The sequence below is a fragment of the Streptomyces sp. NPDC089915 genome (genome assembly GCF_040684675.1).
In the GTDB taxonomy this organism is placed as follows: Bacteria; Actinomycetota; Actinomycetes; order Streptomycetales; family Streptomycetaceae; genus Streptomyces.
The window spans coordinates 1-44,172 of sequence record NZ_JBFBGN010000051.1 but is presented as its reverse complement, the minus strand read 5'-3'; the positions used below and the strand labels follow the sequence as shown (position 1 = coordinate 44,172).

The 44,172-nt window shown below is 74.1% G+C and carries 36 protein-coding genes and 1 pseudogene; 15 read left to right on the top strand and 22 right to left on the bottom strand.

What is annotated here, in order from left to right:
• Nucleotides 1-139: 139 nt before the first annotated feature.
• On the bottom strand, nucleotides 140-307 hold the full coding sequence (locus tag AB0O29_RS17615; RefSeq protein WP_365152584.1) for a hypothetical protein: 168 nt from the start codon (nucleotides 305-307) through the stop codon (nucleotides 140-142).
• A 141-nt stretch (nucleotides 308-448) separates the two neighbouring features.
• A complete protein-coding gene (locus AB0O29_RS17610) occupies nucleotides 449-2,131 on the bottom strand; it encodes a ricin-type beta-trefoil lectin domain protein (RefSeq protein WP_365152582.1) in 1,683 nt (560 codons plus the stop codon).
• 213 nt (nucleotides 2,132-2,344) lie between these two features.
• Between AB0O29_RS17610 and AB0O29_RS17605 the strand changes: the two genes are divergently transcribed.
• The 3 genes from AB0O29_RS17605 (at nucleotide 2,345) to AB0O29_RS17595 (ending at nucleotide 4,433) form a co-directional block, all read left to right on the top strand.
• On the top strand, nucleotides 2,345-2,995 hold the full coding sequence (locus tag AB0O29_RS17605; protein WP_365152580.1) for a TetR/AcrR family transcriptional regulator: 651 nt from the start codon (nucleotides 2,345-2,347) through the stop codon (nucleotides 2,993-2,995).
• A gap of 43 nt (nucleotides 2,996-3,038) precedes the next feature.
• The gene (locus AB0O29_RS17600) at nucleotides 3,039-3,959 is read left to right on the top strand and encodes a serine/threonine dehydratase (RefSeq protein ID WP_365152578.1); all 921 of its coding nucleotides are present in this window, start codon (nucleotides 3,039-3,041) and stop codon (nucleotides 3,957-3,959) included.
• Between the two features lie 114 nt (nucleotides 3,960-4,073).
• On the top strand, nucleotides 4,074-4,433 hold the full coding sequence (locus tag AB0O29_RS17595) for a hypothetical protein (RefSeq protein WP_365152576.1): 360 nt from the start codon (nucleotides 4,074-4,076) through the stop codon (nucleotides 4,431-4,433).
• Here the strand turns inward: AB0O29_RS17595 and AB0O29_RS17590 are convergent.
• From AB0O29_RS17590 to mdlC, 6 genes are read right to left on the bottom strand one after another with little or no spacing between them, the layout of a single operon-like run.
• Complete coding sequence (locus AB0O29_RS17590) at nucleotides 4,418-4,681, bottom strand: hypothetical protein (RefSeq protein WP_365152574.1); 264 nt, start codon at nucleotides 4,679-4,681, stop codon at nucleotides 4,418-4,420. The genes AB0O29_RS17595 and AB0O29_RS17590 overlap by 16 nt on opposite strands.
• The gene (locus AB0O29_RS17585) at nucleotides 4,678-6,603 is read right to left on the bottom strand and encodes a peroxidase family protein (RefSeq protein ID WP_365152572.1); all 1,926 of its coding nucleotides are present in this window, start codon (nucleotides 6,601-6,603) and stop codon (nucleotides 4,678-4,680) included. The genes AB0O29_RS17590 and AB0O29_RS17585 overlap by 4 nt, the downstream gene beginning before the upstream one ends.
• Nucleotides 6,604-6,612: 9 nt before the next feature.
• A complete protein-coding gene (locus AB0O29_RS17580) occupies nucleotides 6,613-8,004 on the bottom strand; it encodes a hypothetical protein (protein WP_365152570.1) in 1,392 nt (463 codons plus the stop codon).
• A gap of 39 nt (nucleotides 8,005-8,043) precedes the next feature.
• Nucleotides 8,044-9,387 carry a cytochrome P450 gene (locus AB0O29_RS17575; RefSeq protein ID WP_365152568.1) on the bottom strand — a complete coding sequence of 448 codons (1,344 nt, stop codon included), beginning with the start codon at nucleotides 9,385-9,387 and terminating at the stop codon, nucleotides 8,044-8,046.
• Nucleotides 9,384-10,796, bottom strand: coding sequence for an FAD-linked oxidase C-terminal domain-containing protein (locus tag AB0O29_RS17570; protein WP_365152566.1), 1,413 nt, complete (start codon nucleotides 10,794-10,796; stop codon nucleotides 9,384-9,386). The genes AB0O29_RS17575 and AB0O29_RS17570 overlap by 4 nt, the downstream gene beginning before the upstream one ends.
• Nucleotides 10,797-10,828: 32 nt before the next feature.
• Nucleotides 10,829-12,439, bottom strand: coding sequence for a benzoylformate decarboxylase (mdlC, locus tag AB0O29_RS17565; RefSeq protein ID WP_365152564.1), 1,611 nt, complete (start codon nucleotides 12,437-12,439; stop codon nucleotides 10,829-10,831).
• Between the two features lie 506 nt (nucleotides 12,440-12,945).
• Between mdlC and AB0O29_RS17560 the strand changes: the two genes are divergently transcribed.
• From AB0O29_RS17560 to AB0O29_RS17530, 7 genes and pseudogenes are all read left to right on the top strand, one after another.
• A complete protein-coding gene (locus AB0O29_RS17560) occupies nucleotides 12,946-14,280 on the top strand; it encodes a sugar ABC transporter substrate-binding protein (RefSeq protein ID WP_365152562.1) in 1,335 nt (444 codons plus the stop codon).
• Nucleotides 14,277-15,179, top strand: a complete 903-nt coding sequence (locus AB0O29_RS17555; RefSeq protein WP_365152560.1) for a sugar ABC transporter permease — start codon at nucleotides 14,277-14,279, stop codon at nucleotides 15,177-15,179. The genes AB0O29_RS17560 and AB0O29_RS17555 overlap by 4 nt, the downstream gene beginning before the upstream one ends.
• The gene (locus AB0O29_RS17550; RefSeq protein ID WP_365152558.1) at nucleotides 15,176-16,018 is read left to right on the top strand and encodes a carbohydrate ABC transporter permease; all 843 of its coding nucleotides are present in this window, start codon (nucleotides 15,176-15,178) and stop codon (nucleotides 16,016-16,018) included. Before AB0O29_RS17555 ends, AB0O29_RS17550 begins: the two co-directional genes overlap by 4 nt.
• 48 nt (nucleotides 16,019-16,066) lie before the next feature.
• Nucleotides 16,067-19,090, top strand: coding sequence for a glycoside hydrolase family 38 C-terminal domain-containing protein (locus tag AB0O29_RS17545; RefSeq protein ID WP_365152556.1), 3,024 nt, complete (start codon nucleotides 16,067-16,069; stop codon nucleotides 19,088-19,090).
• A gap of 162 nt (nucleotides 19,091-19,252) precedes the next feature.
• Nucleotides 19,253-21,268, top strand: a complete 2,016-nt coding sequence (locus AB0O29_RS17540; protein WP_365152554.1) for an NADPH-dependent 2,4-dienoyl-CoA reductase — start codon at nucleotides 19,253-19,255, stop codon at nucleotides 21,266-21,268.
• Nucleotides 21,269-21,323: 55 nt separating this feature from the next.
• Nucleotides 21,324-21,737, top strand: a complete 414-nt coding sequence (locus tag AB0O29_RS17535; protein ID WP_365152552.1) for a PaaI family thioesterase — start codon at nucleotides 21,324-21,326, stop codon at nucleotides 21,735-21,737.
• A 3-nt stretch (nucleotides 21,738-21,740) separates the two neighbouring features.
• A pseudogene (locus AB0O29_RS17530) lies at nucleotides 21,741-22,943 on the top strand (MFS transporter); the annotation flags it as partial.
• A 67-nt stretch (nucleotides 22,944-23,010) separates the two neighbouring features.
• Here the strand turns inward: AB0O29_RS17530 and AB0O29_RS17525 are convergent.
• The 5 genes from AB0O29_RS17525 to AB0O29_RS17505 form a co-directional block, all read right to left on the bottom strand.
• A complete protein-coding gene (locus AB0O29_RS17525; RefSeq protein ID WP_365152550.1) occupies nucleotides 23,011-24,588 on the bottom strand; it encodes an alpha/beta hydrolase in 1,578 nt (525 codons plus the stop codon).
• 175 nt (nucleotides 24,589-24,763) lie between these two features.
• Nucleotides 24,764-25,225, bottom strand: a complete 462-nt coding sequence (locus tag AB0O29_RS17520; RefSeq protein ID WP_365152548.1) for a hypothetical protein — start codon at nucleotides 25,223-25,225, stop codon at nucleotides 24,764-24,766.
• A 106-nt stretch (nucleotides 25,226-25,331) separates the two neighbouring features.
• Nucleotides 25,332-26,405, bottom strand: coding sequence for an SCO0930 family lipoprotein (locus AB0O29_RS17515; protein ID WP_365152586.1), 1,074 nt, complete (start codon nucleotides 26,403-26,405; stop codon nucleotides 25,332-25,334).
• Nucleotides 26,406-26,563: 158 nt separating this feature from the next.
• Nucleotides 26,564-28,027, bottom strand: coding sequence for an NADH-ubiquinone oxidoreductase-F iron-sulfur binding region domain-containing protein (locus tag AB0O29_RS17510; protein ID WP_365152546.1), 1,464 nt, complete (start codon nucleotides 28,025-28,027; stop codon nucleotides 26,564-26,566).
• A complete protein-coding gene (locus AB0O29_RS17505; RefSeq protein WP_365152544.1) occupies nucleotides 28,024-29,019 on the bottom strand; it encodes a hypothetical protein in 996 nt (331 codons plus the stop codon). The genes AB0O29_RS17510 and AB0O29_RS17505 overlap by 4 nt, the downstream gene beginning before the upstream one ends.
• 457 nt (nucleotides 29,020-29,476) lie before the next feature.
• Here AB0O29_RS17505 and AB0O29_RS17500 point away from each other — a divergent pair, with 457 nt between their 5' ends.
• On the top strand, nucleotides 29,477-30,805 hold the full coding sequence (locus AB0O29_RS17500) for a helix-turn-helix domain-containing protein (RefSeq protein WP_365152542.1): 1,329 nt from the start codon (nucleotides 29,477-29,479) through the stop codon (nucleotides 30,803-30,805).
• An 81-nt stretch (nucleotides 30,806-30,886) separates the two neighbouring features.
• On the opposite strand, the gene AB0O29_RS17495 is transcribed toward AB0O29_RS17500, so the two are convergent.
• The 4 genes from AB0O29_RS17495 to AB0O29_RS17480 form a co-directional block, all read right to left on the bottom strand.
• A complete protein-coding gene (locus tag AB0O29_RS17495) occupies nucleotides 30,887-32,251 on the bottom strand; it encodes a DUF1996 domain-containing protein (RefSeq protein ID WP_365152540.1) in 1,365 nt (454 codons plus the stop codon).
• A gap of 4 nt (nucleotides 32,252-32,255) precedes the next feature.
• Entirely contained in the window at nucleotides 32,256-33,017 is a 762-nt protein-coding gene (locus tag AB0O29_RS17490) for a DUF4142 domain-containing protein (protein WP_365152538.1), read from the bottom strand.
• A 242-nt stretch (nucleotides 33,018-33,259) separates the two neighbouring features.
• Complete coding sequence (locus AB0O29_RS17485; protein ID WP_365152536.1) at nucleotides 33,260-34,618, bottom strand: radical SAM protein; 1,359 nt, start codon at nucleotides 34,616-34,618, stop codon at nucleotides 33,260-33,262.
• A gap of 89 nt (nucleotides 34,619-34,707) precedes the next feature.
• Nucleotides 34,708-35,625 carry an AraC family transcriptional regulator gene (locus AB0O29_RS17480; protein ID WP_365152534.1) on the bottom strand — a complete coding sequence of 306 codons (918 nt, stop codon included), beginning with the start codon at nucleotides 35,623-35,625 and terminating at the stop codon, nucleotides 34,708-34,710.
• 104 nt (nucleotides 35,626-35,729) lie between these two features.
• Between AB0O29_RS17480 and AB0O29_RS17475 the strand changes: the two genes are divergently transcribed.
• The 3 genes from AB0O29_RS17475 (at nucleotide 35,730) to AB0O29_RS17465 (ending at nucleotide 38,827) form a co-directional block, all read left to right on the top strand.
• On the top strand, nucleotides 35,730-36,638 hold the full coding sequence (locus AB0O29_RS17475) for an MBL fold metallo-hydrolase (RefSeq protein WP_365152532.1): 909 nt from the start codon (nucleotides 35,730-35,732) through the stop codon (nucleotides 36,636-36,638).
• A gap of 156 nt (nucleotides 36,639-36,794) precedes the next feature.
• A complete protein-coding gene (locus AB0O29_RS17470) occupies nucleotides 36,795-37,703 on the top strand; it encodes a methyltransferase domain-containing protein (protein ID WP_365152530.1) in 909 nt (302 codons plus the stop codon).
• A gap of 11 nt (nucleotides 37,704-37,714) precedes the next feature.
• A complete protein-coding gene (locus AB0O29_RS17465) occupies nucleotides 37,715-38,827 on the top strand; it encodes a terpene synthase family protein (protein WP_365152528.1) in 1,113 nt (370 codons plus the stop codon).
• Between the two features lie 15 nt (nucleotides 38,828-38,842).
• Here AB0O29_RS17465 and AB0O29_RS17460 read toward each other — a convergent pair whose 3' ends face one another.
• The 5 genes from AB0O29_RS17460 to AB0O29_RS17440 are packed head-to-tail and all read right to left on the bottom strand — an operon-like array spanning nucleotide 38,843 to nucleotide 43,109.
• Nucleotides 38,843-40,189, bottom strand: coding sequence for a cytochrome P450 (locus AB0O29_RS17460; protein WP_365152526.1), 1,347 nt, complete (start codon nucleotides 40,187-40,189; stop codon nucleotides 38,843-38,845).
• Nucleotides 40,186-40,806 (bottom strand): ATP/GTP-binding protein, encoded by a 621-nt coding sequence (locus AB0O29_RS17455; protein ID WP_365152524.1) that lies wholly within the window; start codon nucleotides 40,804-40,806, stop codon nucleotides 40,186-40,188. The genes AB0O29_RS17460 and AB0O29_RS17455 overlap by 4 nt, the downstream gene beginning before the upstream one ends.
• Nucleotides 40,787-41,149, bottom strand: a complete 363-nt coding sequence (locus AB0O29_RS17450) for a DUF742 domain-containing protein (RefSeq protein WP_365152522.1) — start codon at nucleotides 41,147-41,149, stop codon at nucleotides 40,787-40,789. Before AB0O29_RS17450 ends, AB0O29_RS17455 begins: the two co-directional genes overlap by 20 nt.
• Entirely contained in the window at nucleotides 41,146-41,532 is a 387-nt protein-coding gene (locus tag AB0O29_RS17445) for a roadblock/LC7 domain-containing protein (protein WP_344158902.1), read from the bottom strand. Before AB0O29_RS17445 ends, AB0O29_RS17450 begins: the two co-directional genes overlap by 4 nt.
• 17 nt (nucleotides 41,533-41,549) lie before the next feature.
• Complete coding sequence (locus AB0O29_RS17440; RefSeq protein WP_365152521.1) at nucleotides 41,550-43,109, bottom strand: ATP-binding protein; 1,560 nt, start codon at nucleotides 43,107-43,109, stop codon at nucleotides 41,550-41,552.
• 211 nt (nucleotides 43,110-43,320) lie between these two features.
• Between AB0O29_RS17440 and AB0O29_RS17435 the strand changes: the two genes are divergently transcribed.
• A complete protein-coding gene (locus AB0O29_RS17435; RefSeq protein WP_365152519.1) occupies nucleotides 43,321-44,064 on the top strand; it encodes a PP2C family serine/threonine-protein phosphatase in 744 nt (247 codons plus the stop codon).
• Nucleotides 44,065-44,172: the final 108 nt, after the last annotated feature.

Sequence of the window (44,172 nt, the reverse complement as noted above, 5' to 3'; positions counted from 1 at the left end):
GCGCTCAAACGCCGCGCGGGCTGGAATTTCGCTGCGCGAAATCCAGCCCCGCCGGCGTTTGAGGCGCGGGGTCTGGGGCGGAGCCCCAGGGAACGGGCGAAGGGTGGGGCGGGGAGCAAGCCCGCGCAGCGGCAGCGGGTCAGGCGTCCTGGCCGGCCCCGGCCCCGGCGTCCGGGCTGCGGCGGCCATCCTCGTCCGGCTCCGCCGGGGCCGCCGGTCTGCGTTTGCGGAGTTCCACCACCCCGTCGGTGATCCCGGCGGTCGGAGGGCCGGGGGCCGGGGGCCGCTCCTGGGCGTTCTCGTACATGTCGGTGTACTCCTGTCGGCTCTCGTGGCCCCCGGGGCCTGCCCCGGCCGTTCCGCGCCAGTGAACCCAGGGCTCGTGCCGGGCGGGGCCGCCCCCGAGGCGATTCCCCCGGAAGAGTGAAGGCCCCGCCCCGGCGCGGGCTCACACCGGCAGGGACCAGGCCTGGTCGGCCCGGTGGTCACCGCACGCGGACAGCCGCAGCCGCTCCGCCGGGGCGCCGGCGGTCGCGGGGGCGGGCGGGGCCGTCAGGCAGGAGCCGCTCGTCTCCTCCACCAGGGACCCGTCCCGCCGGTGGCGCCAGCTCTGGCCGGCCCGGCGGCCCGGGGTGCAGTCGGCCAGCTCCACCAGGCCGCCCGCGCCCGCGGTGAGGCACCGGCCGGCCAGCGTCAGCCGTCCGCCGCCGCCCAGGGTCCAGCGCTGGGCCTCTCCGGCGGTGCAGGCGGCCAGGACGACCGCGCCGCCGCCGGCCCGGGTCCCGTCGGCGCACGCGGCCCCGAGGCCGTTGATCTGCCCGGTGGGCACCGCCTCGGCGCAGCCGCGCGGGGTGAGCCGCCACACGGCCGTGTCGTGCGCGGCGACCCGTCCGGTCAGCGTGGTCACGGCCGTGCCGCGCTTGCCGGTCCACAGGTCCTCGGCGTCCACCGTGCAGGGGGCGGGCAGCCCGACGTGGGCGAGCGGTACGGAGACGTCGCGGTCGGCGCCGGAGCGGTTGAGCACCGCCACGGCCCGCTCCCCGTTCGCCAGCGGCCGGGCCAGCACCTCGAAGGTCGCGTTCGAGGAGACGACCGCGCCCTGGCGGCCCATCGGGTCCTGGTCCAGCTCGATCAGCCGGGTGTTCCCGAGGGCCGCGAGCCCGCCCGGGCTGAGCGCCGGGACGTCCGAGGACAGGATGAACGGGGCCGCCATCATCGCCCAGAGCCCCACCTGGCTGCGGCTCTCGGCGTCCGTCAGGCCGGGGGCGCCCGCGATCAGGAAGTCGGGGTCGTTCCAGTTGCCGGGGGCCGCGTACCGGCCGAGCCAGCGGTTGTAGCCGTAGTTGCCGAGGACCGAACTCCAGCGGGAGGTCTGGGGGGCGGACGGCTTGTAGACCTTGATGTCCTTGCCCTCGCGCCACAACTGGCCGGTCTCGCCGACCCAGTCGAGGACCTTGTGCCAGTCGGAGCCGCCCCACTCGCCCTGCTGGAAGTAGGCGGGGGCGGAGGCGGAGAGCACCATCGCGCGCCCGCTGTCGCGCAGCGCCCTGGCCACCGCGTTGTACGCGTCCCGGTAGGCCTCCTCCTTCGTCTTCCCGGGCGGCACCCACAGGTTGCAGCCGTCCATCTTCACGTAGTCCACGTTCCAGGAGGCGAACAGCCGGGCGTCGCGGGCGTAGTGGTCCGCGCCGCCGCCCTCGGGGGCACCGCTGCCCGGGTAGCGCTCGCAGGTGAGCGAGCCGGCGTCCTCGTAGATCCCGAACTTCAGCCCCTTGGCGTGCAGATGCTCGCCCAGCCAGGCCATGCCGTGCGGGAACTTCACCGGGTCGGCGACCAGGTTCCCCTGCGCGTCCCGCTCCCCCAGCATCCAGCAGTCGTCCACGGTGACGGTGTCGTAGCCCTTGGCGGCGAGGCCGCTGGAGACCAGCCCCTCGGCGTTGGCGACCACCTTCGCCTCGTCGATGTCGCACATGTAGTGCGCCCAGTTGTTCCAGCCCATGGGCGGGGTGAGGGCGAGCGGGGTGTCCGAGGTCGCGGTCGGCTCCGCCGTCGCCGGGGCGGGGCAGAGGGCGAGGGCGAGCACGGCGGCCGCGGTCAGACAGGGGAGTGAGGCGCGCAGGCGAGGCGGCACGGGGTCTCCTTGGCGTGGGGCGTACCGACGGGGATCGTGCCTCAGTGCAGCGGTGCGACTACCCGCTGTCAACATAAGTCGATGGATATGGCGTGATGACCAGCAATTTGGCCGCCATCGATGTCACACGACCGTGTCACCCCGATGGGGAGGGGGAGAGGGGTCAGGGGTGGGGATACGGTGTATGTGACGGCGGCTGATACGGTGTATCTCATGCCGAGAAGATCAGCGGCCCTCGACCGGGCGACCCCCGAGGCCATCGCCGTCGCCGCCCTGCGCATCCTCGACGAGGAGGGGCCCGCCGCCCTGAGCTTCCGCGCCCTCGCCGACCGCCTCGACGTCTCCCACGCCACCGTCCAGCGCCGCTGCACCGACCTGGCCGGCCTGATGGACCTGTGCACCGAGCACCTCGCCGCCCGCCTCCCCGCCATCCCCGCCGGAACCGACTGGGCCGAGGCGGCCGAGCAGCGCTTCGGCGCCCTCTACCGGCTGCTCACCGCCCACCCCGGGCTGCTCGTGCTGCGCGGCGGCCGCCCCTGGCTCGGCCGCCAGCTGCTCGCCCGGCTCGTCGAACCCGCCCTCGCCGACAGCGTCGCCGCCGGGATGAGCCGGGCCGAGGCCATGACCGTCTACCGCCGGATGTACCTGCTCACCCTGGGCAGCGCCGCCTTCGTCGACCACCGCGACCCCGCCGGGGCCACCGCCGCCTCCCGGGCCGCGCTCGCCGCGCTCGACCCGGCCGAGTTCCCCGTCCTCGGCGGCGACCCGGCCGAACTGCTGCCCCCGCTGACCGACCACGAGGTCTACTACGGCGCCCTGCGCCAGCTCATCGCCGCCGCCCGGCCCGCCCGCCGCGCGCCCTGAGCACCCCCGCCCCGCCCCGAGAGCACGAGAGAGGCCGCCCGCCATGGAACAGCAGCTCGACCACGCAGCCGTCCGCGCCGCCGCCGACCGGACGGCCGGGGCGATCCGGCCCGTCACCGTCGCCCCCGCCGGCGAAGGCCTCTGGTACGCCCTGGAGTACCTCCAGCACACCGGCTCCTTCAAGGCCCGCGGCGCCCACAACTTCCTCGCCGCCCACCGCGCCGCGGGCACCCTCCCGGCCGCCGGCGTCACCATCGCCTCCGGCGGCAACGCCGGTCTGGCCTGCGCCTGGGCGGCCCGCGCGCAGGGCGTGCCCGCCACCGTCTTCCTCCCCGCCACCGCGCCCCGCGTCAAGGTGGACCGGCTGCGCGGTTACGGCGCCGACGTCCGGCTCGTCGGCGACACCTACGGCGAGGCCCTGGAGGCCTGCCGGCGGTTCGCGGCCGGCAGCGGCGCCCTCGCCAGCCACGCCTACGACCACCCGCTCATCGCGGCCGGCGCCGGAACCCTCGTCGACGAGATCCGCGCCGCCGTACCCGGCCTGGACACCGTGGTCGTCGCGGTCGGCGGGGGCGGGCTGTTCGCCGGCGTGGCCACCGCCGCGCGGGTCCACGGCATCCGCGTGGTCGCGGTGGAACCCGAGAACTGCCGGGCCCTGAACGCCGCCCTGGAGGCGGGACGCCCCGTCGACGTCCCCGTGGACTCCGTGGCCTCCGACTCCCTCGGCGCCTCCCGGGTCTCCGCCGACGCCCTGGCCGCCGTCCGACGGGACAACGCCGTCTCCGTCCTCGTCCCGGACGAGGCCGTCACGGCCGCCCGGCGCGCCCTCTGGGAGGAGCACCGGATCGTCGTCGAGGCCGGCGCCGCGACCGCCCTGGCGGCCGTACGCACCGCGCCGCGGCCGCTGGGCGAGCAGGTCGCCGTCGTCCTGTGCGGGGCGAACACCGACCCCGGCGACCTCTGAGGCCGACGACGATCGTCGTGGCCGCCCGCGACTTTCGAGGACGGCGCCCCCGCCCCCGCCCCTGCGAGGCTCCACGGTGTCGGCAGGAACACGAGGGCACGGAGGAAACGGGTCATGGCTCAGCGCAAGGGTTGTCTCATCGGCTGCGGGGTGGCGCTGGTCCTGGGCGTCGGCATCCTGATCGCCCTCTTCTTCGGCATAGGCAAGATGATGGACGTGGCCGAGGAGACCCTCGTCGATCCGAAGGTGTACGAGTCGGTGCGCGTCGGCGACTCCGAGGCCTCCGTCCGCGCCAAGCTGCCCTCGGGCGAGAGCTTCGTCAAGGGCGCCCTCAAGGAGGGCGGCCCCGCCGAGCCCGCGGGCAGCGTGTGCGCCTGGTACGTGTCCAGCGACGGCAAGGCCGACGAGGACGTGCTGCGGTTCTGCTTCAAGGACGGCAAGCTCGCCGAGAAGGCCGGCTACCGCATGAAGTAGCGCCCCCGGCGCTCCGGCCGGTCCGGCCCGCCGTCCAGTTCGGCTGCCGAGAGGGCCAGCCCCTCGGCCGCCCGGCCGCAGCGCAGCGCGAGCTCCTCGACCCGGGCGCGGAAGGCGTCGGCCTGCGGCCCCTTCCAGTCCAGGGCCTCGCAGGCGCCGCGCAGCCGCTCCGCCCGCTCGCGCAGCCCGGCGGCGTGCGCGCGCAGTCCGTCGGCGGGCCCCCGGGCCCCGTCAGGCCGCCCGCTCACGACCGCCCCTTCCACGGGGCGAACGCGTTGGACACCCCGGCGAGATGCGGTTCCAGCTCCGGGTGGTGCCGCAGCAGGACCGTCACCATCGAGTTCTCGTCCACCCAGCGCAGCCCCTCGGGCGTGTACACCTCCGGGCGGTAGTCGGTGGTGAAGAACCGGTCGCTCTTGAGCCGGCGGGTGGCCATCAGCACGAAGATCCTGAAGAGGGTGTCGCTGAACCCGAAGCCCGCCGGGCGAGGTTCGGCGAGGTTGCCGACCAGCGTGTCCACCCGGTCGAGCCGCCCGTCGTAGAGCTCCCGCAGCAGCGGGGTGTCGCCGGGGTGGCCGCCGGTCAGCTCCTCGAAGGAGGTGACCGGCCGCTTGCGCAGCATCGCGCGGTAGGCGTTGTAGCGGGGGATGCCGCGCTCCCGGTCCCGCAGCACGTCCACCGTCCCGAGGTCGATGTGCTCGCCGGACAGCCGCGCGAAGTTCCGCAGGGCGTCCGGGTGGTTGTGCAGGACGAGGGCGCCGGGGTGGGAGATCCCGAAGGTGTACAGCAGGTCGCCGGCCCCGAATTCGTCGACCGCCGTGCGGGTCGTGGCGCCCTGCATGTCGTCGAAGCCGATCACCTTGCGCACGGCGCCGCCGCGGTGCTCGCGTACCGTGATCTCGTCCGGGATCAGCGGGTGCAGCCGGTACGCCGACACGAACTCCTCCGTCATGGAGAACGGCGCCGCGTGGTGGTCGGTGGCCGAGCCCAGGGTCCCGCTGAGGGCCTCGCCGCCGATCCGCCCGAAGGTCTTCGTCACCCAGCGGGGCAGCAGCCCGTACCAGTTGGCACGCATCGCGTGGTGCAGCACCGGGTGGTCGAGGATCCCCGGGGTCCACTCCACCGTGTGGATCTTCGCCATCAGGGCGGTGTTGACCAGCCGGGCGGTGTGGAAGAGCCGCTCGTCGTCCCAGGTGGGGTGGTGGGAGCGGACCAGGTCGCAGATCGCGTTGTGCTCCTTGGCGAACAGCGTGTGCAGCAGCGACAGGCCGCTCCAGTAGTCGCTGTTCATCCCGGTGGCGTCGAGGCACTCCATCCCGGGCCGCGGGTCCCGGGGCAGCCGGCCGTCCTCCAGGATCAGGTGCCCGTGCTCCCCGGTGCGCAGGGAGCGGCAGCGGGCCTCGTCCGATCCGTAGATCTGCGAGCCGTCCCACCAGTGGGTGACGGTGTTCTCGTACGTGGGCGGGACGCCGGGCGCGGTGTGCGCGACCGGGTCGGGGCGGGTGCGGCGCACCCGCATCGGGCAGGTGCCGCCCTGCCGCTCCCAGTCGTCGTCGGCGGCGATCGGGACGGTGAAGGGCTCGGCCTCCTCGTTGTCCCCGTGGTTGGCCCAGCCGTGGTTCTGGAACTGGATCCAGGCGGCGGCGAGCAGGTTGAGGGTGGGCGCGGGGACGAAGCCGCGGCGGGCCAGCAGCCGCCGGCTGACCTCGCGCGGGCTGGGCGCCATCAGCTCCTCGTCCTCGTCCGGATGGACCAGCTCCAGGGGGGAGTTGCGGTCCAGCCGGGTACCGGCGCGGCCCATGTCCTCGTCGTACGGGTCGTAGCCCGAGCCGTCGTACGAGCGGTGCGGCGCGAGCCGGCGAGTGGGACGGCGGTCGCGTTCGCCGCCCGCTCCGAAGGTGTCGTGCAGGTTGTGGCGGCGCAGGTCCTCGCGGATCACGGCGAGGTTCATCAGGCCGAGCGGGCCCGGCAGTTCGTACCACTCGCGGGTGCGGTTGATCCGGGCGAAGGCCGCCGACTCCAGCCGCTCCAGGAGTCCGGGCGGCCCGTACGGCCGGGGGGCCGGCGTCGGGGCCGGCGGCGTGCCGCGGCCGGACTGGCCGGGCAGCCGCCCGGCGGCCCCGGGGGCCTCGGCGCCGGCCTGTGCAGTGGCGTCGGTGGTGTCGGTCATACGGGGTCCTCAGCGGTCGTGGAGGGTGAACAGGTGGGTGCCGGTGACCCGGCCGCGGAAGGCCGCGAGTTCGGAGTCGACGTGGGTGCGCGCGTGGGGGACGTCGTGCTCCAGGTTGTGCGCGTACCGCTCCGCCGCATGGCACAGGGGGAAGGCGTGGGTGTCGTCCTTCCAGGTGAACTCGGTGAACTCGTCGGGGAGTTCGTAGGCGGAGACCGATGACCGGCCCTCCAGGGACGGCACGATGTCGTGTTCGTTGACGAGGGAGACCACCCGGGTGCGCGGATCGGCGGCCCGCTTGTGGTCGATCGGCGAACCGATCGCGACCACGTGCGTGACGGTGTACAGGGCGTTGAAGTCCCGGCTCGCCGCCAGGTTCATCGCGGTGAGCCCGCCCTGGCTGTGCCCGACGAGGGCCACCTCCGAACCGGAGGGCACCAGCCGGTTCAGCGCCCTGCGCACCGCCCGGGTGTAGGCGGTGTCGGTGGAGCCCATCGCGTTGCAGCTGCCCACCACGTCCTGCGGGCCCTCCTGGTTGAACCCCTTGCCCATGCCCGCCAGTTGCACCACGAACCGGCGCTCGCCGTCCGGGCCGGCCACCGCCTGGACCAGGAGCAGCCCGCGCGTGCCGAGGTGGCCGATGTTGCGGACGTAGCCGACGATGGTGCCCGAGGCGTCGATCCGCTCCAGCAGCTCGGCCGTGGGGGTGTGGGGTTCGGCGCGGCCGCTGCCCCGGTCCAGGAAGGCCCAGACGGCGCTGGGGGTGCCGAGGAAGAAGTCCGAGGTCAGCGGGCGGTGGGTGGCGATCTGCCAGCCGGCGGCGTCGTTGAAGGGGTTCTCGTCGGTCAGCGCGCTCCAGGCCATGATGTCGGCGAAGGACGGCGCCAGCAGGGCCAGGGCGTACTCGGCGCCCTTGTCCGTCAGCAGTCCCCTGAAGACCCGGGCCGCCTCGGTGTGCCGGTCCTCGTCGACGGCGCGCAGCACCCGCGAGGTGGTGGCGTCGGCCAGCAGTTCCGGGTGGCGCACGGCGGCCGCCCGGATCCGCGTCTTGAGCCCGGTGACGGCGAGGCTGACCGCCAGGCTCTCCCTGCTGGTGAGGACCCCCGCCAGCCAGGCGGCGCCGGCGAGCGGGGTGCGCCCCTGCGGGCCCCAGCCGAAGCCGGTGGGGTCGAGCAGGGTCCTCAGCAGGCGGCGCCGGCCGGCCCGGGCCCGCCGGGGGCCGGCCGCCGTCCGCAGCGGCGCGGGGCCGAGGGCGAGGCCGGAGGCGTAGCGGGCGGCCTCGCGCACGGCGTCGGCGGCCGCCGCCAGTTCGCGGCAGACGTGGTGCAGGGAGGCGACGTCCGGCTGGGTGACGGGCGCCGCCGCATCGGGCGCGCCGCTCCCGGGCGCGGCTTCGGGCACGGGGTGCTCCTCTCCTCGGGCTGGGGCTGGGGCTGGGGGTCAGGGGCGGCCGAGGCGGAGCCGGATGCCGGCCGTGTCGACGATGCCGGGCAGCGGGCGGCCCGTGTCGAGGGCCGGGCGGGCTCCGGTGATCCGGTTGCCGCGCAGCACCTCGGCGCAGACCAGCGAGGACAGCAGCAGCCCGAGCCGGTCGCCCGGGCAGCGGCCGGGCCCCTGGCTGAAGGGGGCCGTGCGCGGGTCCGCGTCGGCGCCGGGGGCCAGCCAGCGGGCGGGCGCGAACAGGTGCCCGCCGGGTACCCGCTCGGGGTCGCGCTGGTGGAAGCCGATGGGGACGAGGACGGTGGTCCCGGCCGGGTGGCGCACCCCGCGCCATTCGGTCTCGGCGCGGGTGACCCGTACGAGGTCCGGGACGATCGGGTACAGCCGTACGGACTCCTGCACACAGGCCCGCAGCCGGGGCAGTCCCGGGGTCCCGGCCGCGATCTCCGCCCGTACCTCGTCCTGTTCGGCGGGGTGGGCGGCCAGCAGGAGCAGGGTGCGGATGACGATCGGCGCCAGGACGTCGATCGCCAGCAGCCAGTGGTGGGTCTGGCCCAGCGGGTCGGTGCCCTCGGGGGAGGGGGCGCTCAGGGCGCGCGCGGCCAGGGTGTGGGGCGGTGCGTCGGCCGCGTACCGGGCGATCCGGGCCTCGGCCCGGGCGTACAGGGCCCGGCTGTCCTCGGGCCGGCTGCGGCCCATCCAGTTGGCCCGGTCGCGCAGGGCCGTGAGCCAGCCGGCGAGCTCCCCGTCGTCGGCGGCGCGGTCGCCCAGGACGATCCGGCGGGAGATCCGGGCCAGGGCCGTGCGCAGGAGGGGGAAGCCGAGGACGGTGGCGGCGGTGAGCGGGCGGCACTCCTCCTCGACGACCGCCGTGTAGGCGGTGCGGTCGGGGTGCAGGGGCTCGCCCGGGGCCAGGGCCCGGTCGTTGACCTCCCGGCGGTCCTCGCGCAGCCGTCCGTGCGAGCAGATCACCCCGGTGGGTTCGAGCACGGAGAGGCTGTCGAGCTTGTCCTTGGCGTCCATGGCGAGGGTGTCCATGGGCTCGGCGAAGAACCGGGCGACGTCCTCCTCGTCGAAGAGGACGAGCATGTCGCCGGAGAGGGCGCGCACCATGACGGGCGCCCCTCCGTGCCGCGCCCTCATCGCCCGCAGCGTCGCGTTCGACCAGGCCGGCTGGTTGACCCGGGAGTACAGGGACACCACCCCGAAGCGGGGGCTGGCGACGCCGCGTACGAACACGGGGAGGGTGTGGGTGGCCATGAAGCGGACGGTCTCCGCCAGGCCGGCCCGGACCGGGGCCGTCCCGGGGCGGGCGCTCTCGCGCGTTCCGGTGGAGTGCGTCATGCCGAGACCACCTTGCCGGGGTTGAGGAGGTTCTTGGGGTCGAACAGCCGCTTGAGGCCGCGCTGGAGCTCCAGGGAGACGGGGCCCAGCTCGCGTTCCAGCCACTCCCGCTTGAGGGTGCCGATGCCGTGTTCGCCGGTGGTGGTGCCGCCCAGGGCGAGGCCGGCGGCCATGATGTCGTCGTAGGCGGCGCGGGCGCGGGCGAGCTCGTCCGGGTCGGAGGCGTCGAAGACGACGGTGGGGTGCAGGTTGCCGTCCCCGGCGTGGCCCAGGGTGAAGACCTCCAGCCGGTGGTGGTCGGCGATGCCCTCGATCAGGCCGATCAGCCGGGGGAGTTCGGTGCGGGGGACGGCCACGTCCTCGATGAAGGCGGTGAGCCCGCCGCCCCGGGAGGCCATGCGGGCGCCGAGGGCGGGGGTGACCAGGCGGCGCGCCTCGATGATCTCCCGGGCCTCCTCGGCGGTGGCGGAGGCGGTGACCTCGTCGGCTCCGGCCTCCTTGCAGAGGAGTTCCATGGCGGTCAGCTCGGCGGAGGGGTCCGCCCCGTCGCTCTCGACGATCAGGGTGGCGGCGCCGGCCGCGCGCATCAGCGGGTGCGTCCCGAGGTCCACGACCGCCCGGGTGGTGGCCCGGTCGAGGAGTTCGAGCGCGGAGGGGGTGTGCCCGGCGGCGATGATCGCGGCGACGGCGTCCCCGGCGGCGGTCAGGGTGGGGAACCGGGCCAGCAGGGAGAGGGCCGGCGGCCGGGCGGGCCGCAGGGCGAGGGTGGCGCCGACGACCACCGCGAGGGTGCCCTCGGAGCCGACGACCAGCCGTGTCAGGTCGTATCCGGCGACGCCCTTGGCGGTGTCCCGCCCGGTGCGCATCCGCCGCCCGTCGGGGAGGACGAGGTCCAGCCCGAGGACGTAGTCGGCGGTGACCCCGTACTTGACGCAGCAGATGCCGCCCGCGCCGGTGGCGATGTTCCCGCCGATGGTGCAGGTCTCCCAGGACGCGGGGTCCGGCGGGTACGTCAGCCCGTGCGCGGCGACGGCCTCGGCGAGGCGGCGGGTGGTGACGCCGGGCTCGCAGCGCACGAGGCGGTTGGCGGGGTCGACGGACAGGATCCGGTCCATGGCGGTGGTGGACAGCACCACGCAGCCGTCGACGGCGTTGGCGGCGCCCGCGAGTCCGGTCCGGGCGCCCTGCGGGACGACGGGCACGTCCAGCTCGTAGGCGGTCCGCATCACGTGCTCGACCTGCTCGGCGGTGCGGGGGAGGACGACGACGGCGGGGGTGCCGCACTCGGAGAAGGGCGCGGTGTCCCGGGAGTGGGCGGCGAGGTCCGCCGGATCGGTGAGCAGGGCGTCGGCGGGGAGGGCCGAGCGGAGCCTGGAGAGCAGGAGGGGGGTGTCGCAGGGGAGGGACATGCCGGCCTTCCGGGACGGGGCGGGGGAGCGGGCTACAGGGTGGGGAGCTCGGTGGTGACGGGCACGTCGATGAGCACCGGGCCGTCCTGCTGGAGGGCCGCCTCCCGCACCAGCTTCGTCAGTTCGGCGCATCCGGACGCCCGGTGGGCGCGCACCCCGTAGCCGGTGGCGACGGCCGTGACGTCCAGTCCGGGGATGTCGAGCCCGGGCGCGCCCTGGGCGCCTTCCACCTGGGCGAACCACTGGAGGATCGCGTAGCGCTGGTTGCTCAGCACGACGAAGGTGACGGGCACCTTGTAGGCGGCGGCGGTCCACAGGGCCTGGACGGCGTAGTGGGTGGAGCCGTCGCCGAGGACGCAGACCACCGGCCGGTCCGGGGCACCGAGCTGGGCGCCGACGGCCGCGGCCAGGCCGAAGCCGAGGCCGCCGCCCGCCGTGAAGAGGAAGGAGCCGGGGGTGTCGATCCGGGTGGCGTCGTGGAACTGTCCCAGGTTGGAGGGGGATTCGTTGATCCAGAGGGTGTTCTCGGGGGCGCCCTGGGCGATGGCCGTCATGGCGGCGAGCGGGGTGAGCGCCCCGTCGACCTCCTCGAAGGACTCGGCCCGCGCGATGCGCGGCGCGGCCGGAGCCGCCTCCCGGGCGGGCAGCGCGGCCGTCAACGCCCGTACGGTCAGGGCGATGTCGGCCACCAGGGCGTCGCCGACGGGGGCCCGGGCGGCCTCGTCGGCGTCCCGGGTCAGCTGGACGAGCTCGGAGCCCTCGGGCAGGTAGGCGCCGGGGAGGTAGGGGTAGTAGCAGAAGACGGGTGCGCCGATCACCAGCACCAGGTCGTGGCCCTCCAGGCAGCGGGAGAGCGGTCCGATCGCCGGGGGCAGCATCCCCCGGTACTGCGGGTGGGACTTGGGGAAGGCGACCCGCCCCTCGGTGGGCGCGGACCAGACCGGCAGCCCCGTGCGCTCGGCCAGCTCGACCACGGCGTCCCAGGCCCCCGAGGCGTCCACGTCGTTCCCGGCGACGAGGACGGCGCGGCGCGCGCCCGCGAGCCGTGCGGCGAGCCGCTCCACCACCTCGGCGGCGGGGGCGGCGGCGTGCGTCACGGTCCGGGCCGCGGTCCGCTGGGCGGCCCGGTCCTCGTCCTCGTCGAGCACCACGTCGAAGTCGTCCATCGGCAGCGAGAGGAACACCGGTCCCTGCGGCGGGGTTTCGGCGATCCGCACCGCGCGGGCGAGCGCGGGGCCGACGTCCGCCGGGCGCGGCGGCTCGTACGCCCACTTCACGGCGGGCTGGGGCAGGAGGGTCGGCTGGGGGTTGGTCAGCAGGGCCTCCATGGTGAGCATGGCGCGCACCTGCTGTCCGGCGGTGACCACCATCGGGGTGCGGTTGGCGCGGGCGCCGAGGATCGCGCCCATCGCGTTGCCCGTGCCCGGCCCGGTGTGCAGGTTGACGAGGGAGGTGGTGCCCGAGGCGAGGGCGAAGCCGTCCGCCATGCCGACGACGACGGCCTCCTGGAGTCCGAGGACGTAGCGGAAGTCCTCGGGGAACCGCTTGAGCATGGGGAGTTCGGTCGAACCCGGGTTGCCGAAGACCGTGGTCATCCCGTGGGTTCGCAGGACGTCCAGGACCGACTCTCGGACCGTGCGCATGGGGAGGTTCCTTCGCTGACGGGCGACATCGCGACAGTGGGTGATCAATCCACCACATTGCGTTGATCAAGGCAAAGTCCATGATCCGTTCGGGGCCGGTCGTCGGGGAGCCCTTGCCCGGCGGCCGCCGCACGTGCTAACGGCCGGGCGGGCGGCGGCACTTGCGGGAGGGGCCCGCCCCGCCGGCGGATGCTAAACCGCATTAGTGAGCGCGCCGCGAATCGGCTCCCGGGCCTTGTCGAGGACCGTCGATAAGAAGTCAAACCCGGCCCGGGAATCACCTCGGCCGCCCCGTCGGCGGCATTGGCGCGGGGCCTCGTACTAAAGCGCATCAGTCCAGGTGGAAGCCGTGCGGTAAGCAGCGCACGGACTTCCTTTCGCCGCCCCCCGGCAAGGGTTCCCCCGGCCATCGGGATTCCGGCCGCATTGACGGGCCCGGCGCTTGCGTACAGCCTGGGGCACCGCCCTCCGGCGCCGGAGCCGGAACTCCCACGAAGGCGGCGACGATGACCCGTTCCCACCTGACCCGTACGGCCGTCGCCACCGCGCTGGCCGCCGGACTCCTCTCCCTCACCGCCTGCGGCGTCGGCGGCACCCGCCGCGGTACGGGGGAGGCGCACAGGACCGGCAGAGTGGCCGGGGAGATCACCTTCCGGACCCTCCAGCTCAAGCCCGTCTACACCGCCTACGTCCAGGGCGTCATCGACTCCTTCGAGCGGAAGTACCCGGACGCCAAGGTGAAGTGGGAGGACGTCCCGGGCGACGGCTACAACGAGAAGCTCGTCGCGGACGCCCGGGCCGGCGCCCTCCCCGACGTCGTCAACCTCTCCACCGACTCCTTCCAGCTCCTCGCCGGCCGCGGCATGCTCGCCGACGTGGCCGCACTCGACGGGGCGGTGGCCGCGGAGTACGTCCCGGGCGCCTGGGAGCAGTTCAAACTGCCCGGCAAGGGCGAGGGGGTCTACGCCTACCCGTGGTACGTGACCCCCGAGATCCTCACCTACAACCAGGACCTGTTCGTGAAGTCCGGCCTCGACCCGGCCCGGCCGCCCACCACCGTCGAGCAGTTCTTCGACTACGCCGACAAGATCGCGCAGACCTCCGGCGGCCGGTACGCGGCCTTCATGGCCGACCCGAAGGGGAGGCTGCCCGGCGACTGGCAGAAGATGGGCGTCCCCCTGCTGAACGCGGCCGGGGACCGGTTCACCTTCGACACCGACAAGGCCGTCACCTGGGTCGAACGGATGAAGGACCTGTACGCCAAGGGCGCCATGCCCAAGGAGTCCCTCCTGAAGGCCGACGACGTCAACCAGCTCTACGGCAGCGGCAGGCTCGTCTTCGGCCCCGGCTCCCCGGGCTTCGTCAAGGACATCAAGGCCAACGCCCCGCAGGTCTACGCGCAGACCCGGGTCGCCGGCGCCGTCACCGGAACCCTCGGCCACATCGGCATCTACGCCCAGTCCCTCGGCATCCGCAAGGACACCGCGCACCCGGACGCGGCGGCCGAGTTCGCCAAGTGGGTCACCAACGGCCCCAACCAGGTGGAGTTCTCCCGGCGGGCCACCATCTACCCCTCCAACGCCCGGGGCCTGGCCGACCCGCGCTTCGCCGACCGGGGCGACGGCAAGGACGCCGAGACGCTGGCCCGCGCGATCGGCGCCGAACAGCTGAGGACGGCCGCCCTCGACGCCAACACCCCCGTCCAGTGGAGCAGCCAGGTCGGCGACGCGGTGGCGCGCGAGATGCAGAAGGCGGTCAAGGGCGAGGAGGACGCCCGCACGGCCGTGCGCCGCGCCCAGGAGGAGGCCAACCGGCTGCTGGCGGCTGCGGGCGAGAGGTGACGGCCCCCGACGGCGCGGGAGGGCTGCCGCACCGCCGGTGGTGGAGCCCGTACCTGTTCCTCGCGCCCGGGCTGGCCGCGGTGCTGCTGTTCAGCCTCTGGCCGTTCGTCAACACCGTCGTCCTGTCCCTCACCGACGCCCGGGTCCTGGACGGCGGCGGCTTCGTCGGCCTCGCCAACTACCGGCGGGCGCTGGCCGACCCCGACTTCTGGCTGGCCGCCGCCAACAGCGTGCTGTACCTGCTGGTCGTCGTGCCCTGCCTGGTGCTGCTGCCGCTCGCCCTCGCCGTCCTGGTCCGGCGGGAGGTCCCCGGCATCGGCCTCTTCCGGTCCGCCTTCTACACCCCGGTGATCGCCTCCGCCGTGGTGGTAGGCCTGATCTGGCAGTGGCTGCTGCGCAGCGACGGGGCGGTCAACGCCGTCCTGGTCCGGCTGCGGCTGGTCGCGGAGCCGGTGCCCTTCCTGACCGACAGCACCCTCCTGCTGGTCTCCGCGATGATCGTCACCGTGTGGAAGGGCCTGGGCTACTACATGGTCTTCTACCTGGCCGCCCTCGGGAACGTCCCGGGCGCCCTGTACGAGGCCGCCGCCCTCGACGGGGCCGGGGCGCTCCGCCGGTTCACCGGCATCACCATCCCTTCCGTGAAGCCGATGATGCTGCTCGTGGGGACCCTCTCGGCGATCTCGGCCCTGCGGGTGTTCACCGAGGTCTACATCCTGGGCGGGGAGAGCGGCGGCCCCGGCGGCGGCGCCCGCACCCTGCCGTTCCTGATCCGGCAGGTCGGCCTGGGCTTCGCCGGCGAGACCGGCTACGCCTCCGCCCTCTCCCTGCTGCTGTTCCTGCTGACCCTGGCCTTCAGCCTGCTGGGCCGCCGGCTGGCGAAGGGGGACGAGGCGTGAGCCGGCGGCGCGGCCCGTCCGGGCGCCGGGCCGCCGGCCTCGCGGCCCGCTACCTGACGCTCTGCCTGGCCCTCGTGGTGACGACCGGCCCCCTGGCCTGGCAGTTCCTGACCTCGCTGCGCGGGCGCGGGGAGAACGTCTACGAGGGGGTCCTGCCCGCCCGCCCCACCCTCGACAACTACGTCCGGGTCGCCGAGTCCTTCCCGCTGCTCGCCTACACCGCCAACACCCTCGTGGTCGCGGCCCTCGCCGTCGCCTCGAACCTGCTGTTCGCCGCGATGGGCGGCTACGCCCTGTCCCGGGAGGGCTGGAAGGGCCGCAGGACCGTCTTCACCGTGCTGACCGCCACCCTGATGTTCCCGTTCGAGTCCGTGATGATCTCGATGTTCCTCACCGTCCGCGAGATGGGACTGGTCGACACCCTGGTCGGCGTGTGGCTGCCCGGCGCGGTCTCCGTCCTCAACATCATGATCATGCGGGCGGCGTTCCTCGCCGTACCCCGGGAGCTGGAGGAGGCCGCGGTGCTCGACGGGGCGAACGAGTGGACCCGGTTCACCCGCGTCTTCCTCCCGTCGGCCCGGGGCGCCCTGGCCGTGGTGTGCATCACCAGCTTCATGGGGGCCTGGGACGACTTCCTGTGGCCCCTGATCGTCCTGACCGACAGCGACCACTACACCCTCCAGCTCGGCCTCAAGAGCCTGGCCGGCGCCACCACCGTCAACGACCAGCGGCTGATCGCGGCCGGGGCGATGGCCTCCCTGCTGCCGATGCTGCTGCTCTTCCTCGCCCTCCAGCGCCACTTCTTCCGAGGGGTGGGGGAGGGCGCCGTCAAGGTCTGACCCGCCCCGATCCGCTCCGCACCGACCCTCCCCTCTGGAGCCGCCGTCATGCACGACGACCGCAGCATCACCGAGCAACGCCTGCGCCGGGTCCTGGGCGAACGCATCCGGCCCGCCGTCCGCTCCCGTCCGCTCCCGCTCACCGTCGAACGCTGGGACGCCCCCGGCGAACCCGTGCCCGTGGCCGAGGCCCTGGCCGCCCCCTACACGCGCTGCGCGGCCGGTGACGCCTGGGGCCCGGCCTGGGGCACCACCTGGTTCCGGATCACCGGCGAGGTACCCGCCGACTGGGCGGGCCGCACCGTCGAGGCCGTCCTCGACCTCGGCTTCGACCGGATGATGCCCGGGTTCCAGTGCGAGGGCCTGGTCCACCGGGCCGACGGCTCCGAGGTCAAGGGCCTCAACCCGTACAACGACTGGGTGCGCGTCGCCGACCGGGCGGCCGGCGGCGAGCGGGTCGAGTGGTACGTCGAGGCCGCCGCCAACCCCGTCCTGGTCGAGCACCGGCCCACCGCCGAGGGGGACCGGCTGACCAGCGGCGACCGGCCCCTGTACCGGCTGGCCCGGATGGACCTGACCGTCTTCGAGACCGAGGTCTGGGAACTCGTCCAGGACCTCGACGTCCTCGAAGGGCTGATGTCGCAGCTCGCCGAGGACGACGCCCGCCGCCACACCGTCCTGCACGCGGTCGCCGCCGCCCTCGACGCCGTCGACCTCGACGACGTCCCCGGCACGGCCGCCGCCGCCCGTGCCCGCCTCGCCGGGGTGCTGGCCTCGCCCGCGCACGCCTCCGCGCACCGGATCAGCGCCGTCGGCCACGCCCACATCGACTCGGCCTGGCTGTGGCCGCTGCGCGAGACGGTCCGCAAGGTGTCCCGGACCGCCTCCAACGTGGTCGCCCTGATGGACGAGCACCCCGAGTTCGTCTTCGCCATGTCCCAGGCCCAGCAGCTCGACTGGATCAAGACGCACCGGCCCGAGCTCTTCGAACGGGTCAAGAAGAAGATCGCGGACGGGCAGTTCGCGCCGGTCGGCGGCATGTGGGTGGAGTCCGACACCAACATGGTCGGCGGCGAGGCGATGGTCCGCCAGTTCCTCTACGGCAAGAAGTTCTTCCTGGAGGAGTTCGGCATCGACACCAAGGGGGTGTGGCTGCCCGACTCCTTCGGCTACACCGCCGCCCTGCCCCAGATCGTCCGGCTGGCGGGCAACCGGTGGTTCCTCACCCAGAAGATCTGCTGGTCCCAGACCAACCGGTTCCCGCACCACACCTTCTGGTGGGAGGGCATCGACGGCTCCCGGGTCTTCACCCACTTCCCGCCAGTCGACACCTACAACAGCGACCTCGGCGGCGCCCAGCTCGCACACGCCGCCCGCAACTACCGCGAGAAGGGCCGTGGTTCACGCTCGCTCGTGCCCTTCGGCTGGGGCGACGGCGGCGGCGGCCCCACCCGTGAACAGCTGGCCCGGGCCCGCCGGCTGCGGGACCTCGAAGGCTCCCCGCGGGTGGAGATCGAGCGCCCCGACGCCTTCTTCGAGCAGGCCCGCGCCGAGTACGAGGACGCCCCCGTCTGGGCCGGCGAGCTCTACCTGGAACTGCACCGCGGCACCTACACCTCCCAGGCCGGCACCAAACAGGGCAACCGCCGCAGCGAGTCCCTGCTGCGCGAGGCCGAACTGTGGGCGGCGACGGCCGCCGTGCGCGTCCCCGGGTTCGCCTACCCGTACGAGGACCTGGAACGCCTCTGGAAGACCGTCCTGCTCCACCAGTTCCACGACATCCTGCCCGGCTCCTCCATCGCCTGGGTCCACCGCGAGGCCCGCGAGACGTACGCCCGCGTCGGCGAGGAGCTGCGCGCCCTCACCCTGGCCGCGCAGACCGCGCTGGCCGGGGAGGGCGGCGAGGAGCTGGTCTTCAACTGCGCCCCGCACGCCCGGCGCGGGGTCCCGGCCGGCGGCGCGGACCGCCCCCGCCCGGCCGAGCAGCCGGTCACCGTGGAGGAGCGGCACGGCGGCGGGCACGTCCTGGCGAACGGGCGGCTGCTCGTGGAGGTCGACGGCCGCGGCCTGATCGTCTCCGCGTACGACCTGGAGCGGGGCCGCGAGGCCCTCGCCCCCGGCGCCGCCGCCAACCTGCTCCAGATCCACCCCGACTTCCCCAACATGTGGGACGCCTGGGACGTCGAGGCCTTCTACCGCAACAAGGTCACCGACCTCACCGGCCTCGACGCCCTGGAGGTCGCCGACGGCGGACCGGACGCCCGCACCGTCACCGTCACCCGCTCCTTCGGTTCCTCCACCGTCACCCAGACGATCACCCTGCGGGCCGGGGCCAAGACGGTGGACCTCGTCACCGAGGTGGACTGGCACGAGACGGAGAAGTTCCTCAAGGCCGCCTTCCCCCTCGACGTGAAGGCCGAACGGACCTCCTCCGAGACCCAGTTCGGGCACGTCCAGCGCGCCACCCACACCAACACCTCCTGGGAGGCCGCCCGGTTCGAGATCTGCGCCCACCGCTGGATCCACGCGGAGGAACCGGGCTGGGGCACGGCCCTGCTCAACGACTCCACCTACGGCCACGACGTCACCCGCGACGTGCGCCCCGACGGCGGCCAGACCACCACCGTCCGCCTCTCCCTGCTGCGCGCCCCGCGCTACCCGGACCCGGAGACCGACCAGGGCCGCCACACCCTGCGCTACTCCCTCGCCCCCGGCGCGGGCATCGGGGACGCGGTCCGCGAGGGCCACGCGCTGAACCTCCCCGAGCGCGTCCTGCGCGGCGCGGGCCCGGTCGCGCCGCTGCTGGCCGTCGACGACGACGCGGTGGTGGTGGAGTCCGTCAAGCTCGCCGAGGACCGCACCGGGGACGTGGTCGTCCGGCTCTACGAGTCCCGGGGCGGCCGCGCCCGCGCCGTGCTGACCCCCGGCTTCCCCGTCGGGGCGGCGACCGAGACGGACCTCCTGGAGCGCCCGCTGCCGCCCACGGCCGTCGGGGCCCCGACCCCGTCGGGGGCGGTCCCGCTGACCCTGCGCCCGTTCCAGATCGTCACGGTCCGCCTGCGCCGTTCCTGAGGCTCCCCCGCCCGGGACGGGCGCACCCCGCCGCCCCTCCGGCACCGGCCGGAGGGGCGGCGGGCCCGTGAGAGTCGCCACAGCTGTTTTGCACTTAGTTGCAAAACCCTCTCCCGCTCGCTTACAACAGGGTCAGGACACCGCGCGAGGAGAGACGCACCCATGAGCCCGTACCCGCACCTGCTGAGCCCCCTGGACCTCGGCTTCACCACCCTGCCGAACCGCGTGATCATGGGCTCGATGCACACCGGCCTGGAGGAGCACCAGGGCGGCTTCGAGCGCCTCGCCGCCTTCTACGCCGAGCGCGCCAAGGGCGGCGCCGGCCTCATCGTCACCGGCGGCATCGCCCCCAACGACGCCGGGCGCCCCTTCGAGGGCGGCTCCCGCCTCACCACCGAGGAGGAGGCCGCCGAGCACCGGGTGATCACCGACGCGGTGCACGCCGAGGGCGGGAAGATCGCCATGCAGATCCTCCACTTCGGCCGCTACGCCTACCACAAGGACCTCGTCGCCCCCAGCGCGATCCAGGCCCCCATCAGCCCCTTCGTCCCGAACGAGCTCACCGCCGAGGAGGTCGAGCAGACCGTCGAGGACTTCGTCCGCGCCGCCCGCCTCGCCAAGCTCGCCGGCTACGACGGCGTCGAGATCATGGGCTCCGAGGGCTACCTGATCAACGAGTTCATCGCCGCCGCCACCAACAGGCGCACCGACGCCTGGGGCGGCGCGTACGAGAACCGCGTGCGCTTCCCGCTGGAGATCGTCCGCCGCACCCGCGCCGCCGTCGGCGAGGACTTCATCCTCATCTACCGCCTGTCCATGCTGGACCTGGTCCCCGGCGGCTCCACCCTCGACGAGGTCGTCCACCTCGCCAAGGAAATCGAGGCCGCCGGCGCGACCATCATCAACACCGGCATCGGCTGGCACGAGGCCCGCATCCCCACCATCGCCACCTCCGTCCCGCGCGGCGCCTACACCTGGGTCACCCAGCGGCTCATGGGCGCGGTCTCCGTCCCGCTCGTCACCAGCAACCGCATCAACACCCCCGAGAAGGCCGAGGAGATCCTCGCCGACGGCCGCGCCGACCTGGTCTCCCTCGCCCGCCCCTTCCTCGCGGACGCCGAGTTCGTAGCCAAGGCCGCCGACGGCCGCTCCGAGACCATCAACACCTGCATCGGCTGCAACCAGGCCTGCCTCGACCACACCTTCAGCGGCAAGATCACCAGCTGCCTGGTCAACCCGCGCGCCTGCCACGAGACCGAGCTGGTCCTCTCCCCGACCCGGACGAAGAAGACCGTCGCCGTCGTCGGCGCCGGCCCGGCCGGCCTCGCCTGCGCCGTCTCCGCCGCCGAACGCGGCCACGCCGTCACCCTCTTCGAGGCCTCCGGCCACATCGGCGGACAGCTCGACATCGCCCGCCGGATCCCCGGCAAGGAGGAGTTCGAGGAGACCGTCCGCTACTTCGGCACCCAGCTCGAAGCCCGCGGCGTCGACCTGCGCCTGAACACCTACGCCGACGTCGACACCCTGCGCGGCTACGACGAGGTCGTCGTCGCCACCGGCGTCACCCCCCGCACCCCCGCCATCGAGGGCGTGGACCGGGAGAACGTGGTCAGCTACCTCGACGTGCTGCGCGACGGCGCCCCCGTCGGCACGAACGTCGCCGTCGTCGGCGCCGGCGGCATCGGCTTCGACGTCGCCGAGTTCCTCACCGACAGCGGCGAGGGCGCCTCCCAGGACCCCGACGTCTACTTCCGCCACTGGGGCGTCGACACCGCCTACGCCGGCCCCGGCGGCCTCACCGCCCCCGAGCGGCCCGCCGCCCCGCGCCGCGTCACCCTCCTCCAGCGCAAGACCACCAAGGTCGGCGCCGGCCTCGGCACCACCACCGGCTGGATCCACCGCGCGGAACTCAAGCACCGCGGGGTCGTCTCCGTCGCCGGAGCCTCCTACGAGCGGATCGACGACGAGGGCCTGCACATCACCGTCGACGGCGAGGCACGCCTGGTCCCCGCCGACACCGTCGTCCTGTGCACCGGCCAGGAGCCGCGCCGCGACCTGTACGAGGCGCTGCGCGCCGAGGGCGTCGAGGCACACCTGATCGGCGGCGCCGACGTGGCCGCCGAACTCGACGCCAAGCGGGCCATCCGCCAGGGCACCGAGCTGGCCGCCTCCCTCTGATCCCTTCGGAGGAAAGGCAGTTGTGGCGGCCCGGCCGGGCCGCCACAATCTCCGGGTGACGCTGACACCCGCAGAAGCCGACAAGATCCTCGCCGACAACTTCGCCCCCTGGGTCCTCGCCCTCGGCCTCACCGTCGAGGAGACCGGCGAGCGGCACGCCGTCCTGCGGCTGCCCTGGTCCGACTCCCTCGCCCGGGACGGCGGCGGCCTGTCCGGCCAGGCCCTGATGGCCGCCGCCGACACCGCCACCGTCATCGCGGTCTCCGCCGCGCGCGGGGCCTACGGCCCGATGACCACCGTCCAGCAGTCCACGAGCTTCCAGCGCCCGGTCGTCGGCGCCGACGTGCTCATCACCGTCCGGGTCACCAAGCTCGGCCGGCGGATGGCCTTCGCCGACGCCGTCATGACCCCGGACGGCGCCCAGGACCCCGCCGCCACCGCCTCCACGGTGTACGCCCTGCTGGGCTGAGGGGTGGCGACCCCCGCCCGGGCCCGGCTGGGCCGCGACTTCACCGTCTTCTGGCTGGGCCAGGCCCTGTCCGTCATCGGCGGCTCGCTCTCGCTGGTCGCGCTGCCCATGCTCGTCCTCGCCGCCACCGGGTCCCTCGTCCAGATGGGCCTGATCACCGTGGTCTCCGGGGTCACCGGCATCCTCACCGGGCTGTTCGCCGGCCATGTGGTGGACCGCACCGACCGCCGCCGCCTGATGATCGCCTGCGACCTGCTCCGGGCCCTGCTGCTCGGCGCCGTCCCGCTGGTCTGGCTCACCGCCGGGCCACGCATGTGGCTGCTGTACCTGCTGACCGCGCTCGTCACCGTCCTGAAGACGGTGTTCGACGTGGCGTACGTGACCGCCGTGCCGCACCTGGTCGGGCCCGGGGACCTCACCGCCGCCAACGGGCGGCTGATGGGCACCTTCGCCCTCGGGACCCTGGCCGGGCCGGTGGCCGCCGGGTTCATCACCGCCGGTCCGGGCGGCGAATGGGCCCTCGGGGTGGACGGGCTGACCTTCCTCGTCTCGGCGGTGAGCCTGCGCTGGGTGACCTTCGCACACCGCACGCCGCCGGACCGGGCCCCCGCGCCGGCCCCCGGGGCCGGACGGCTGCGCGAGGTCTTCACCGTGGGCTTCCGCTTCCTGTGGGGGCACGTGCTGCTGCGCCCCCTGACCGTCCTGCTCACCCTGCTGACCTTCGTCACCATGGGCGCCACCGACCTGCTGATCTACCGGGTCCGGGAGGACCTCGGGCGGGACGCGGCCACCCTCGGCTACGTGATCGCCCTCAGCGGGCTCGGGGTCATCGCCGCGGCCCTCGCGGCCGGCCGGCTGCGCCGGGCCCTCGGCTTCGGACCCTGCTGGCTGGGCTCCGTCGGGCTGATCGCCGTGGCGGTGGCGGGCACCGGCGTCAGCCGCAGCGTGCCCGTGATCGCCTTCCTGGCCGCCGTGTTCATGTTCGGCACCACCCTCGGCGGGGTCAGCTCGATGACCCTGCGCCAGGAGGTGACCCCGGACGCGCTGCTCGGCCGGGTCACCTCCGCCTTCTGGACGGTGCACAACGCCGCCGGCCCCGTGGGCGCGGCCGTCCTGACGGTCGCGGGCGCCCGCTACGGGGTGCCGGCGGCCAGCGTGGCCGGCGGCGCGCTGTGCCTGCTGATCCTCGCGGCGGGCCTGGCGACCCCGCTGCGCCGCGTACCGCCGCCGGTGGCGGGCGCCGGGGGCGTGAGGGACGCCCCCGGCGCGGGGATCAGAACCGTCCGGGCCCGGCCGGGAAGGGCAGCGGGGACGGACCCGGCAGGGAGCCGGCCCGCCGCTCCGGGGCCGGGGCCGTCGTGCAGGTCACGTCACGGGCGGGCAGCCGGCCGGTGGTCAGGTAGGTGTTCACCGTCGCGTTCACGCAGGAACCGGGATCGGACAGGTACACCGTGTGCCCCTCGCCGCCGAGGGCGAGCACCATCCTCGACCCCTTCAGGACGCGGTGCAGGCCCTGCCCGCTGACCAGCGGGGTCTGCGAGTCCCACTCGTTCTGGACCGTCAGCACGTCCGCCCGGGTCCGCATCGGCGTGGCCGCCTCCGCGGGCCGCTGCCAGAAGGCGCACGGCTTGATGTTGGAGGCCATGTCCCCGTACAGCGGGTACCGGGCCTTGTCCCGCTCCGCGTCGCGCCGGTACTGCTCGGGATCGCGCGGCCAGGCGTCGGTGTCCCCGCACACCACCGACCAGAACACGGCCGTGGAGTTGTCCGACGCGGGCTCGGCGGCCCTGCCCCGCAGGGACTCCCGCAGGTCGGGCACGGACAGGCCCCGGGGCTGCGGGGTGCCGTCGGCGGCGGCCTTGATCGCGCTCACCAGCGGGGCGGCTTGCGCCGGGGAGAAGAACAGCGGGCGGGCCTTGCGGATGTCGTCGCCCGTGAGCTTCTGGCCCTGGAACTCCACCGGTTCGCGGTCCGCCCGCGCCACCAGGCCCCAGAAGGCCGCGGACACCGCCTCCGGGGTGGCCCCCAGGTGGTACTCCGCGTCGCGCTCCGCCGTCCACCGCGTCCAGCGCGCGAACGCCGGCTCGGCCTCCGTGGCCCACACCTGGAGCATCCCGCGCCAGATCCGCTGCGGGTCGACCGCGCTGTCCAGCACGAACCGGTCGGTCCGGGCCGGGAACAACTGCGTGTACACCGCGCCCAGATAGGTCCCGTACGAGTAGCCCAGGTACGAGATCCTCCGCTCGCCCAGGGCCGCGCGGATCGCGTCCATGTCACGGGCGGTGTTGCGGGTGGTGACGTACGGGAGCACCGCCCCGGCCTTCTCCCGGCACTTGTCCGCGACGGTGCGCGCCCACGCCACGTCCGAGGGGAAGGTCTCCGGCCGGTAGGCGCGCTGGAACTCCTGCTCCGCGTCGGTCAGTCCGCAGCTGACCGGGCTGCTGGCGCCGACCCCGCGCGGGTCGAAGCCGATCAGGTCGTACTGCTCCCGCACCTCCTTGGGCAGCGCCCCGTCCGCCATCAGCGGCAGGTCGAGCCCGGGACCGCCGGGACCGCCGGGGTTCATCAGCAGGACCCCGCGCCGCTTGGCCGGGTCCGGGCTCTTCACCCGGGATATCGCGAGGTCCAGGGTGCGCCCCCTGGGCCGGCTGTAGTCCAGCGGCACCTTGAGGGTCGCGCACTCGTACGAGGCCGGCTGCGCGGGGTCGCACCGGTGCCAGGCGGGCTTCGGCGGCGCGTACTCCTGGGCGGCGGGGTCGGCAGCGGCCTGAGTGGCCGTCAGGACGGGCAGGGAGGCGGCCAGTAGGCCGGCTGCGGCGAGCAGGGGCGCGAGGCGTTTGGGCTGCGGCACGGAAGAGCCGTTCCTTTCGGAGAGGGGCGGTTCCCTGCCCACCTTGGAGTACCGGGCGGCTGGGCGAATCATCCCTCGCGGTGGCTCTCGTCCTCCTCGCGAACGAGGTGATTCCGGACAACCGGCCGAACTTCCGCAGGAGTTGGCGCGTACGGCGCGCCCCGGTGGCCGGTGCTCAATGGCCGGTGTGCGCCGCGCCGTTCTCGACACTGCCGCCGAGCCGCTCGCGCAGTCCGGCGAGGGCGTCCGCGGAGGGCCCGGTGACCACCCAGCGGTTCCCGACCAGATAGACGCCGCCGTACGGCTCGGCCTCGGCCAGCCACGAGCGCAGGCCCGTCTCGGCGGCGAAGGTGGTCATGCGGTAGGCGCCCTGCCCGGTCTCGCAGGCCCCCTGGCGCAGTTCCTCGGCCTGGGTGCCCAGTTCGGCGGTGCAGCCGAGGGCGGCGGCGATCTGCTCGACCGTCGCGGGGGAGGCGGACGCGGAGGCGGCCGGGGCCGCGCTCTGCGCGTGCGCGGCGTGGGCGGCGTGCGCGGACCCGGGGTGTCCGGGCCCGGCGCAGGCGCCCGCCGCCAGTACGGCGCACAGGACGGCGCCCGCGGCGAGTGCGCGGCGGATCCGGCGGTCGGACGGGGGCATGGCGACCTCACGGGAGAGTCGGGGCGGAGGAAGGCCGTGGTGCCCGGCGGGGGAGGGGGGCCGGGCACCACGGGATCGGGGGGCGGGTGGGGCGGGCGGGCCGGTGCTAGCCGGCGGCCTTCGCCTTCTTGCCCTTGTCGGTGACGGCGAACCAGAGGCCCTGCTTGCCCTGCCCGTTGGCGTCACCCGGCTGCTTGTCGCCGGTGAACGTGTAGACGGGCCAGCAGTCGATCGTCAACTGCTCGGAACCGTCCGGCCGTTTCACCGAGCCGACCAGTTCGGCGGGAATTCCGGAGACCTCCGCCTTGTCCACCGGTTTGGCGGGCTTCCAGGTGTCCAGGCAGGCGTCGAGGCAGCCGAATTTCATCGGCCAGGCACTGTCCTTGTCGAAACGGTAGAGGGTCCAGCCCTCCGCGTTCTGCAGAATTCCGCCCAGCTGGGCATTCTGCCGGACCGAGAGCGAGACCTTCTTCCCGTCCGGTGCGGGATTCGCCCCCGACCCCATGTTCATTCCCATTCCGGAGCCCATTCCGGAGCCCATTCCCGACCCCGTTCCCGAGCCGGTTCCCGACCCCGCGCCCGCGGCCTTGCCCGCCGCGGCCGGCTTCCCGTCGGGGCCCACGGCGTGCCAGGTGCCGCCGACGCCCTCGCCGAGGGCGTCCCCCGCCTTGGCGTCCTTCGCGTAGCGGTACACCGGCCAGCCGCCGACGGTCAGCTGCCGGGTGCCGTCGGACCGGGTGACCGAGCCCAGCATCGCGGCGTCGATCCCCGCCCCGGCCTGCGCGTCGTCCGCCGGGACGACCGGCCAGGTCTTGGCGCAGTCGCCCTCGCAGTTGGACTTCGGGGGCTTGGCCGTGTCCTTGTCGAACCGGTAGAGGGTGAAGCCCGAGCCGTCGGTGACGGCCGTGCCCAGGCCCGGGCTCTCCTGGGCCTTCAGCTGCCCGGCCGGGCCGCTCTTCGCGCCCCCGTCGGCCGGGGCGTCGCCGGATCCGCCGCCGTAGCCCGAGCCCGCCCCGGAGCCCGGCCCGTAGTCCGAGGACCCGTACAGATCGAGCTGCTTGCTGTCGCTCACGGGTTTCACCGTGCTTCCCTTTTCGGCGGAATTCCCGCCGGCACCGCAACCGGTCGCCAACAGCAGTACCGCGACCGCCGCCGACCCGGCGAATATTTCACGGCGCATTGTCTTCACGATCTCTCCTCGAGGTTCTGGTTCGATCCCGCGGGCTCACTGCCTTCGCCCATTGATACGGGGCCCGGGCCGGTCGGAGCCGCATTCCCCGGGAATTTGTCAGATCGCGACAGGAATGAACTCCCGGGCCGGTCGCGGCCGTGCGCGGCTCATTCCCGGAAGCGCAGCGCGAGCGCCGGACAGCGCCGCACCGCGCGCAGGGCCTTGGGCCGCAGCCGCGCCGGGACCGGCATGGAGGCCTGGGCCGGGTAGCCGTCCGCGTCGAGCCGGACGACGTCGGGGAGGATGTCCACGCACAGCCCGTGCCCCTTGCACAGCGTCCAGTCGACGACCAGCCGCTCCGCGCCCCCGCCCCCGGCCTCGTCGCGGGGCAGCGCCAGCGATCCCGCCACCGGACGGCCGCAGCCGCTGCCGAGGGCGTGGTCGCGGAACTCCTCGGGGAACGCGGCGAGCGCCGAGGCGACGAAGTGCGAGGTGCCGTCCGGATGGCTGCACGCCCCCCGGCGCCGGACCGCCGCCAGCCGGGCCTCCACCGCCTCCAGCGCGCCCCGGCCCCCGCCCCGGACGGCGTCCTCCAGTACGTCGGCCAGCGCGGGCAGCCCCCGTACGCACGGCCCGCACTGGCCGGCCGACTCCTTGGCCATCCAGCGCGCCACCGCGGCCACCTCCCCGGCCGGACAGGTCCCCTCGGGCAGCGGCAGCACGGCCCCGGCCCCCAGCACCGCGCCGAAGGCCGCCAGGGACTGCCGGGACACGTCGGCGGAGCGGGCCGCCCCGGGATCCAGCCAGCGGCCGTGGTAGCCGCCGACCAGCACCCCCTGGCCGACGCCGTGCCCGCACAGGTCCAGGACGTACGCCAGGGAGGTGCCGGACGGGGCCTCGACGACCGTGGACCCGGCGACCGTCAGCAGCACCGTCCCCGGCTCGGAGGGCAGCCCGGCCGAGCGGTACGCCGGGGCCCCGAGCCGGGCCGCGACGGCGAGCTGGGCGTACGTCTCGGTGTTCGAGAGCAGGGTCGGCATCCCGCCCAGGCCGCGCTCGCTGGTGCGCACCCGCTGCCCGGACGGCAGCGCGGGCCCGCCGTTGAGGCCGCTGACCAGGGCGGTGCCCTCGCCGGTCACGAACCGCTCGGGAAGGCGCGCCACGCGTACCCGCCGTCCGCCCGGCCCCCGTTCGTCGACGGCGTCCCGCACCGACCGCTCCACGTCCGCCCGGGTGACGGCCACCACCACCTCCTCGGCGGAGACGGCGGCCGCGGCCAGCAGGGCGCCGTCCAGCACCAGGTGCGGGGCGTGCAGCAGCAGCGCCGTGTCCTTCAGGCAACTGGGCTCCCCCTCACTGCCGTTGACGACGACGGCGGTGGCGGACTGCTTCTCCCGCGCGGACCGGGTCACCGCCAGCAGCTTGCGCGCGAAGGGGAACCCCGCACCGCCCCGCCCCCGCAGGTCGATGTCCGAGGCGAGGTCGGCGAGTTCGTCCGGACGCAGCCGCGGCAGGGGGCCGTGCGCCGCCAGGTGGGCGTCGCGGTCGAGCCGCGCGGTCCGGTCGAGCCCGGTCAGCAGCCGGGGCGCGCCCACGCAGCCGAGGCCGGGGCGCTCCGCCGGGCCGCTCACAGCCACCCCTCGCGGCCGGCGGGCCGTTCCCCGGCCCGGCCGTCGCCCGTGCCCGGCGGGGCCGTGACGGCGGCGGCGTACGGCTGGGCCTGCGGCCGGGGCGGCGGCGGGGCGGGGCGGGCGGCGGCGTCCGTCTCCGGGGCGGAGCGCTGTCCGGGGACGGAGGGCATCCCGGTGAGGGGTTCGTCCCGGACGAAGGACGCCCGCCCGCCCACGGTCCGACCGGCCGGCGGCTCGGGGGAGGGGGCCGGACGCGGGGCCGCGCCGAGCCGCCGGGAGCGCAGCCGCAGCCCGATGACGACGGCGACCCCGGCCAGGCACAGGCCGTAGGAGGCCGTCACCCAGGCGTCGGCGGCGCGGCCCGCCTTGAGCCCGTGCACCAGCGCGGCCCCCCAGGCCGGGTAGGCACCGATGTGCAGCGCCCGCCACCACACGGAGCGGTTCTTGACCGCGAACACACTACGCACGGCTCCGGAGACCGCGACGGAGACGAAGAGATATCCGGCCAGGGTGCCCAGGCCGATCAGGACGGGCCGGTCCGCGTCCGCGAAGGGGACGAAGGCACCGGACGCCGTGGTGTGCGCCTGGGCCACCTTGACCCAGACGTGCAGGGCGAGGAAGCCCAGGCCGGACACGGCCAGCCCGCGGTGCACGCCCTGGGCCAGCAGCCGGTGGCCGGAGCCGAGGACGGCCCGGTCGGTGGCGGCCAGGCCCCACAGGACGGTGGCGGTGAGACTGACGAGCGCGAGCACGCCCGCCCCGAAGTCGAGGAACTCCCACAGCCGGGACAGGGCCCCGGCGCGGACGGCCACGACGAGGGAGACGAGGGCGGCCCCGGCGGCGCAGAGGGCGCTGGGGCGCAGCCTGCCGGAGGAGGGCAGGAGCGGGGGCCGGCGGACGGCCCGCCGTCCCGCGGCCGGGGCCGCCGCCGCGTGGCGGCTCCTGCGTCGCGACCGGTGGGAGCGGGGTATGTGCGGCTGGGGCAGGGGCATCCAGTTCTCCTGTGCACCTGGACACCGAGCACAGTCCACCTGGCGCTCGGCACCCGGGGTTCTTGGTCGTGACGGCCGGCAGCGCTGTGGAATTCCCGCGCCGGCCGAAGGGGCTCGGGGCCGGAGTGCAGCAGCATCGTGGAGCTGCGCAGCATCTCCACAGGATTTATCGAAACGTGATAATTTCTCGCACCGCGTCTCCGGCGCATCGAACGACGCCGGAAGATTCCCCTCCAGTGGAGGTCGCGACAGGCCGCCGCGCCGCGTGCCGTCTATGCGTCCCCGGGGGCAAAAACAAGGCAAACCCGTAGGGCGCAAAAGTGGCCGGATCCCTCCAGAAGGGCGCGTGGGGGCTGCAACTCTCTTGACAGGCAGGGTCGTTGGCGAGGCAGACAACCCTGACGGGCTTGTCGCCGCTCCACCGGACAGGCCTCACCCCGGCAAGAACGAGGAAACGATGTGCGAACTTCTGAACCGCATCTGGTCCCGCCCGCGAGGAGAGTGGACGCGTGCCGTGCGCAGGGAACTCCCCGCACTGGCCGCGGAGATAGTGGAGGAGCTCCTACAGGGAATTCCCGGATTCTCCACACTTGTCGACGGTAATGAGGCCGTCGACGACGATCTGATCAGGCAGCGGGTGGAGGAGGCCCTCTGCACCGCCCTCGGCTACCGCGACGAGCCCCTGCGCGACGAACCCCTGCGCGAGGAGGGCGGGCACGAGGGCAAGGACGTCCTCGGCCCCGTCCTCGACGGCGCACACGGCGGCGGACGCGACGGCGTCGACGAGGTCCGGCACGACGGCGTGGACGAGGTCCGGCACGACGGCGTGGACGAGGTCCGGCACGACGGACGCCGGGAGGACCCCCGCGAGGGCGCCCCCGAAGCCGTCCGCGGCGACGGCCGCGCACAGGGCCACCTCCAGGGCGCCGCGCGGGTCCCCGCCCAACGTGACGCCCACCCCGCCCGGCACGAGGCCGGCGCCGCCGCGCCCGACCGGGTGCGCCAGGAGCTCTTCAAGGCCCTCACCGACGACCGCGCCGCCTCCCAGGACTCCCTCGACGACCTCGCCCGGACCGCGGGCTGGCCCCTGCCCGCCGCCGTCCGGGCCGTCGCGCTCGCCACCCCCGGCGAGGCCCAGCAGCTGGCGGCCGTCCTCGACGACGCCCTGGCCGGCATGTTCGCCGGCCGCCCCTGCCTGCTGCTCCCCAGCAACGACCCCGACACCCGCGCGGCCCTGGAGGCCCCGCTGCGCGGCCGCTTCGCCGCCGTCGGCCACGCCGTCCCCCTCCGCGACACCGCCTCCTCCCTGCGCTGGGCCCTGCGCCTGCTCACCCTCACCCCCGCCCGCGCGGGCCTCGACGCCCGGGCCGTCTTCGTCGACGACCACCTCTCCACCCTCCTGCTGCTCCAGGACGAACCCCTGGCCCACGCCCTGGCCGCCCGCTGGCTGCGGCCGCTCGCCGATCTGACCCCGCGCCAGAGCGAGCGGCTGGAGGTCACCCTGCTCGCCTGGCTGGAGGGCGGCGGCGCCCCCGAGGCGGCCAAGGCCCTCAACGTCCACCCCCAGACCGTCCGTTACCGGATGCGCCAGCTGGAGAAGCTCTTCGGTCCCGGACTGCGCGACCCCCGCACCCGCTTCGAACTGGAGATGGCCCTGCGCAGCCGCCGCCTGATGGCCCAGGTCCGCCGCCGCCACTCCCGGGTGGCCCGCCGCGCCGCCCGCGTGGTCACCCCCGACTTCACCCCCCTGGTCGTCGGACGGATGGCCCGCGTCAACGGGCTCTGACCGTCGGCCCGTTCACCCCGGTCATGCGGCCGGCCCGGAGCCGAGGGGCTCCGGGCCGGCCGTACGCGCGTCCGCCGCGGATCAGCGGCAGGACCGCCCGCCGTTGACGCAGCCCACCGCCCGGGCCATCAGGGCGTCGGACATCACGTTGATGAAGTCACCGTGGTCGGTCACCGGCTTGTGCAGCTGCTCCGGGAAGCTGTCCACCGCGAACCGCGCCCCGGGCGCCACCCCGTACGTGATCCGCTCCACCAGCTGCGGGATCGCGGTGAACCCCTTCTTGCAGCGCCCGGACGCGTCCGGGAAGGCCACGTGCGTACGGTGGTTGGCGCTGTCGGTGTTGCGGCCGTCCCAGCAGCTCTGGAAGGTGAAGGTGCGCACGACGTCGCTGCCCTTGGGGCAGACCGGGTACTTGTCCTTCAGCTGCCGGTCCTCGAAACCGGTGCAGCTCCAGGAGGCGTTGGCGTTGGCCGTGCCGTTGCTGAAGGCCTTCGCGTCGCCCGTGATGATCCGCAGGAAGCGAGGCATCGCCTTGACCGGGCCGGCCGGGCTGCCCTTGAAGCTGATGCTCGCCACCTTGGGCCGCAGGATCGTGCCCACGTTGGCGTCCTGCCCGCCGCCCGGGGCCTTCGCGTCGCGCTCCGCCTTCCCGTCGCGCAGCCGCAGCACCGGCCAGTAGTAGGTGGACTGGTCGCCGTTGGCGCAGGTGGTCCCGGAGGCGGCGAGGCTGTCGTTCGTGGAGAAGGCGCTCGTCGTCCTGTTGCCCACGTAGTCGTGCATGTGGTGCGCGCCGTTGGAGACGCCCGGGGCGACGATCACGTTGTCCGGGTTGAAGTGGCCGTTCTCGTTGCGCCCGCACTCCGAGGTGAAGGAGCCCTTGGAGGCGGCCGCCGAGTTCGCCGGGGTCTTCACGTTGGGCCGCACCCGGGTGATGTCGACGAAGTCGTTCTTCGCCGGCCCGCCCTTCAGCCCGACGCTGCGGGCACCGTCGGCGGCCGCGTCGTCCTGCGCCGACGCCTCCTTCATCGCGCACCCGCTGAGCGTCCCCAGCCCCTCGTCGCGCCCGCCCGCGCGGCCTATCGCGCCGGACACCCGGGAGATGGTCGTGCCGCGCTGGTCGCGCAGCCAGCCCAGCAGGGCGTCCTGCTGCGCCTTGCCCTTGACCTGGCCCCCGGCGAGCTGCCGGTAGGCGTCGGCGACCTGGACGTCCAGCTGGGCGAGGTTCTCGTCCACCTCCGCCCTGGCCCCGTCGGGTACGGCCGTGAGCCGGTCGCCCACGTCCGGACAGTCGATGGTTGCCGTCACCTGCCCGGTCCGGGAGGCGTCCTGGCCGGCGTTCGCGTTGCCGGCGACGATCGCCACCCCGCCGCCGCCGAGCACCAGGGCGCTGACCACGGCCAGCAGCTTCTTCGACAACCGGGGGCGCCTGTGGCCCTGTTGACTCATGCGATCACTTCACTTCGTATCGTCGGTCGGACATCGGAGGGGCCGAGGCCCCCTGGGGCCGGGCCGGAACGGGGGAGGAGGGCGCGGGGGACGGGTCGGAGAGGGAGTCGAAGTCGACGAGCCCGCTGTCCTCCAGGACCGTGATGTGGTCCAGGACGGTGGTGTTGGCCGAGGTCGCCAGGGAGCGCACCATCGAGTTGCGGGTCTGCGCCCGCACCTGCGCCAGCAGCGCGAACACCTTGCCGTGCGCCCGGCGCAGCAGCTGGACGAACAGCCGCTCGTACTCCGGCCCCTGAGCGGCCGTCAGCTGGTCCAGCCACGCCTGCTGCTGGGCGGACGGCCGGTCGGGCAGGTCCACGCCGAGGGCCTGGCCGACCTGGATCACCTGCCGGTCCAGCTCGGTGTGGCCCGCCACCAGGTGCTCCCCGGCGGTACGCACCGAGGGCCGGGTCGCGCGCTGCTGGGCCTGCCGCCCGGCGGGCAGCTCCCACAGGCCGGCGAGCCGCACCTTGCGGACGAAGTCCCGGTCCACGACGCTCAGCGGCCCGTACGCCGTGCTCATGGTCCCGCCGCCGTCGTCCTCGACCCCGGCGGGCAGGGCCGGCCGCCCCGCCGGCGCGGCCGCCGCCCGGTCGCCGAACTTCGAGACCGGGACCAGCAGCGCGACCAGCGTGACCACCAGCGCGCTGATGACCAGGCCGCTCCCGATCGTGTATCTCGTGGCCGCGGACAGGCCGCCGGTGGATCGCCGCCGCAATGACAGCACACTGCCTCCTCGCTCGGTGGGCTGGGTGGCACGGGACGCTAGTGCCCCTCGCGGCGCCGTCGCGGAAGGACCATCACCATCGGACAAACATCGGCCGGGGCCCGCGGAAGGCTGCTACCTTGCCGCGCCGGGCCCCCGATCCGGAACGAGGCCCGCGAGCCCCCGCCGCATGGCGAAGGGGCCCGGTCCGTGCGGACCGGGCCCCTGGGGCCGTGCTGTGCGGGGAGAAGCGGAAGAGGAGGTCAGGAAGCGGCGGGGGCGTCGCCCCCGGGCTCCTCCAGCCCCTCCAGGCTGTCCATGAACGAGCTGACGGAGAACACCGCGCGCCCGGGACCGGCCGGCCCGTACCCGGGCGGGGAGCTCAGGCCGAACTCCTCCAGCGTCGCCCGGTAGGCCTCCAGCAGCCGGATGTGGTACTCCAGCGGCGCGCCCAGCGGGTTCGCCTTGCCCAGCGGGGTCGTCGGCTCCGGGCACCAGGTCGTGAAGCGCGGCACCACCCCGTGCGACATGAAGAACCGCAGCCCCTCGGTGGTCGACTCGATGGCCTCGCCCACCTTGGTGAACCCGAAGGGCTCGGCCATCTCGATGCCCGCCACGAAGTTCGGGATCACGTTGCGCGCGCCGAAGACCTCGGCCGAGTCCAGGATCCTGCGGTGCCACTCGTCGCGGCCGACGTAGCGCTCCTTGCCCGGGCAGTGCAGCTCGAACAGCCGGCGGTCCCACACCTCGAAGTTCGGGTGGTAGATCTTGACGCCGTAGTCGTGGAAGCGCTGCACGGCGTCCCGGGGGAGGGCCTGGGCGACGACCTTGCCGGTCCAGCGGCCGGGGAAGCGCTCCTCGATGGCCTGGGCGTAGTGGCCGTAGAAATCGGCCTCGTCACGGCCGCCGACCTGCGAGGTGATCGAACCGCCGGTCAGGGTGTACGCCCGCGAGGTGCCCGCCGTGTCGTACCGGTCGATGATCTCCAGGGCCTCCAGCACCTCCTCGACCGGCTTGACCCCGGTGTAGGGGCGGCCCGCCGCCTTGTGCTGGCGCCAGTTGTGGTTGATGTCGCAGAACTGGCACTCCTCCTTGGCGCCGAAGTACTGGCACACCCGGAAGACGGTCAGGTAGATCAGGTAGCCCCACTGGATCGTCGGCGCGACCTCCATCACCGACTTGCCGTTCGACAGCTTGTGCCGGTAGTACTCCGGCATCGGCGGCAGCCCGACGTCGGAGATCCGCACCCCGTCCAGGTACAGGCCCAGGGTGCCGTCCTCGCCGCCGCGCACCACGTACGGGGAGTCCGGGTTGACCCGTACCGACACCACCGTGCGGCGCAGCCCGTACGGGCCGCCGGTGAGCACGATCTCCTCCGGCGGCCGGTTGAGCGCGGCGGCGCCCAGCTCGGGCAGGGTGCGGTGGTCGAAGGAGAAGATGAAGTAGGACTTCGGCTTGACGTCCCCGCCGCCCGGCCCGTCGGCGCCGCCCCCGCTGAGCGCGGACTCGTCGAAGGCCATGCCGCCCCGCAGCAGGTCCTCCTTGATCACGGCCTCCCGGGGCACGTGCGGGAAGCGCTCCATCAGGTCCTCGACCAGCGCGGTACGGGTCTGGCTTGCCATGCGAACTCCTCGGACAGACGGATGCCCGGGGGGCCTGCGCGCTCCGGGCACATCCAGGGGACCCACGGTATCCGCTCGTTTGAACAGGTTCAGACCGGGGTCGGGCCGAGCGCGGCCCGGTAGCGGCCCGGCGTGGTGCCGAACTCCCGCGCGAAGGCGTGGGAGAGGGCGTACGGACTGCCGTAGCCGACCCGGGCCGCGATGGACGCCAGCGAGTCCGGCGTGTCGCGCAGCCGGGTCGCGGCGAGCGTCAGCCGCCACCAGGTCAGGTACGCCATGGGCGGACGGCCCACCAGCGGGGTGAACCGGCGCACCAGGGTCGGGCGGGACACGCCCGCCTCAGCGGCCAGGCGCTCCGCGCTCCAGGGGGCCGCCGGATCCGCGTGCATCGCCTGGAGGGCGGCGGCCGTCACCGGATCGCCGAGGGCGGCCGACCAGGACCCCGGCGCCGCCCCGGCCACCGAGGCGCGGACCATGTAGACGAGGAGCAGGTCGAGCAGGCTCGGCAGGGCGATCGAGGAACCCGGCCGCCGGGCGTCCAGCTCACCGCTCAACAGGGCGATGGCCGACTGGAGTTCGGCGTGCGCCCCGCCCGGCAGGCGGACCACGCCCGGCAGTTCCGCCAGCAGCGGGTGCACCCGGCTGCGGTCGAGCCGGTACTTGCCGCACAGCATCTCCACCGTCGCGCGGCCCGGCTGCGGGGCGTGGGCGCCCCGCGCCTCGCGGTACCGCTCCAGCGGCAGGGCCCGCGCCGCGGCCGCCGCGTCGACGGGGGAGTCGGCGAGCACGTGGCCCGCCCCGTGCGGCAGCAGCACCGCGTCGCCGGTGGCGAGGGGCACCGGCTCGCCGCCGTCGGCCAGCAGCCAGCAGCCGCCCGCGAGGACGATGTGGAAGCCCGCCCCCTCGTACGGGTCCAGCCGTACGCACCAGGTGCCGCCGACCCGCACCCGGTCCGAGGAGGGCCGCCCCAGGCGGACGGCGGAGATCGCGTCGCTCACCACGTCCATGCGCGCAGGGTACCGCCGACGCCGGAGCCCGGTGAGCGGGACGCGTATTCGCTTGAGCGGAACGCGCATTGGGCGGCTCACCCCCGCTGCTTAGGGTGGTGCACATGACCAACGAGAACACGCAGACCCTCGTCCTGGGGGACGTCGAGATCACCCGCGTCATCGAGGCCCGCGGGCCCTTCGCGGCCGCCCCGGACCTCGTCCCCGACGCCGGCGCCGAGCTGTGGAAGGAGAACGAGGACTGGCTGGCGCCGGACCACTGGCAGCCCGACGCCGACCTGGCCGTGCTCGCCCTGCAGACCTGGGTGCTGCGCAGCGGCGGCCGGACCGTCCTGGTGGACACCGGGGTGGGCAACGGGCGCGAGCGCCCCGGGGCGCCCCACTTCCACCAGCGGCAGGGCACCTTCATGGAAGACCTCGCGGCGGCCGGCGTCCGCCCCGAGGAGGTGGACGTCGTCGTCAACACCCACCTCCACGCCGACCACGTCGGCTGGAACACCGTGGACGCCGGCGGGGAGTGGGTCCCGGCCTTCCCCAACGCCCGCTACCTCATCCCGGCCGCCGACGACGCGTACTTCGGGCCGCGCGGCGGATACGGCGGGGGCGCGCGGGAGATCGACCGGCTGGTCTACGAGGACAGCGTCGCCCCCGTCCACCGGGCGGGCCGGGCGGACCTCTGGGAGGGCTCCCACCGCATCGACGGCAACCTCACCCTGGAGGCCGCCCCCGGCCACACCCCGGGCTCCTCGGTGCTGCGCCTGGCCTCCGGCTCCGACCGGGCGGTCTTCGTCGGGGACATGCTGCACAGCCCGGTGCAGGTCCTGCGGCCCTCCTGCAACAGCTGCTTCTGCATGGACGCGGCCCTGGCGGCGGACACCCGCCGCCGCACCCTGGGCCGCGCGGCGGAGCGAGGGGAGCTGGTCGTGCCCGCCCACTTCGGCGGCACGGGGGCCTTCGAAGTCCGGGTGGAAAACGGGCGGTTCGGTATCGGAACGTGGGCGTCCGGCATCTGACCACCCCTGCCCATTGGTTCAACTCTGCTGCAAATGTGACCGTTTCTGCTGTGACTATGCTCAACCCCTGAGTGATCAACCCCCCTTGTCGATCACTCAGGGCACCGTGGGGCGGCCGGACGAACATCCCCACACCAGCGCAGGACCGGAGAACCGATGGACAGTCACCTCGTCATGCACACCCCCGCCGATCACCGGGCATTCGACGAGACGCAGATCCCCCTCTACTACAGCCGCAAGACGGCCGACATCCTGCACAAGTACGGGCCCGGACCCCGGGTCCACTTCCACATGGGGCTCTTCGCCCCGGGCGCGGCACTGAACACCACGGTCCCCCAACGGGTGCTCAAGAGCCGCATCGTGGAGTCCCAGGAGGCGATAGTCGACCACGCGGCCCGGACCTGGGGCGTGCACGCCGCCCCGCCCGCCAGCCTGCTCGACATCGGCTGCGGGGTCGGCGGAGGCTCGCTCTACTGGGCCCAGGAGCACGGGACCTCGGTCACCGGGATCACGGTGACCCCCGAACACGTTCCGATCATCGCGGAGTTCGCCCGCCAGGGCGGGGTGGCCGACCGGGTCACCCCGCTCCTCGCGGACATCCACGAATTCGCCCCGGAGCGAAGATACGACGCCGCCTACGCCAACGAGAGCTCCGGCTACATGGACCGCCGGCGCCTGTTCGAGGTCGTGGCCGGGGCCCTGAAGCCGGGCGGCTGGTTCGGCATCCAGGAGCACTTCATCTGCCGGCCCGAGTGGACCGACTTCATCGACGGCTACTACAAGACCCGCCTCGGCACGCTCACCGAGTACATCACCGCCGCCGAGGCCGCCGGCTTCGAACTGGAGCAGTGCGAGGACGTGACCGACCGGGTCGCCGAGTTCTGGGTCCAGTCGATGGCCTGGAACACGGCCGAACTGGACCGTGCGGACTTCGGCCCCCGGCCCGCGTGGACCCGCGAGCGGCTGCAGGAATCGACGATCACCCACGGGAAGCTGTTCCGGATCTGGCGCGACCACGCCCTGGAGACCCGGCTGCTGCTCTTCCGCCTGAACGGAGGCCACTGACCTTGTCGCCCGTGCACATCGAGCGGGATCTCCCCAGCCGCATCGGCTGGGAACTCCCGCCGTTCTACTGTCCGTTAGAGCGTGGACTCCTGCACCCGAGGGCCGCTGAGATCGAGGAGCGGGCCGTCACCTGGACCGACGCGTTCGCGCTCTACCCCGATGCCACGGAGCGAGCCTGGGGCCTGGCCTCCCACGCCGCCGAGTTCACCAGCCGCATCATCCCCCGCGGCGACGTGGAGCCGATGGTGCTCTTCGCCGAGTGGAACTACTGGGCCTTCGCCGCCGACGACTGGCACGACTCCGGATCGGCGGGGCCGGGCACCGCGAGCCGCGCCGCGGGCGTCGCACTCCACGGTGCCCGGCTGGCCCGTACGGTCGAGGCCCCCGTGCCGGGCCTGCTGCCTCCGGGACCGCACACCGCGGCCCTGGAGGATCTGGCGGCCCGCACCCGGGCCATGCTCCGACCGGGGCAGCTGCGCCGCTTCACCCACGGCGTCCGTGAATGGGTGTTCGGGGCGACCTGGCAGACGGCGAACGACGAGCGGGGGGTGATGCCCTCCCTCGACGAGTTCACCGCCTCGCGGATCTGCAGCAGTGGCACCCGGTTCCTGCTCACCTGGTGCGACGTCGCCAACGGGATCGATGTGCCCTCGGACGTGCTGTACTCCCCCTCCGTCCAGGCTCTGACGGACGCGGCGGGATTCGTCGTCAGCTGCGACAACGACGTGCTCTCGTACAACAAGGACGACGACCAGACGCCATGGGAGCAGAACGTCGTCAACGTGCTGGCCCACCAGGAGGGCTGTACGCCCGCCGAGGCGCTGCCCGCGGCGTACGCGCTGCGGGACCGGACCATGAGCCTGTTCGTCCGCCTGCGGGAGCAGCTGGGCAAGGAGGCCGACGGGGAACTCGCCCGCTACCTGGTGTCCCTGGAGCAGTGGATCGCGGGAAACCTCGCGTACCACGACCGGGCGCCCCGGTACGCCAGCCCGCGCAACCGCAACCCCCTGCCCGTGGAAGGCGCCTCGTACGACATCACCTACTCGGAGGTGCCCAGCGACCCGAGCGACGAGCCGCTGCCCATCCCGGCTCTCGCCTGGTGGTGGCAGCGGCTCGACGGCTGAGACGGGGCCGGTCCGTCAGGCGCGGCCCAGGAGCCGCCGCCACCAGGACGGCCGGGAGACCGGCCGGGCCGGCGTGACCGGCCCGGCCGGCTCGGGCCGGACCGGTGCCGGCGTGGACCCCGTGACGGTGACGCCGCGCGGGGTGAACCGGACGGGCAGGGCCACCACGTGGCGGGTCATGAGCGAGGAGACCCACTCCAGTTCGCCCGCGGGGACGGCCAGTTCCAGGTCGGGCAGCCGGGCCAGGAGCGTGTCGACGCCCGTGTCGGCGATGGCGCGCCCGATGTCCTGACCGGGGCACTCGTGGGGTCCGCTGCTGAACGCCAGGTGGGAGCGGTTGCCCTGGATTGCCTCCGCGGTGTCGGGGCGGACCTCCGGGTCACGGTTGCCCGCACCGGGGCTGAGCAGCAGCATGTCGCCGGCCTTGATCCGGACCCCGCCCAGGTCCGTGTCGCCCGTGGCCCAGCGGCCGAGCACCGTCATGAGCGGCGGCTCGTTCCACAGGACCTGCTCCAGGGCGTCGGGCAGGGTCATGTGGCCGCCCGAGAGGCTCGCACGGAACCGCTCGTCGGTCAGGACCAGCCGCAGGGTGTTCGCGATCAGGTTCGCCGTGGTCTCGAAGGCCGCGATCAGCACCAGCCGGAGGTGCTCCACCATCTCGTCGTCGCTGAGCGCCGCGTGGTGCTCCAGCATCCAGCTGGTGAAGTCGCGGCCCGGCCTCGCCCGCTTGCGGGCCAGCAGCTCCCGGAGGGTGGCCGTCACGAACTCGTTGCTGGCGACCGCGGTCTCCGTGCCGCGGATCAGGTCCCGGGCCGCGTCGACCAGCTGAGGTCCGTAGGACTCGGGGGCCCCGACCAGCTGGGTCATCACCAGCATGGGCAGCGGCTCGGCGAAGTCCGCGACCAGGTCGCCCCGCCCGGTCTGCACGAACGCGTCGATCAGCTGGTCGGCGAAGCGCTTGACGTACCGCCGGATGCCGCGGTGGTCGAACCGCTCCAGGGACTCGGTGATCGCTCCGCGCAGCCGCTCGTGGTCGGTGCCGTCCACGAAGTGGCACACCGGCTGCCACGCGGTCATCGGCGACAGGGGGTGGTCCGCCGGGACCCGGCCCTCCTGCTGGTCGCGCCAGCGGCGCGGGTCCCTGGCGAACCGCGACGGCGTACGCGCCACGTCCAGGTTCTCCCGGTGCCCCAGCACCAGCCAGGCCGGCAGGTCGCCGTGGACCAGCACCGGGGCCACGGCCCCGTGCTCGGCGCGCAGCTTCTCGTACAGGGCCATGGGGTCGGCCTCGGCCTCCGGACCGTAGAGCCGGTGCGCGGGGCAGCCCGGCGGCGGGGCGGAAGGGGGCTGGGGGGTGCTCACGAGGCCTCCGGGGTCACGGCGAGGGAGTGCAGGTAGTGCATCAGCGTCATCAGGACGTCACGGCTGGACTCGCGCCGGCGGGCGTCGCAGGCGACGAGGGGGACGGACGGCGGCAGGTCGAGGGCGCCGCGCAGTTCGTCGAGGGGGTACACGGGGGCCTCGGGGAAGCTGTTGACGGCCACGACGAAGGGCACGCCGCGCTCCTCCAGCCGGCCGATCACGTCGAAGCTGACCTCCAGCCGGCGGGTGTCGACGAGGACCACCGCGCCCAGGGCGCCTTCGAACAGGCCGTTCCACAGGAACCAGAACCGCTGCTGGCCCGGGGTCCCGAACAGGTACAGCACCAGCTCCTCGTTGATGCTGATCCGGCCGAAGTCCATGGCCACGGTGGTCGAGCTCTTGCGCTCGACGCCCGCCGTGTCGTCGACCCCGACCCCGGCCTGGGTCATGGTCTCCTCGGTGGTCAGTGGCCGGATCTCGCTCACCGAGCCGACCAGGGTCGTCTTGCCGACGCCGAAACCGCCCACGATCACCACCTTGACCGCGGCCGCCGCCGTCGCCGGCAGGGCGTCCTCGCGCCGCGGCCCCGCGGGGTGCTCAGAGCTTTCGAAGTCCATCGATCACTGCCTCAATCAATGCCAGGTCGGGGAGTCGGGCGGGGGCCACGGGGGCGCGCGAGATCACGCGCTTCGCGGCGAGGAGGTCGGCGAGGAGCACGGTGACCACGCTCACCGGCAGACCGAGGTAGGCCGAGATCTCGGCCACCGAGAGCGGCGACTGGCACAACCGCACGATGGCCGAGTGTTCCGGCTGCATGCCGGGCCGGGGCCCCGCCGTGGCGACGATCAGCGTCACCAGGTCGAGGCCGGTGGGGCCCAGCGGTTCACTGCGGCCGCCCGTGATCACGTAGAGGCGCTCCGGGCTGCCGTCTTCCCAGCTTTTGTTGCCGGGGTCGCTCACGCGGTCAGCCTGTCGCTGCGCGGCGGGCTGCTCAGATGCTCTCCGATCCGCGCCACGAGGTCCCGCATCCGCTGGCCCATCAGTCCGGCGTCGACGCCCTCGTCGGCCAGCACCGCGAGGTACGCCCCGGCGCCGGCCGCCATCAGGTAGAAGAACCCGCCGTCCATCTCGATGACGACCAGCCGCATCCGCCCGCTGCCGTGCGGGAGTTCGGAGGCGACGGCGCCCGCCAGGCTCTGCAGGCCGGCGCAGGCCGCCGCCAGCCGGTCGGCGGTGTCGGTCTCCGCCCCGTGCTGGGCCATCCGCAGGCCGTCGGCGGACAGCACGATCACGTGCCGGGTCTGCGGGACGCTCTCGGCCAGGTCCTTGAGCATCCAGTCCATGTTGCTCTGCTGCTGACTCACGGCTGTTCCCCCTTGCTCACCGAGGCCGGCGAGGTGTGCGTGTGCTGGTCGTCCGCCGAGTGGCTCTCGGCGGGCCGGGTGTCCCCGGACAGGCCGCTCTGGAAGGCGGCGAGCCACATCCCGGGCTGGGCCTCGGCCCGCTCCGGCGCTGCGGCGGTGGTGGTGCTCGTCGTCCGCTCCGCGACGGCCTCCGCGACCACCGCGGTGACCCGGTCCTTGCGCCGGCGCTGCGGAAGGCCGTTCGGGGTCCGCTCGGTCACGACGGGCCCCTCGTCGTCGTCCGCCACGGGCGCCCGCGGCCCCGTGACCGGGCGCTGCTGCGCCTCGTGCGGGGCGGAGGCCGCGCCGGCCTTCGCCGGGAGGGCCGCGCGCGGACCGGAGGACGTACCGATGCCGTGCGCGACGCCGGTCGCCGTCGAGACGGTGGTGATCAGGTCCTGCGGGACGACGAGGACCGCGCGCACGCCCCCGTACGCGGAGGAGCGCAGCGAGACCCGGAAGCCGTACGCCTGCGCCAGCCGGCCGACCACGGCCAGGCCCAGTCGCGGGGTCTCGCCCAGGTCGGTGAGGTCGATGCCCTCCTGCGCCTGGCGCAGCATCCGCTCGGCCCGCTTGCGGGCCTCCTCGCTCATGCTCAGGCCGCCGTCCTCGATCTCGATGGCGATCCCCGAGTTCACCTCGACCGCGGTCAGGTGCACCCTGGTCTGCGGCGGGGAGTAGCGGGTGGCGTTGTCCAGCAGCTCGGCCAGCGCGTGGATGAGCGGTTCGACGGCGGGGCCGACGACGGCCACCTGGGTCACCGAGTGCAGCTCCACGCGCTGGTAGTCGATGATCCGGGACATCGCGCCGCGCAGCACGCTGTACAGCGGGACGGCCTTGCCCCACTGGCGGCCGGGGCGCGCCCCGCCGAGCACGGCGATGGAGTCGGCGAGCCGGCCGATCAGCGCGGTGCCGTGGTCGAGGCGCAGCAGGTCCCCGAAGACGGCCGGGTCCTGCCCGTGCCGGTCCTCCATCTCGCGCAGCTCCTGGGCCTGCTGGTGCACGATCGCCTGGACGCGGCGGGCGATGTTCACGAAGGCCCGCTGCGCGGAGTCGCGCAGGTCCTCCTCGGCGACCACGGCGTCGAGCACCGAGCGCAGCACCGCCTGGTGCGCCGCCCTGAACTCCGGGGTCAGCCCCGGCCGGTGGACGTCGTCGTCCTCCAGCGAGGTGAGCACGTCCTCGGGGAACTCGCCCTTGCGCAGCCGGCCCACGATGTCGGGCAGCAGCACCTCGGCCAGCCACACCGTCTCGGCCTGCTGGACCGCCAGGGCCTCCTCGCGCGCCGCCACCACGGCCCGCATCGACGCCACGGCCCGGCCGCGCCGGGCGGCCTCGGCACAGGACAGCGCGACGGCCACGCAGGCCGCGGCGCCGATCCAGGCGACGGAGGCGCGGGCGGACGCGGGCACCAGCGCCGCGGCCGCCGCGGATATCGCGGCGGTCACCAGGGCGGGCAGCGCCCATGCGACGGGTGAGGCGGACCCTGGACTGCCGGGCGATCCCTCTCGAACCATCAGAACCCTCAAACGATCGGTTGCGGAAGATCTTGGACAACAGCCCGGGATCCTAGCGGCTCGGTGCACGGGTATTGACAGGAGGTCATGATGTGGACGCGCCAATGGAGTTGGCTTGGCCGAAACTCGATGGATCGCACCGTTCCGCTCCCGCGGACACGGCGTGTCGCCCGATGGTGCCGCCCTCGGCGCGCCGAGCGACAATGAGGGGGTGCCGTACGTAGCGGTGACCGCGCTCAGCCACGCCGGACTGGTCCGCGAGCACAACGAGGACAGCCTCGTCGCCGGACCCTGGACGCTGTGCGCCACCGTGACCGACAGCCCCCAGACCCTCGTCTTCCCCCTCGGCCGGCCCCTGGTCGTCGCCGTCGCGGACGGGCTCGGCGGCCAGCCGGCCGGAGAGGTCGCCAGCGCCCTCGTCGCCCGCCGCCTCTCCGCCCTCGGCCCCACCCTCACCGGCCCGGACACCCTCCGTGACGCCCTGGACGTCTGCGACTACGAGGTGAACACCGCCGCCGAGGGCCACCCGGAGCTGTTCACCATGGCCACCACCGTCGCGGGCGTCCTCGTCCTCGCGGAGTCACTGCTCGTGTTCAACGTGGGCGACAGCCGGGTCTACGCCGCCGGCCCCGACGGCCTGCGCCGGGTCAGCGTCGACGACAGCCCGCCCCCGGAACCCGGCCGCCGCACCACCTCCGCCGTCACCCAGACCCTCGGCGGCGGCCGCGCCTCCGGCACCCCCGTACCCCACGTGACCACCCTCGGCCTCTCAGGCGGCGACCGCTACCTGGTGTGCAGCGACGGGCTCACCGACCCGCTGCCCGACGAGGAGATCGACGCCGTCCTGCGGGCCCACGACGACGGCCGGGCCGCCTTCGAACTGTGGAAGGCCGCCATCGAGGCCGGCGGCCCCGACAACATCACCCTGGCCCTCGTCCGCATCGGCACCACCTGACCCCGTCCCCGCCCCTAGGGCCTGTCGTCAAACTCCCGTCTGCCCCGCGACGCCTGGCACGCGCTCTCGCCGCACCGGGCGAAAGCCAAGTACGTCCAGTACGCGGGC

What these genes read in the sequence shown, in the direction of transcription:
- AB0O29_RS17575 (WP_365152568.1), bottom strand. Translation starts at nt 9,387, where the DNA reads ATGACGCACTCCACCGGAACGCGCGAGAGCGCCCGCCCCGGGACGGCC.
- AB0O29_RS17560 (WP_365152562.1), top strand. Translation starts at nt 12,946, where the DNA reads ATGACCCGTTCCCACCTGACCCGTACGGCCGTCGCCACCGCGCTGGCC.
- mdlC (WP_365152564.1), bottom strand. Translation starts at nt 12,439, where the DNA reads ATGCGCACGGTCCGAGAGTCGGTCCTGGACGTCCTGCGAACCCACGGG.
- AB0O29_RS17485 (WP_365152536.1), bottom strand. Translation starts at nt 34,618, where the DNA reads ATGGCAAGCCAGACCCGTACCGCGCTGGTCGAGGACCTGATGGAGCGC.
- AB0O29_RS17540 (WP_365152554.1), top strand. Translation starts at nt 19,253, where the DNA reads ATGAGCCCGTACCCGCACCTGCTGAGCCCCCTGGACCTCGGCTTCACC.
- AB0O29_RS17470 (WP_365152530.1), top strand. Translation starts at nt 36,795, where the DNA reads ATGGACAGTCACCTCGTCATGCACACCCCCGCCGATCACCGGGCATTC.
- AB0O29_RS17445 (WP_344158902.1), bottom strand. Translation starts at nt 41,532, where the DNA reads ATGGACTGGATGCTCAAGGACCTGGCCGAGAGCGTCCCGCAGACCCGG.
- AB0O29_RS17585 (WP_365152572.1), bottom strand. Translation starts at nt 6,603, where the DNA reads ATGACCGACACCACCGACGCCACTGCACAGGCCGGCGCCGAGGCCCCC.
- AB0O29_RS17440 (WP_365152521.1), bottom strand. Translation starts at nt 43,109, where the DNA reads ATGGTTCGAGAGGGATCGCCCGGCAGTCCAGGGTCCGCCTCACCCGTC.
- AB0O29_RS17455 (WP_365152524.1), bottom strand. Translation starts at nt 40,806, where the DNA reads ATGGACTTCGAAAGCTCTGAGCACCCCGCGGGGCCGCGGCGCGAGGAC.
- AB0O29_RS17615 (WP_365152584.1), bottom strand. Translation starts at nt 307, where the DNA reads ATGTACGAGAACGCCCAGGAGCGGCCCCCGGCCCCCGGCCCTCCGACC.
- AB0O29_RS17475 (WP_365152532.1), top strand. Translation starts at nt 35,730, where the DNA reads ATGACCAACGAGAACACGCAGACCCTCGTCCTGGGGGACGTCGAGATC.
- AB0O29_RS17520 (WP_365152548.1), bottom strand. Translation starts at nt 25,225, where the DNA reads ATGCCCCCGTCCGACCGCCGGATCCGCCGCGCACTCGCCGCGGGCGCC.
- AB0O29_RS17570 (WP_365152566.1), bottom strand. Translation starts at nt 10,796, where the DNA reads ATGTCCCTCCCCTGCGACACCCCCCTCCTGCTCTCCAGGCTCCGCTCG.
- AB0O29_RS17605 (WP_365152580.1), top strand. Translation starts at nt 2,345, where the DNA reads ATGCCGAGAAGATCAGCGGCCCTCGACCGGGCGACCCCCGAGGCCATC.
- AB0O29_RS17500 (WP_365152542.1), top strand. Translation starts at nt 29,477, where the DNA reads ATGTGCGAACTTCTGAACCGCATCTGGTCCCGCCCGCGAGGAGAGTGG.
- AB0O29_RS17545 (WP_365152556.1), top strand. Translation starts at nt 16,067, where the DNA reads ATGCACGACGACCGCAGCATCACCGAGCAACGCCTGCGCCGGGTCCTG.
- AB0O29_RS17505 (WP_365152544.1), bottom strand. Translation starts at nt 29,019, where the DNA reads ATGCCCCTGCCCCAGCCGCACATACCCCGCTCCCACCGGTCGCGACGC.
- AB0O29_RS17600 (WP_365152578.1), top strand. Translation starts at nt 3,039, where the DNA reads ATGGAACAGCAGCTCGACCACGCAGCCGTCCGCGCCGCCGCCGACCGG.
- AB0O29_RS17595 (WP_365152576.1), top strand. Translation starts at nt 4,074, where the DNA reads ATGGCTCAGCGCAAGGGTTGTCTCATCGGCTGCGGGGTGGCGCTGGTC.
- AB0O29_RS17480 (WP_365152534.1), bottom strand. Translation starts at nt 35,625, where the DNA reads ATGGACGTGGTGAGCGACGCGATCTCCGCCGTCCGCCTGGGGCGGCCC.
- AB0O29_RS17515 (WP_365152586.1), bottom strand. Translation starts at nt 26,405, where the DNA reads ATGCGCCGTGAAATATTCGCCGGGTCGGCGGCGGTCGCGGTACTGCTG.
- AB0O29_RS17495 (WP_365152540.1), bottom strand. Translation starts at nt 32,251, where the DNA reads ATGAGTCAACAGGGCCACAGGCGCCCCCGGTTGTCGAAGAAGCTGCTG.